Source organism: Delftia sp. WSY_16 (assembly GCF_043104415.1).
GTDB classification, from domain to species: Bacteria; Pseudomonadota; Gammaproteobacteria; order Burkholderiales; family Burkholderiaceae_C; genus Comamonas; species Comamonas tsuruhatensis.
In genome coordinates this window covers 111,343-164,879 of the sequence record NZ_JBICKS010000005.1, presented here as the reverse complement: position 1 = coordinate 164,879, position 53,537 = coordinate 111,343, and the positions used below count along the sequence as shown (strand labels likewise).

The following is a 53,537-nucleotide window of genomic DNA, read 5'->3' as shown; positions in this document are numbered from 1 at the left end:
GGCCCACGGGGCCAAGCTTTTCGGCCGTCTTGGCCTTGACGTTGACCTGGTCCAGCGCCAGCCCCAGCGCCGTGGCGATGCGCTCGCGCATGGCAGGAATGTGCGGCGCCAGCTTGGGGGCCTGGGCAATGATGGTGCTGTCGATGTTGCCGATCTCCAGCCCCGTGGCGCGCACGCGGCGCGCCGCTTCCACCAGCAGCACCAGCGAATCGGCGCCACGGAATTCGGGGTCGGTGTCGGGGAAATGCCGGCCGATGTCGCCCAGCGCCGCGCCGCCCAGCAGCGCGTCGGTGATGGCGTGCAGCAGCACGTCGGCATCGGAATGGCCCAGCAGCCCCAGTTCGTGCGGCACCTCGATGCCGCCCAGGATCAGCTTGCGCCCGGGCACCAGGGCATGTACGTCCCAGCCCTCGCCAATACGAAAATTCATGTGAAACATTCCAGGTTCAGAAAAATGGATTGCCCGACGCCTGCGGATGGTCGCGCTGGCCCCGGTATCGCTCCAGCGTGGTGCTGCGCTCGCGCTGCGACAGCACGGCGGCGGCCAGCGCGAAATCGTCCGGATAGGTGACCTTGAAATTCTGCGCGCCGCCGGGCACCAGGCGCGGGCGCTGGCCCACGGCCTCCATGGCACTGGCCTCGTCGGTCACGGCCGAGCCGGCGTGCTGCAGCGCATCGAGCAGCGGCGCGATGCGGAACATCTGCGGCGTCTGCGCCAGCCATTTGTCGCTGCGGTCCACCGTGCCCGCCACGCGCACCCCGCTGGGCCCGGCCACGGCCGTCTTGAGCGTGTCGGGCAGCTTGTGCGCCAGCAGGCCGCCCACGGCATCGTGCTCGCAGGCGTCGATCAGGGCATCGATGAGCGCGGGCGTCACCAGGCAGCGTGCGGCATCGTGCACCAGCACCCAGTCGTGCGCGCCCGCACCGCGCGCCAGCAGCTCCTTCAGGCCGTTGGTCACGGATTCGGCCCGCGTGGCGCCTCCGCATGCCGCCGTGGAGTAGCGCGTGGGCGAGGGGCCCGGCAGGCCCTGGCGCCAGAAATCATCGCCAGGCGCGATCACCACCAGCGTGTGGTGCACGCGCGCTGCACCCGCAAAGGCGGCCAGCGTGTGCGCCACCATGGGCGCACCGGCCACCAGGTGGTATTGCTTGGGCAGTTCAGGCGCAGGCGCATCGGGCGCGATGGCGCGCGAGCCCGTGCCCGCGCAGGGGATCAAGGCCCACAGGCGGGCCGGCTCCAGGGATGCGGGCGCAGCCGCCGCAAGCAGATCTGTCATGGTGGCGCATTGTAGTGACGGCCATGTGCCGCCATGGCCATGCGGGCATGCCTGCATGGCCGCCATGCGTGCTGGCTAAAATGCTTCGATACCCCTCTGCGCGTGCCGAGGGGTTTTGTCGTTACTTCGCCCAGGCGCTGCGGCGCCCACGTCCAAGCACCATGGAACTGCCCAAGCTCACTCCCGGAAAACGCTTCACCCTGCCCCGCCCCGTGGGCAGCGCCGACGCCCTGCTGCTGGCCCGCCTGGGCGAGCGCGAGAAGGCGGCAGGCCGGGTGATAGCCATCGTCACGGCCGACGCCTCGGATGCCCAGCGGCTGATCGACGAGATGGCCTTCTTCGCCCCGGGCCTGCGCTGCGCGCTGTTCCCCGACTGGGAGACCCTGCCCTACGACAGCTTCTCTCCCCACCAGGACCTGATCAGCGAGCGCCTGGCCACGCTGTGGCGCATCAACCAGCGCGACAAGGAGCATGGCGCCGACGTGGTGCTGGTGCCCGCCACCACCGCGCTGTACCGACTGGCGCCGCCCTCCTTCCTGGCCGGCTACACCTTCGAGTTCAAGAGCGGCCAGAAGCTGGACGAGGCCAAACTCAAGGCCCAGCTGACGCTGGCCGGCTACCAGCATGTCTCCCAGGTGGTCAGCCACGGCGAGTACGCGGTGCGCGGCGGCCTGATCGACCTGTTCCCGATGGGCTCGCTGCAGCCCTACCGCGTGGATCTGTTCGACGACGAGATCGACTCCATCCGCACCTTCGATCCCGACACCCAGCGCAGCCTCTACCCCGTGCCCGAGGTGCGCCTGCTGCCCGGCCGCGAGTTCCCCATGGACGAGGACGCGCGCGCCAAGTTCCGCCAGCGCTGGCGCGAGCTGCTGGAGGGCGATCCCACGCGCAGCCGCATCTACAAGGACATGGGTCAGGGCATTGCCACGGCCGGCATCGAGTACTACCTGCCGCTGTTCTTCGACGAAACGGCCACCGTGTTCGACTACCTGGGCGCCGATGCCACCGTGGTGATGCATGGCGACCTGGAGCCGGCCTTCCAGCGCTTTTGGCAGGACACCAAGGAGCGCTTCCGACTGGTGCAGGGCGACCCCGAGCGCCCGGCCCTGCCGCCCGAGGTGCTGTTCCTGTCCGCCGACCAGTTCTACACGCGCGCCAAGGAGCACGCCCAGCTCGCGCTGCGCCCAGGCACCGAGGACGTGGCAGACAGCGCCATCTTCCAGAAGCTGGAGGACCTGTCCGTGGTGCGCGGCGCGGAAGACCCGCTGGCGCGCCTGCAAAAGCACATTGCCGCCAGCGCCCACCGCATTCTGCTGCTGGCCGAGTCCGATGGCCGGCGCGAAAGCCTGCTGGACTTCTTCCGCGCCTCGGGCGTGAACCCGCCGGTCTTCGACTCGCTGGCCGAGTTCCAGGGCGATGCGGGTGAGAAGGTGGGCATTGCCACGGCCGGGCTGATGAACGGCTTTGCCTGGGTGGAGGAAGGCCTGGACTTCGTCACCGAGACGGAGCTGTTCGCCACCAGCCCCACGGGCCGCAGGCGCCGCCGGCAGGAGCAGGTCAGCGATGTGGAGGCGCTGATCAAGGACCTGTCCGAACTCAAGGTGGGCGACCCCGTGGTGCACTCGGACCACGGCATCGGCCGCTACCAGGGCCTGGTCCACATGGACATGGGCCAGAAGAACCCCGACGGCACGCCGGCCGTGCAGGAATTCCTGCACCTGGAGTACGCTGGCAACGTCGTGCTCTACGTGCCCGTCAGCCAGTTGCAGCTGATCAGCCGCTACACGGGCGTCTCACCCGAGGACGCGCCGCTGCACAAGCTCGGCGGCACGCAGTGGGAAAAGGCCAAGCGCAAGGCGGCCGAGCAGGTGCGCGACTCCGCGGCCGAGCTGCTGAACATCTACGCACGCCGCGCCGCACGCCAGGGCCATGCCTTCCGCTACTCGCCCCAGGACTACGAGCAATTCGCCAACGACTTCGGCTTCGAGGAAACAGCGGACCAGCGCGCCGCCATCCACGCCGTGATCCAGGACATGATCAGCCCCCAGCCCATGGACCGCCTGGTCTGCGGCGACGTGGGCTTCGGCAAGACCGAGGTGGCGCTGCGCGCGGCCTTCGTGGCCATCACGGGCGGCAAGCAGGTGGCCTTTCTCGCGCCCACCACGCTGCTGGCCGAGCAGCATTACCAGACCCTGGTGGACCGCTTCTCCAAGTGGCCGATCAAGGTGGCCGAAGTCTCGCGCTTTCGCTCGGGCAAGGAGATCACGGCGGCCGTCAAGGGCATTGCCGACGGCTCGGTGGACATCGTCGTGGGCACGCACAAGCTGCTGTCCGAGTCCACGCAGTTCAAGAACCTGGGCCTGCTGATCATCGACGAGGAGCACCGCTTCGGCGTGCGCCACAAGGAAGCCATGAAGGCCATGCGCGCCGAGGTGGACGTGCTCACGCTGACGGCCACGCCCATCCCGCGCACCATGGGCATGGCGCTGGAAGGCCTGCGCGACCTGTCCGTCATCGCCACCGCGCCCCAGCGGCGCCTGGCCATCAAGACCTTTGTGCGCAACGAGGGCACGGGCGTGATCCGCGAGGCCGTGCTGCGCGAGCTCAAGCGCGGCGGCCAGTGCTACTTCCTGCACAACGAGGTCGAGACCATCGAGAACCGCAAGCAAAAGCTCGAGGAAATCCTGCCCGAGGCCCGCATCGCCGTGGCCCATGGCCAGATGCCCGAGCGCGAGCTCGAACGCGTGATGCGCGACTTCGTGGCCCAGCGCTACAACATATTGCTGTGCTCGACCATCATCGAGACCGGCATCGACGTGCCCAGCGCCAACACCATCCTCATCAGCCGCGCCGACAAGTTCGGCCTGGCCCAGCTGCACCAGCTGCGCGGCCGCGTGGGCCGCAGCCACCACCAAGCCTATGCCTACCTGATGGTGCCCGACCTGGACAGCCTGACCAAGCAGGCCCAGCAGCGGCTGGAGGCCATCCAGCAGATGGAGGAACTGGGCTCGGGCTTCTACCTGGCCATGCACGACCTGGAGATCCGCGGCGCCGGCGAGGTGCTGGGCGAGAACCAGAGCGGCAACATGATGGAGGTGGGCTTCCAGCTCTACAACGAGATGCTGTCCGAGGCCGTGCGCAGCCTCAAGGCCGGCAAGGAGCCCGATCTGCTCAGCCCGCTGTCGGCCTCCACCGACATCAACCTGCACGCGCCGGCCTTGCTGCCGGGCGACTACTGCGGCGACGTGCACCTGCGCCTGTCCTTCTACAAGAAACTGGCCACGGCCCGCACCAGCGACCAGATCGACACCCTGCTCGAAGAAATCGTGGACCGCTTCGGCAAGCTGCCGCCCCAGGCGCAGACGCTGATCGACGTGCACCGCCTGCGCGTGCTGTCCCAGCCCTACGGCGTGGTCAAGGTCGATGCGGCGCCCGGCGTGATCAACATCACCTTCAAGCCCCAGCCGCCGGTGGACCCGATGGCCATCATCCACCTCATCCAGAAGAACAAGCACATCAAGCTGGCCGGCAACGAGAAGCTGCGCATAGAGCGCGCCCTGGACAACCCCAAGGACCGCGCCCAGATGGTGCGCGACGTGCTGCGCAGCCTGGGCCAGCCGCTGGTGGAGGCAAAGGCGGCCCAGCCCGCATAGAAGGGGTTGTCCTAGCCATGTTCCTCGAAGCGAGCATCGCCCTGCTGGCCCTGGCCGCCGCGCTGTGGCTGCGCCCCTGGCGCATGCTGGCCGGCCGCCCGGGCCCGGGCGGGCCGCTGGACCGCATGGCCTCGCCCCTGGTCACGCCGCTGCTGGGCGTGCTCGTGCTGCTGCCCTGGATCTGGGCCCTGCCCACGCTGCACCGCATGCCGCTGCAACTGCAGTGGTCCTCGGCGCCGCTGGTGGTGCTCATGCTGGGCTGGCCGCTGTCCGTGCCGCTGCTGCTCGTCGTGGGCGGGCTGGCGGCCCTGCTGTCGCCGGCCCTGGGCTGGGGAGATGCGCTGGGCATCTCGGTCTGGCAGGGCATCGTGCCCGCCACGCTGGCCATGCTCTGGGGTGCGGCGCTGCGGCGCTGGCTGCCGCACCAGATCTTTGTCTACATCCTCGCGCGCGGCTTTGCGGGCACGGTGCTGTGCGTCTTCATCTCGGCCCTGCTGGCGCAGGCCGCAGGCCACTCGCTTCCCGGTGTCAACGAGGACCTGTCGCGCATTGCGCGCTGGCTCATGGCCTGGGGCGATGCCGTGGTCACCGGCATGGTGACGGCCATCTTCGTGGTGTTCCGTCCCCAATGGCTGGCCACCTGGTCGGACGCCATCTACCTGCGCCGCCCGCCCGCGCCCTGAGGGCGCATCCAGGCACAAGCCGTGGCGCGCCGCAGTGCCAAGGCCAGTGACTGCGCCGCGCGGCCCTGGCTCTGGATATGATTCGCGCCTGATACCCGCCAGCCCGGCGGCCCGTCCCTTTTTGCTGCCCCACCCATGACCGATGTCACCGAATTCGCGCCCGGACTGCTGATCCGCGGCATCCAGCCGCCACTGAAGCTGGCCGACTACAAGCTCATCGCGTTCGACATGGACTCGACGCTGATCACCATCGAATGCATCGACGAGATCGCCGACGCCACCGGCAAGAAGGCCGAGGTCGCGGCCATCACCGAAGCCACCATGCGCGGCGAGATCACCGACTTCAAGGACAGCCTGCGCCAGCGCGTGGGCAAGCTCGTCGGCGTGACCGAGGCCGACATGGCCCGCGTGCTGGCCGAGCGCCTGAAGCTCTCCCCGGGCGCCGAAACCCTGGTGCGCGCAGCGCAGGCTGCCGGCCTGAAGGTGCTGCTGGTCTCGGGCGGCTTCACCTACTTTGCCGAGCACGTGCGCGGCATGCTGGGCATCGACTTCGTGCGTGCCAACGTGCTGGAGATGCGCGATGGCGCGCTGACCGGCGGCCTGATCGAGCAGCCTTGGGGCGACATCTGCGATGGCGCCGAAAAGCGCCGCACGCTGCTGGAAGTCGCCTCGCTGCTGGGCATTCGCCCCGACCAGTGCATCGCCGTGGGCGACGGCAGCAACGACATTCCCATGATGCAGGTCGCAGGCCTGTCCGTGGCCTACCACGCCAAGCCGCGCGTGCGCAACGAGGCCAAGGTCTCCATCACCGAAGGCGGCCTGGACCGCCTGCTGGAAGTGCTGCGCTGAAAACCGGCGGCGGGGGCTGGCGCAGGCCGCTGCACTGCTCCGCAATCAATAGCTGAGAATGTTTTGTGGGCTTGCTTTTCCGGCAGGCCCCGGTCTTTTCTACAATGCTTGACGCAGCCCCATAGGCCACCGCCTCAGCGCCGGTGGCTCTCCTACAACAGCAGGCTGCACACCGGCGTATCCGCATGCCGGTGCTTGGAATCTCCTGCCCCATCCCCATGTGACACCCAAGGCCGCAGGCCTGCCCGCAGACGGGCGGCCTGTGGCGCTCCGACCGGCGCAGGCCCGCCTGCGCCGACCGTGCACATGACCACCATGATTGGAAAAACCTTCGTGAAGACTTCGTTCCGCACCACTGCCTCCGTGATCGCCCTGGCCATTGCATCGCTGACCGTGCCCACGCTGGCCCAGGCCAAGCGCATGGGCAGCGGCGGCAAGTCCGTGCGCCCGGCGTCGATCGGCAAGGCCCCTGCCCAGCCCGCAGCGCCTGCGGCGCCCACCGCCAGCAAGGCGGCAACGCCTGCCAGCCCGGCAGCTCCTGCCACGCCAGCAACGCCGGCCGCGCCCGCCGCAGCCGCCGCTCCGGCAGCGGCACCTGCCACTGCAGGTGCAGGTGCTGCAGGCCCGGGCATGATGGGCACGCTGGGCGCCGCCGCCGTGGGCGCCGTTGCCGGCTCCATGGCCGGCAATGCGCTGGCCGGCGCCATGACCCCTGAAAAGGACGCTGCCGCCAAGGAGGCCGAAGCCAAGGCCAAGGCCGCCGAAACCGAGGCAGCCGAGCTGCAGCGCAAGGCCGATGAAGCCAAGGCCAAGGCAGAAGCCGCCCGCGCCGCCGCCAAGTAAACCGCCTGCTCCTTGCAAAAGGCCGCGCCTGTCGCGGCCTTTCTGTTTTGTCCAGCGGCTGCTTCAACGGCCTTGCGCATGCTCTCCACGCAGCGTCATCACGGCGCTGGCGATGCTCGCAACGGTCTTGCCATCATCACGCTCGATTTCACAGCGGTAGTGGCTGATCGTGCGTCCACGGTGCTCGGCCCACGCCCGCGCGCACAGCCTGGAGCGCCAGACCGGGCGCAGGAAGGCCGCCTTCAGGTCGATGCTGGTGAAACTCTGGCCTGGCTCCATCAAAGTGGAATGCGCCGTGCCTATGGCAGCATCGGCCAGTTCGCACAGCATCCCGCCATGGACCGTGCCCTGCTGGTTGCCATGGCGCTGCGCATCGGCGTCGAACTCCACGACGGCCATGGCTTCGCCGACGGCCACTATGCGAAACCCCAGCATCTGCGAGATCGCGGTCGGATAGCGCATGTGCGTGGCCTCGTCTGCGGCAAGCCGCCCTTCGATCTGCCGCTGCAGATAGTCGAGCACGGGGAGATAAGTGCTGGGAAGATGCATGGATTTCCTGTCTGGAGCGGGAGGGCAAGGCCCGGGAATGCCCGTCTCGCCAGTGTGATGACCTAGACTGGAACAATCAAAAAATTGTCCTAACTACACTCCATGGCTGCCTCTCGCGTTGCTCTGCTGACTGAACGGCTGGCCGAAGACATCCGCGCCGGCCGGCTCGCCCCCGGCACGCTGATGCCCACGCACCGCGACCTCGCGGCCCGCCATGGCATGGCCGTGGCGTCCGCCAGCAAGGTGTATGCGCGGCTGGCCTCCCTCGGCCTGGTCATCGGCGAAACCGGGCGCGGCACCTTTGTGCGGGATCGGCCGCAGCAGCGCGAATGGGATGGCAGCGACGAATCCCGCCTGAGTTCGGACACGGCCGACCTGTCCTTCAACCATCCCACCTGGCCGGGGCAGGCCGGGCTGTTGCGCTCCATGCTGCGCGAGCTGGCTGCTTCGGGCGACCTGGCTGCGCTCATGCACCAGCAGCCGCCCGGCGGCCGGCTGCACGAGCGGCGCATCGTGGCCGACTTCCTTGCCCGCGAACGCGGCCTGGCTGCCGAGCCGGAACGCATCTTCCTGGTCAACGGCGCGCAGCAAGGACTGGACATTGCCGTGCGTGCGCTGCTGCGGCCCGGCGATGCGGTGGCCGTGGACGCGCTGACCTACCCGGGCTTCAGGATGCTGGCCGAGCTCCAGGACCTGGACCTACAGCCGGTCCCTGCCCTTGACGAGGGTCCCGACCTCGATGCATTGGAGCGGCTGTGCGCACGCCGGCGCATACGCGCCATCCATGCCATGCCCACGCTGCACAACCCCCTGGGATGGGTGATGCCGCTGGCGCAGCGCCAGCGCCTGGTGGAGATCGCAAGGCGCCACGATTGCCTGCTGATCGAGGATGCTGCCTATGCCTTTCTGGCAGGCAAGGCGCCCGCAGCCCTCGCAACGCTGGCGCCAGAGCGCTGCATTCACGTCTCCAGCCTCTCGAAAAGCGTGGCCAGCGGGTTGCGCTTCGGCTTCATGGTGGTGCCCCAGGCATGGGCAGGCCGCGTCAAGGCCGTGGTGCGCGCCAGCCACTGGAGCATGCCGGGCCTGGTCACGGCCATGGCCACGCGCTGGATGGCCAGCGGCTCCGTGCGGCAGCAGGAACAACGCATGCGGCAGGAGGCACGGCGCCGGCAGGCGATTGCGCGCAAGGCGCTGGCAGGAATGCAGATGCTGGCCCACCCCTGCTCGCTCTTCCTCTGGCTGCGCCTGCCCGGGGAGCTGCGGATGGACCGGGTGGCCACGGCGCTGGCCCAGTGCGGCATCGCCGTATCGCAGGCCCACGCCTACGCAACGACACCCCATGCCCCGCATGCGCTGCGCCTGGGACTGGGTTCAGTGCCTCTGCCGCAACTGGAGGCCGTGCTCGTTCAGTTGCGGGATACCGTGGAAGGCTTTCCGCCCTGAGCCTGTGCCGGGCCAGGGCCCGGTTCAGGGGCCTTGCGCTTCAGCGCCGCCCGTCGCGCAGCGGCTGCAGCAGGTGCGACAGGCCGTTGTGGTCCAGCTCCTGCATCAGCGCCAGCAGTTGGCCCAGCTCTCCCTTGGGAAAGCCCTCGCGTGCGAACCAGTTCAGATAGTTGCCGGGAAGATCGGCGATCAGCCGGCCCTTGTACTTGCCATAGGGCATTTGCACCTGCACCAGCTTTTGCAGCATTTCGGAGTCCATGGCGGCGATGGTACGCGCTGCGCCATCGCAAGAATCCGCATAAAAAACCACAGCCTTATAACCAAATATCAAAAATGTTCAACGCGGCCCCTGGCGCAGCACTAGACTATGCGCCTGCCTGCCGCCAAGCCCGACGCGGAGCCGTTCTCCCGGGCCGGCGGCGTTTTATCGCAACCCGTTGAAGAAAGTCCTCCGGTCATGTTGAAGAAAGCCCTCTCCGCAATCGCGATTGCCACGCTGGCACTGACAGCCCAGGCCGCCGACGTGCTCAAGGTCGGTGCCACGGCCGTGCCGCATGCAGAAATCCTCAATCACATCAAGCCCGCGCTGAAGGCCCAGGGCATCGATCTGCAGATCAAGGAATTCAGCGACTACGTGCAGCCCAATGCGGCCGTCGAGGACAAGCAGCTGGACGTGAACTTCTTCCAGCACCAGCCCTACCTGGACAGCTACAACAAGGACCGCAAGACCTCGCTGGTGGCCGTGCCCAATGGCAAGGTCCATGTGGAGCCCTTCGGCGGCTACTCGCAGAAGATCAAGAACGTCAAGGACCTGAAGGACGGCGCCACCATTGCCATCCCCAACGACCCCTCCAACGGCGGCCGCGCCCTGATCCTGCTGGCCAAGCAGGGCCTGATCGAGCTCAAGGACCCCAAGAGCCTGACGCCCACGCCGCTGGATGTGGCCAAGAACCCCAAGAAGCTCAAGTTCAAGGAACTCGAAGCCCCGCTGCTGCCGCGCGCACTGGGCGATGTGGACCTGGCGCTGATCAACACCAACTACGCCATCGAGGCCAAGCTCAATCCCACCAAGGATGCGCTGTTCATCGAAGGTGCCGACTCGCCCTACACCAACATCGTGGTGTCGCGCCAGGACCGCGCCAACGATCCCAACATCGCCAAGCTGATGAACGCACTGCACACGCCTGATGTGAAGAAGTTCATCGTCGAGAAGTACAAGGGCGCCGTCGTTCCCGCGTTCTGAATGCGAGGTGGCCGCAGCCTTGCCGGCTGCGACCGCTGCGAAAAAAAAGCGCTGCCCCGGCAGCGCTTTTTTTGTGGCTGGCATTCCTTGCCTCAGCCTGCGGAGGCCACCTCCGCCGGCGCCTTGGCCGCAGCAGCCGGCCGCGTGATGGCGCTGCCCATGGCCGCGCCCATGATGCAGGCAATGGCCAGCCACTGCGTTCCCACCAGTTGCTCATGCAGCAGCAGCATGCCCATGAGGGCGGCTATCGCGGGCTCCGTTGCCAGCGCGATGCCGAAGGTGGCGGGCGGCAGGCGGCGCAGCGCCATCATCTCCAGCGTGTAGGGCAAGGCGCTGGAGATGGCCGCAACCATCAACCCGAAAAGAAGTATGGATGGCTGCAGCAGCTTGGCCCCCGCCTCGGCCACGCCGAAGGGCACCACCACCATGGCGGCGAACACCAGGCCCAGCGACACGGCCTGGCCGCTGGGAATGCTGCCCAGCCGCTGGCCCAGCAGGATGTACAGCGCCCAGCAGATGGCCGCGCCCACGGCGCAGGCAATGCCCACGGGCTCCAGCACCAGGGCGCCGGCGCTGGCACCGCCTATGGGCAGGATCAGGGCCAGCCCCGCCACCGCCAGCGCAAGCCAGACAAAATCCACGGGCCGGCGCGAGTGGTAGATGGCCACGGCCAGCGGCCCCGAGAACTCGATGGCCACGGCCAGGCCGAAGGGAATGGTGCGCAGCGCCATGTAGAACAGCAGGTTCATGGCGCCCAGCGCCACGCCGAAACGCAGCAGCGCCCAGGCCTGAGGCCGCGCCAGCGTCCAGCGCCAGGGCCGCCAGATGGCCACCAGGATCAGCGCGGCAAAGCCCACGCGCAATGCCGAGGTGCCCTGGGCGCCCAGCACCGGAAAAAGCTGCTTGGCCAGTGACGTTCCCACGCCCAGCGCCGTCACCGAGCCCAGCACGGCCAGCAGCGGCCAGGCGCGGTTCCATGTGATGTTTGTTGTCATGGCGCGTACGATATTGCAAGCGCACCGCGCAAACAGCTCGTTTTTGAGCCGCTTCACGCAATATTCGCTCTTTTCCTCTTCTCGCCGCCAGCCGCCCATGCCCGCCATCGCCCTGGACTCCTTCGACCGCGCCATTCTCGACGTGATGCAGCGCGACAACCTCACGCCACAGCGCCTCATCGCCGAGCGCGTGCACCTTTCCGCGCCGGCCGTGCAGCGGCGCATCAAGCGGCTGCAGGAGCTGGGCGTGATCGCGGCCAACGTGGCCGTGGTCGATCCGGCGCGCATAGGCCGGCCGCTGACCGTGCTCATCAACGTGCAGCTGGTCAACGAGCGCCCCGATCTGTCGCAGGCCTTTCGCGCACGCGTGGATCGGGAGGACGCGGTACAGCAGTGTTATTACGTGACCGGTGAAGCCGACTATTCATTGATCGTCACGGCTGCCGATATGGAGGAGTACCAGGCGCTGGCGGCTCGGCTGTTTGCGGGGGACGACAACATCCGGCGCTACACCACCTCGATAGCGCTGGAACGCGTCAAGACCGGGCTGCAGCTACCGCTGCAGCCGCAAGCCACGGATGCCTGACCACCGTCATCAGATCGTTTTGAACATAGAACGCCATCACAGGCAGGGAGACTTCAATGAGCGCACCGCATCCGGACAGCATGGCCAATCTGGTGGCCATCCGCACCCTCGACAAGTACGAGAACGACTATTTCCCCAAGCGCGACCGCATCACCATCGCCTTTCGCGGCGATCTGGCAGAGCAGTTCAAGTACGACAAGATCCGTCCGCTGTCGCCGGCCCAGCGCCATGGTCACCGCGTGGTGATCGAGGCCGAGAGCCAGAAGACCGGCACCACCGGCCACTACTGCATCGAGTGCAACAGCTGGAACCTCATCGAGGCCGTGGGCACCTGGGCACCGGAGCCGGAGCAGGCGGCGGGCTGAGCCTGCCGCTTCTGGCCGGCCCAGGCCGGCCCAGGCCGGCTCAGGCCCCGGCCGGCGCCCAGACGCTGCCGGCCACCCACCAGGCCAGCGCCAGCATCATCACCCCCGTCAGGCCATCGAGAATCCGCCAGGCACGCGGCTTCTCGAACAGGCGCCTGAGGCGGCGGCCTGCAAAGGCCAGCAGCACGAACCATGACAGGCTGGCCGAAGCGGCGCCAATCACATACACCCATTTGAGCGCGCCTTCCTGGCGCGCGCCGATGGAGCCCATCAGCAACACCGTGTCCAGATAGACATGGGGGTTGAACAAGGTGATCACGGCCAGCGTGGAGACCACGCCCAGCAGGCCGCGCGGCGCCAGCTGCCCGCCCGAGGCGGCCAGTTGCGCATCGGGCGCCATGGCCATGCGCCACAGCGCCATCAGGCCGTAGGCCAGCAGGAACAGGGCGCCGCCCAGGGTCAGGTAGCGGGCCAGATCGGGGTTGTCGCCCAGCAGCCGGGCCATGCCCGCCACGCCCAGGCCGATGAGCACCACGTCGCTGACCACGCACCATGCCACGCAGGCGCGTACATGCTGGCCGTGCACGGCCTGGCGCAGCACATACAGGTTCTGGGCTCCGATGGAGACGATGAGCGACAGGCAGACCGTGAAGCCCGCCAGCCAGGAAGAAGAAACATTTGCAGTCCACATGGGCAGGGATTGTCTGGCTCGCAAAAGGTTAAGTAAAATTACATTTACTCAATCAAATGAAGAATATCTAAATGCTCGACTACGCCGGACTCGAAGCCCTGGCAGCCGTGGTGCGCGAAGGCAGCTTCGAACGCGCGGCGCGCAAGCTGCACGTCACGCCCTCGGCCGTCTCGCAGCGCATCAAGCTGCTGGAAGAGCGCGTGGGCCAGGTGCTGGTGCTGCGCGGCCAGCCCTGTTCAGGCACGGAGGCAGGCCGCCGCCTGTGCCTGCATGTGGAGCAGGTCGCCCTGCTGGAAAACGACCTGCGCCGCAAGAACCCCGAACTGGTGCCCGAGGGCCAGACGGCCCTGCCCACGCTCAAGCTGGCCGTCAATGCCGACTCGCTGTCCACCTGGTTCATGGACGCCATGTCCGCCTTCACGCGCGACGGCAACGAGCTGCTGGACATCAGCATCGACGACCAGGACCACACGGCCAAGCGCATCCGCGAGGGCGAGGTGCTGGCCGCCGTCACGGCCACGTCCTCGGCCATTCCGGGCTGCAACACCTGGCCGCTGGGACGCATGCGCTACGTGGCGGCCGCCAGTCCCGATTTCATCCGCCGCTACCTCAAGGACGGCATCACGCCCGAGGCCATGGCGCGCACGCCCATGATGAGCTACGGCCGCAAGGACAGCCTGCAGGACCAGTGGCTGCAGCGCCTGGGCGCGGAAGGCCGGCGCAGCACGCCGCGCCACTTTCTGCCGTCCAACCAGGGCTATACGCGGGCCTGCGAGCTGGGCATGGGCTGGGGCATGCACCCGCCGCTGATGATCGGCGCGCAACTGGCCGAAGGCAGCCTGGTGGAGCTGCTGCCCGGCAACGATCTGGACATTCCCATGTACTGGGCCCATGCGCGCAATGCGCAGGCCAGCCTGCAGCGGCTGACGGACTGCGTGATCCAGGCGGCAGCCGCCTGTCTTGACCCGATGGAGTGAGGGGGCGGCGGCGCCGTCCGCGCCCGGCTCAGGGCTGGCGGCCGGTGTCGTCTGCCGGGGTGGACGGCTCAGCCTGGGCCTGGTCGTTGCGTTCCGGCCGCTGTATGGTGCGCACGGCCGCGCGCACGCGGGTCAGGGTGTGGAAGTCCAGCAGGCTGGTGGCCATGATGGTTTCCCAGAGAAAGCAGGCCAGGGCCGAGAGAAACATCAGCACGCCGAACAGAAAGCCCAGCACCGCATAGCCATGGCCGTTGATGCCGTAGGCCTCGCCCAGGAACAGCAGGGCAATGGTCAGGCCGATGCAAAAGCCGCAGACGGTCAGCAGCCCTATGCAGACATTGGCCAGCCGGCCGCGCTTGCGCAGAAAGTGCAGCTCGGTCAGGCTGCGCGCGATGAATTCCTCCTCCTGCGGCGTGCGCAGCAGTTCCTCCAGCTTGCGCGCGCGGTCGATGATGCGGGCCAGCCGCCCGGCCACGGCGCCTATCATGCCGGCCACGGCCGTCAGGAAGAACACCGGCGCCAGCGCCAGCTGGATGCTGTGGGTGACGGTATCGGCGTCTAGCGACCAATTGATCATGCGGTCCTCTGCGTGCTTTCTGTTGTCTGGTCCGGCCGTGCTGCCGTGTTTTCGCGCGGACAGTATTGTGGCCGCAACCGGGGGCCGCAAGAAGCCATGCCGCCCGCTTTCAGCGCGCCGGGGGTGCCGGCAGAACCTGCGCGCACAGCGAAAGCATCTGGTCCAGCAGGGCGGGCGCCCGGTCGCGGCGGCGGACCACGCCCAGCGGCGCCAGCCGGCCCGTCAGTTGCACGTCGAGCCGGCACACGCGCGCATGGGTCTGCAGGCCCGGCGCGATGCTCAACGGCACCAGGGCCACGGCGCCGGGCTGGCTCAACAGGCCTTCCAGTATCGGCAGGGAAACGGTGGAGACGGGAAACCAGGGCGCATCGGGCAGCGCCTGGAGCACCTCGGCCTCGAAAATCCCGCGCACGGCGATGTTGGCCGTGGGCAGTACCCAGCGCGCGCCGGTCAAGGCCTGCAGCGGCACGCCACGGCGCCCGGCCAGTGCATGCGAGCGTGCGGCCACCACCACGGCCGTGTCGGCCAGCAGCGGCTCGAAGACGAAGGGGCCGGGCAGCAGCGCCGGCTCGCGGCAGAACACCGCGTCCAGCCCGCCGCCCAGCAGCTGGGACAGCAGCCGGGTGCTGGCGTCTTCGTGCACATCGACATGCACCTCGGGGTGTTCGGCATAGAACCGCGCCAGCAGGGGCGAAAGAATGGCCAGGGCCGCCGCCGGAATGGCGCCCAGGCGCAGCGCGGCCGCGGCGCCCCGGCGAATGGCGGCCAGCGATTCCGCCACCTCCTCCAGCGCGGCCAGCACGCCGCGCACCGTGTCCACCAGGGTCTGGCCGGCCAGCGTGGGGCGTATGCCGCGCGCATGGCGCTCGAACAGGCGGATGTCGAGCACGCGCTCCATCTCGGCCAGCGCCTGGGTGGCTGCCGACTGGCTCATGTGCAGCGTGGCGGCGGCCTGCACCACCGAGCCGCATTGCTGCAGCGCCACCAGCAGCTGCAGCTGGCGCAGGCGCACATGCTTGGTCAGGCGCGAGAACAGCAGCCGGCCCTGGGGCGTGGCCGCGTCGTCCAGGCCTTCGCGGTCGTCAAAATCGTGGCTCATGGGAATCTCGGTGTTTTCCCCAGGCAGGCCCTGGCGCGCCACAGGCGGCGAAGGGCAAGCTATCGGAACGGCTTATAGCTTGGCACAAATACCGTGGCCCACGCGGGCGGCAGGATTTCTATAGTCGCCTGCATCGGGAGCCGGCACGGCCCAGGCTGCGGCTCCCTCCCCGTCGATGGAGTCCATGCCATGCAAGCCAAGCCCCTCTTACAGCCTCTCTCTCACCTGCCGCGCCGCACCCTGCTTTCCCTGGGCGCGGGCCTTTGCGCCGCGCTGTGCGGCCTCACCCTGGCCCGCACTGCCCATGCGGCCGACGCCTATCCGAGCAAGCCCGTCAAGCTCATCGTGCCCTTTGCGGCCGGCGGCTCCACCGACATCGTCGCGCGCGTGATCGCCGAAGGCCTGCGCAGCACGCTGGGCCAGCCCGTGGTGGTGGACAACAAGGCCGGCGCGGGCGGCCTGATCGGTACCGAAAGCATTGCCCAGGCGGCGCCAGACGGATACACCATCGGCATGGCCACGGTGAGCACGGCCACCATCAATCCCTCGCTGTACACGCGCGCCGCCAAGCTGGAGGGCAGGCTTTTGCCCGTGGCCAATCTGGTGACCATGCCGTCGGTCTACATGGTCCATCCCAAGATGGGCGTCAAGGATTTCCCGGGCTTTCTGGCCAGGCTGCGCGCCCAGCCCGGCGCCTACAGCGCGGGCGTGCCGGGCCTGGGCACGCTGGGCCATCTGATGGTGGCGTCCTTCAACGAGACCATGAAGACCCAGATCCAGATCGTGCCCTATCGCGGCAACGGCCCGGCGCTCAACGACGCCCTGGCGGGCATGGTGCAGGTGATGACCGATCAGCTGCCTTCGGCCATGCCCCAGATCAAGGGTGGCAAGCTCATCCCCGTGGCACTGTCGGGCGACAGCCGCTCGCCCGATCTGCCCGATGTACCCACCTTCAAGGAGCTGGGCTATGCGCAGCTCAACGAGCTGGGCATCAGCTGGTTCGGCCTGGTCGTGCCGGCCGGCACGCCGCCCGCCATCGTCCGGCAGTTGCAGGAAGCGTCCACGAAGGCCGTGCGCCTGCCCGAGGTGCAAAAGCACCTGAAGCTGCTGGGCGCATCGGTCACCGAGATGGACCAGAGCCGCTTCCCTGCCCAGATCGCCAGCGAACTGCAGCGCAACAAGGCGCTGCTGGACAAGGCAGGAGTGAAGCCGGAATGAGCGCGGTCGATCATCTCCAGGATTTCTTCCAGCAGCAGTCCGCGCGCATGGCGGCCCTGGCCGACAGCATCTGGTCGCTGGCCGAGCTGCGCTATGCCGAGACGGCTTCGGCCCAGCTGCACATCGATGCGCTGGAGCAGGCCGGGTTTCGCATCACACGCGCCCTGGCCGGCATTCCCACCGCCTTTCTGGCCGAATGGGGCGACGAGGGCCCGGTGCTGGCGTTCCTGGGCGAGTACGACGCACTGTCGGGCCTGAACCAGCAAAGCGGCGCCCTGGTCTGCACGCCGTCCACCGACAGCCCGGGCCTGGCCGGCCACGGCTGCGGCCACCACCTGCTGGGCACCTCGGCGCATTTCGCGGCCATCGCGCTGCAGGAGCACCTGCGCCGCAGCGGCGCCAAGGCGCGCGTGCGCTACTACGGCTGCCCGGCCGAAGAAGGCGGATCGGGCAAGACCTTCATGGCGCGCGCCGGGGTCTTCGACGATGTGGACACGGCGCTGACCTGGCACCCGGCCAGCTTCTCCGGCGTGTTCAGCCAGAGCACGCTGGCCAATATCCAGGCGAAGTTCGTCTTCCACGGCAAGGCCTCGCATGCCGCGCACTCCCCCCACCTGGGCCGCAGCGCGCTCGACGCCGTGGAGCTGATGAACGTGGGCGTGAACTACCTGCGCGAGCACATGCCCACCGATGCGCGCGTGCACTACGCCATCACCGACTCGGGCGGCCTGTCGCCCAACGTGGTGCAGGCGCGCGCCGAGGTGCTGTACCTGGTGCGGGCCGCACGCAACCACGAGGCGGCCGCACTCTACGAGCGCGTGCAGAACGTGGCGCGCGGCGCCGCGCTGATGACGGATTGCCGGCTGGAGATCGTCTTCGACAAGGCCTGCTCCAACCTGCTGCAGAACCGCACGCTGAACCAGGTCATGTACGAACAGATGCAGGCCCTGGGCCCGCTGCGCGTGGACCCCGGCCTGCACAGCCTGGCCGGAGACTTCCAGGCCACGCTGGACAGCAATGACGTAGACCAGGTCAGCCGCCCGCTGGCCAGCGTGCTGCGCGGCAAGGTGCCGGCCGTGTTCGAGGGCCTGGCGCCCTACGACCCCGCTGTGGAGGGCACCCTGTTCGGCTCCACCGACGTGGCCGATGTGAGCTGGATCACGCCCACCGTCCAGGCCTGGGTGGCCTGCTACGCCTTCGGCACGCCGCTGCATTCCTGGCAGATGGTCTCGCAAGGCCAGTCCGGCCTGGCCCACGCAGGCATGGTGCGCGCCGCCCAGGTGCTGGCCGCCACCGCCATCGCCCTGCTGCAGCGGCCCGAGCGCATGGCCGAGGCCAAGGCGGAGCTGCTCGAGCGCCGCGGCGGCAGGCCCTATGCCTGCCCGATTCCTGCGGAGGTGCCCCTGCCGTTCATGCGGGGGTGATGGGCTTGGCTCGCCCTGGATGATCGACTCCTACCCCATGCCCAGTTCCCGGGCTTGCCCGGGCTTGCAGGGGCTTGCAGGGGCTTGCCCCTTTGCGCTGCCGCAAACCCGCCCCGCCGCCGCGTTGACCCATCACAAGCCCTCCACGCCATGCCACGGCGATAGTCGGATCGGGACCCCACCGATACCTACAAACCACAGGAGGACTTGTGAAGCTGATGATCGATCTCTTTTCCACCGACTACGGGCTGATGAGCCTGGGCGTCATCGTCTTCATCCTGATCATGGCGGGCTTTTTCCTGCGCCTGTTCCTGGGCAAGATGAAGCACGTGGCCAACAAGCCGCTTGAATGAAAAGATGCCCAGGCAGGGCCTGGCCTGGGCATTCGCATGCAGCCCTGCGCACTCAATAGTGCGGGGGCAGCTCGTCGCGCAGATGGGTCGCACCGCCGGCGGGCCCGCCCTCCGGCACCCGTCGGCGCAGGTCGCGCAGCTCGTCCAGGAGCCGGTCGATCTGCTGCTGCTGGCGGTAGATGGTCAGGTTCAGTTGCTCCAGCAGGTCGTCGGTGTAGCTGGCCTTGATCTCCAGCTCCATCACGCGCGCCTGCAGGGCCTGGGCCTCGTCGCGTTCGCCGCTGCGCTCGTTGTCCCCAGCCACGCTCACGCCTTGAGCGCCTGGGCCAGGCGGGCGATGCCTTCGCGGATCTTGTCCTCGTCGGCCGTGGCGAACGAGAGGCGGAAGCTGGTGGCATCGGGGTTTTGCGCGAAGAACGGCGCGCCCGGCACAAAGGCCACGCCCTGGGCAATGGCCCGCTTGGCCAGCTCGCCGGCATCGGCCAGCGCGCCGCCCTTGCCGGTCAGGCGCACCCACAGGAACAGGCCGCCCTGGGGCTGCAGGAATTCCACGGCATCGCCGAGGTGCTCGCGCAGCGCATCGCCCATGGCCTTGGCGCGGCGCGCATAGACCTCGCGCACATGGGCCAGCGTGGCGGGCATGGCGCCGGACTTCAGGTACTGCGCGGCCGTGGCCTGGGCAAAGGTGCTGGTGTGGGCGTCGCTGAACTGCTTGCACATCACGGCGCGGGCCAGCAGCTCGGGCGGGGCCACCAGCCAGCCGATGCGCAGGCCGGGGCTGAGCACCTTGCTCAGCGAGCCGCAGTGCGCCAGCCAGTCGCGGCTGCCGGGCACCTGGCTGGACAGGGCCAGCAGGCTGGGAGGTGGCGCCTCGCCAAAATACAGGTCGCCGTAGGGATCGTCTTCCACCACCAGGGTCTGGTACTTGACGGCCAGCTCCAGCACCTTCTTGCGGCGCTCCAGGCTCAGCATGGCGCCGCTGGGATTGCCGAAGGTGGGAATCAGGTAGACCAGCTTGGGGCGGTGCTCGGCAATGAGCTTTTCCAGCGCATCGACCTGGGCGCCTTCGGCATCGATGGGCGCGCTGATGACTTGCGCGCCGTACAGGCGAAAGCACTGGATGGTGGCCAGGAAGGTCGGGCCTTCCACGATGACCTTGTCGCCGGGGTTGATCATGGTCTTGCCCAGCAGGTCCAGCGCCTGCTGGCTGCCCGTGGTGACCACCAGTTGCTCGGGGGCCAGCTCACGCACGCCCTTGCCCGCCATGAAGGCGGCGATCTGCTCGCGCAGCGGCTGGTAGCCCTCGGTGGCTCCGTACTGCAGCGCGGCGCCCGGCTCCTGCTGCAGCGCTGCCTGGGAGGCGGCGCTGATGCCGGCCACGTCGAACATGGCGCTGTCCGGGAAACCACCCGCGAAGCTGATGATGCCGGGCTTGCCCAGCAGCTTGAACAGCTCGCGGATGGCGGAGGTTTCTACGTTGTTCAGACGGTCAGCGAATTGCATGGGCAGGATTCTCGTTGTCGATGCGATGGAAAAGGCGAAGCCTGCATTGTCGCCAATCCTGCCGCAGCTTTCCTGCACGATTAGAAGTCCCCTGAGTCGCTTCGCGCCTTCCCGTTGCACGGCGCCCCCCAAGGGGGACGACGCCATCTCTGCCCCCTCTCTCCCGGAAGGCAGCTGCGTTCAATCCACCTTGATGTCGGCCCTGGCGGCCACGGCGCGCATCTGCGGCAGTTCGCGCTCGATGCGCTCCTGCAGCGCGCTGCCCGGACCCCATGCGGGCGACAGGCCGATGTCCACCAGCTTCTTCTTCATGGCCGGCTCGGCCATGGTGTCAGCCAGCGCCTTTTCCAGCTTCTTCTGGATGGGAGCGGGCAGGCCGGCCGGTGCGAGGAAGGCAAACCAGGTGTCCATGGCAAAGCCGGGGTAGCCGCTTTCGGCCACGGTGGGCACCTGGGGCAGCAGGGGCAGGCGCTGCGGGCCCAGCGCTGCGATGGGACGGATCTTGCCGGCCTTGATCAGCGGCGTGGTGGCCACCACCGTGTCCACGGCCACCTGCACCTGGCCGCCCATCAGCGCGGTGAGGCTGGGCGAGCTGCCATTGAAGGGCACATGCACCATGCGCATGCCCGTGGCGGTCTTGAGCATTTCGCCGCCGAAGTGCACCGAGGATCCCGTGCCGAAGGAGCCGTAGGACAGCTTGTCCGGATCGGCCTTGGCCAGGGCCACGAGTTCAGGCAGGGTGCGTGCAGGCGTTTCGTTGTGCGCCACCAGCACCAGCCCCATGTCGGCCACCAGGCCCAGCGGCGTGAAGCTGCGCAGCGGATCGTAGGGCAGCGGGTTGCGGATCACGGGGTTCAGCGTCAGCGTGGTGCTGGCGCCCAGCAGCAGCGTGTAGCCATCGGGCGGCGCCTTGGCCACCAGCGCGCCCGCCACCACGGTGCCCGCGCCGGGACGGTTTTCCACCACCACGGGCTGGCCCAGACGCTCTCCCAGCGATGTGGCCAGCAGGCGGCCCAGGATGTCGGTGGCGCCGCCGGGCGCAAAGGGCACGACCAGCTTGATCGGGCGATCCGGGTAGGACTGGGCCTGGGCATGCGCCAAGGGCAAGGCAAGCACAGCGGCGCCGGCCATCAGGCACGACAGAAAACGGGAACGGGACAAGGCCATGGCACGGATCTCCTGGGGAACGAGGGAACGGGAACCTGGGAACAGCTCAATGCGGCAATTCAGTCGTCAGTCGTCAGTCTTCAGTCGAGCAGCGGGCTGCGCACGCGCGACAAGCCGCTGGCCTGGTCATAGGCATGGCCGATCTGCAGCACGGCCAGGTCGGCCTGCGCCGGGCCGATGATCTGCAGCCCGGCAGGCAAGCCCTGCGGCCCGAAGCCCGCAGGCGCGGCCAGGGCCGGAAGGCCGGCCATGGTGGCAGGCACCACGGTCTGCATCCAGCGGTGGTAGGTGTCCATCTCGCGGCCGTCCACGGCGTGAGGCCAGTCCAGCGCTGCGTCGAAGGGAAAGACCTGGGCGGAGGGCAGCACCAGAAAGTCGTAGCTGTCGAACAGGCGGCGCAATGTTTCATACCAGGCCGAGCGCACGCGCGCCGCGTCATAGACGGCCATGGCCGGCAGCGTCAGACCGCGCTCGATTTCCCAGACGGCCTCGGGCTTGAGCAGGGCGCGTTTGGCCGGATCGTTGTACAAGGCGGCGTTGGCGCCGGCCACGCTGAAGCTGCGCAGGTCGATCCAGGCGCGCCACAGGCGCTCGAAATCGAACTGCGGCACGGCCTCCTCCACCGTGCAGCCTGCGGCCGTGAAATGCTGCAGCGCCGCCCGGCAGGTCTGCAGCAGGCCAGGCTCGGTGGGCAGGTGCCCGCCCAGGTCCCCCAGCCAGCCGATGCGCAGGCCCTTGCAGTCGCGCTGCAGCTGCGCGGTCCAGTCCTGGGGCGGCTCGCTGCGGCGGGTCAGCGGCAGGCGCGCATCAAAGCCTGCCTGCACGGACAGCAGCAGGGCCAGGTCGGGGATGTCGCGCGCCATGGGGCCGGCGACGCTGAACTGCTGGAAGAACACCTCTTCCGAGGGGCCATGCGGCACGCAGCCCACCGAGGTGCGCAGTCCGTAGACATGGTTGAAGGCGGCCGGCGTGCGCAGCGAGCCCATCATGTCCGAGCCATCGGCCACGGGCAGCATGCGCAGCGCCACGGCCACGCCGGCTCCGCCGCTGCTGCCGCCTGCCGATCGCGAAGGATCGAAGGCATTGCGCGTGGTCCCGTAGACCGGGTTGTAGGTATGCCCGCCCAGGCCGAACTCGGGCGAATTGCTGCGTGCCACGAAGAGCGCACCGCCTGCGCGCATGCGCTCGAACACCACGCAATCGGCCTGCGACAGCTGGTTCGCGAAGATCGGCGATCCCTTGGTCGTGACCATGCCTGCGGCCGGCATGATGTCCTTGGGCGCCTGCGGAAAGCCGTGCAGCGGCCCCAGGCTCTGGCCGCGCGCCAGCAGCGTATCCAGCTCGCGGGAGCGGCCGCGCAGCCAGTCCCGGTCCAGCGGAGCCACCAGCGCATTGACCACGGGGTTGAGCCGGTCGATCTGCGCGCAGTAGGCATCCAGCACTTCCAGGCAGGACAGCTCGCGGCCGTGGATGGCCTTGGACAGCGCGACGGCCGACATCTCCACCACGGCACCGCCCCCGGTGGCCAGACCCGGCTGCAGCGCAGCGGCGCTTGTGCTTGACTCCATGGATTTCCTCGTTTTTGTGACAGAACGAAGTCAGCATAAGCAGGCGAAAATATTTCGACAATCGCCATTTTCTCGGCTTATCGTTGCGTTTTCCGCAAACCATAAATGGGAGCCACATGCTTTCCAACCGCCTTCAGGACACGGCCCTGCGCTACTTTCTCGAAGTGGTGCGCAGCGGCTCGGTCAGCGATGCCGCCGCGCGGCTCAACGTCTCGCCCTCGGCCGTGAGCCGCCAGGTCGCCGGTCTGGAAGAGATGCTGGGCGTGCCGCTGTTCGAGCGCCGCCCGCGCGGCATGGCGCCCAGCCCGGCAGGCGAGCTGCTGGCCGCCCACGCGCGCCGCGGTGCGCTGGAGGCCGACCGCGTGGTCTCGGACATCGAGGCCCTGCAGGGCCTGCGCCGGGGCGTGGTGCGCGTGTGCAGCTCGGGCGGCTTTGCCATCGAATTCCTGCCGCGCGCCATGGCGCTGTTTCGTGAACAGTACCCGGGCATGCAGTTCCACCTGCGCGTGGAAGCGCCTGCCGCCGTGACCCAGGCCGTGCTGGGCGGCGAGGCCGATGTCGGCCTGACCTACAGCCGTGCGGCGGCACGCGATATCGAGGTCTGGCACCGCCAGGTCTCGCCCGTGGTCGCCATCATGCGGCCCGACCACGCACTGGCCCGGCATGCCAGCATCACCCTGGCCCAGATGCATCCCCATGCCATTGCCCTGCCCGAGGACGCCAACACCGCGCGCCAGCTGTTCGACATTGCCTGCAGCCACCGGCGCCTGGTGTTCGAGCCTGCCCTGGTCAGCGGCCAGTTCGAGACCCTGGTGCACTTCGTGCTGCATGGCGGCGGCCTGTCATTGGGTGGTGAGGTCACCATGCGCGAGCGTGTGCGCCGTGGCGAACTGCATGCGGTGCCCATACGCGAACGCGGCATGAATGCACGCGCCATCGAGCTGCAGACGCTGGCAGGCCGCACGCTGTCCAAGGGAGTGCGGGCCTTCGTGGAGCATCTGCGGGAGCTGCTGCCTCCCGGGTAAGAAGACGAAGTAGAAGAAGCAGAGAAAGACGGAAGGGATGGACTGCAGGCCGGCGCCCGTGCTCAGCCCTGCCCGACTTCCAGGTGGCACTGTGCCCAGTGCCACTGCGCCCGGCGCGTGGCCTCCCGCAGCCGCTGGGCCAGCACATGGCGAGCAGGCAGGCCGGGCAGATACTCGGCCATCTGGACGCCGCCGCGGCCCAGCTCCAGCAGTTCGATCTGCTCCGAGCTGTTGCCCGAGCACAGCATGATGCCCAGCGGCGCATCCTCGCCCGGCTCATGCTCATGCCGATCCAGCCAGCGCAGGTAGTGCTCCATCCGATCCTTGTCCTCGGCCGCGAATTCGCCCACCTTCAGCTCCACCGCCACCAGCCGCCGCAGCCTGCGGTGGTAGAACAGCAGGTCAAGCTGGAAATCCTGGTCATCCATCTGCATGTGCCTTTGCCGCGCCACCAGGCTGAAGCCCATGCCCGACTTCAGGAAAAAGGCTTCCATCTCGCGGATGACGGCCGCCTGCAGGTCGCCCTCCTGCCAGGCATCGTGCAGCCCCAGGAAGTCGAGGATGTAGGGATCTCGCATGAACAGCGCTGGCGACATGCGCTCGGTGGCTCGCTGCGTGGGCTCCTGCGCGACCAGCGTGTCCGTATCGAAGGACAGCACGGTGCGCTCGTACAGCCGGGAATCGATGCGGCTGCGCAGCGTGCGGGCGCTCCAGCGCTCAATGCTCGCCATGCTGGCGTAGTACTCGCGCTGCAGGGCGTCCTTGAGCGGAATCAGCGCGATGAAATGCGCCCAGCTCAACTGCCGCGTGGGCGAGATGACCAGGGGCTCATCAGGAAAGGTGGTGGAGAACTGCACCATGCGCCACAGGTTCTTTTCCGAGAAACTGCCGCCATAGCCCTGGACCAGATGCCCGGCCAGGGAGGGCAGGACCTTGTCGCTGCAGCCGGCCTGCCGCACCTCGGATTCGCAGTCATGGATGTGCTGGCCGATATGCCAGTACAGCAGGGTCATTTCGCTGTTGATGGTGGAAGCCACCCGAAGCCGCGCGGCCTCGATCAGGTCGCGGACATCACCCAGCAGGGTCTGCGCCGCCGCGATCGCGGGAGAAACGGATATCTTGCGAGTGGCCATGCGGTCGCCCCCTCCTGGTGGCGTGTTGTCTGTATGTGTGGTGTCGGCGGAATCGATCCGGCCCACTATTGCCATGCGGCCCCAGCACGTCAACGCCGCAACGGCATAACCAGACTATCTGGCCCTCGCAGACATCAAAAACCAGAACAGTCCTAGAAATCACACTTGCACGACAATGCTCGCCACATCGATGGACACGCGCTTCCCACAATGAAAACCACCAGCATCGAACCCTTCTTCGCCACACTCAAGGCCGCCAACCCCTCGCCCCAGACCGAGCTGGAATACACCAACGTGTTCGAGCTGCTGTCTGCCGTGCTGCTCTCGGCCCAGGCCACGGACGTGGGCGTGAACAAGGCCACGCGCAAGCTGTTTCCCGTGGCCAATACGCCCCAGGCCATCCTGGACCTGGGACTTGAAGGGCTGGAGGGCTACATCAAGACCATCGGCCTGTACCGCAGCAAGGCCAAACACCTGATGCAGACCTGCCAGATCCTGGTCGAGCGCCACGGCGGCCAGGTGCCGCGCACGCGCGAGGAGCTGGAAGCCCTGCCCGGGGTGGGCCGCAAGACGGCCAACGTGGTGCTGAACGTCGCCTTTGGCCAGCCCACCATGGCCGTGGACACGCACATCTTCCGCGTGGGCAACCGCACGGGCCTGGCGCCAGGCAAGACGCCGCTGGCCGTGGAAATGCAGCTCATGAAGCGCGTGCCGGCGGCCTATGCCGTGGACTCGCACCATTGGCTCATCCTGCTGGGCCGCTACGTCTGCCAGGCCCGCAAGCCACGCTGCTGGGAGTGCGTGGTGGCGCCGTACTGCGACTACTCGCCCAAGACGCCTGCCCCGGCTGCGGGCAAGCGCTGAGCCTCAATCGGCCTTGAAGCCCGTGGCCGCCACGGCCTTGCCCCAGGTGGCCGTGTCGGCGCGCATGATGCGGGCGAGTTCGTCGCCCGTGGTGCCCGTCACGCGGAAACCGGCTTCTTCCAGCCGGCTGCGGCTGTCGGGCTGCTGCAGGGCGCGCACGATGTCGGCCTGCAGCCTGGCCACGATCTCGGGCGGTGTCTTGGCGGGCGCGACCACGCCGAACCAGGAATTGAACTCCAGCGACGGATAGCCCTGCTCCCGGATGGTGGGCAGCTCGGGCATGGACTGGGTGCGCGTGGCGCCCGTGCTGCCCAGGGCCGTGAGCTTGCCGGCCTTGACCTGGGGCGCGGCCAGGGCCGCCGTGGCGAAGACGGCCTGCACGTCGCCGCTGAACAGGCCGCCCAGGGCATCGTTGGTGTTCTTGTAGTGCACCGGCTCGGGCTTGAGCTGCACGGCATTGCCGAACATGAAGGCGCCGAAGTGGCCGGGCGTGCCGGCGCCGAAGGTGGCGATGAACAGCTCCTTGCGCTGGCGCGCCCAGGCCACGAAATCGGGCACATTGAGGGCCGGCACTTTCTGCGGATTGACCAGCAGCACGAAGTCGGAGGTGACGACCTGGCTGACGGGCACAAAGTCCTTTTGCGGGTCGTAGGGCAGGCGCTGGTAGGTGTTGGGCGCAATGCTGAGCTGGCCGGTCTCGCCCAGCATCAGCGTGTAGCCGTCAGGCACGGCGCGTGCCGCCTCGCTGGCGGCGATGAGGCCGCCAGCGCCCGGCTTGTTGTCCACGACCACGCCCAGGTTGCCCCATTGCTCGGAGAGTTTCTGCGCGAGCAGGCGCGCCACGATGTCCGGCCCCGTTCCCGCAGGAAAGCCGACGAGCAGGCGCACAGGCTTGCTCGGAAAGGCCGGCTGGGCGCCGGCCACGGTCCAGGGCGCCAGCCCGGTGGCCAGCACGGCGGCAAGTGCGCAGGCCACGGCGGTGCGGCGCGACTTCGATGCCTGGTTTTTCATGTGTCTTGTCTCCTGCATTGTGGGTATCGAGAGGGGAAAGGCGCGGCTCAGAGCAGTTCGTGAAAGCGCATCTGCACGCGGTCGGGATGGCGCGCGCCGGTGCCGAAGAACAGGCGTTCGTTGATCCAGGCCAGCGCACGGCTGGCCGTCTCCATGCGGGGCGCGCAGCGGAAATAGATGTGCACGGGGTCCACGGGCTCGCCGCGTGCCAGCTTTGCCATATGGGCCGGGTCGCCGCTGCGCAAGGCCTGGTTGCAGACATAGATCAGGTCGCCGGCATCGGTCTCCAGCACATAGCGCGCATCGAGCTCGGCCAGCCCGCCGTGCACGATGCGCTGGAAGTCCGCGCCTCCGGGCAGCACGCGCGCGCTCCAGCCGTCGCCTCGGGCCGTGCCGCCCAGGATGGGGATCAGCCGGCGTCCCCCGTGGACGGTGGCACCGACCTCCTGCGGCGGGCCCACCTGCACGCTCAGGTCGGCGAAGAAGCGAAAGCGCGGATCGGGCAGGGCCGCAGGGTGCGGCACGTTGTCTGGCATGGTTCTAGGGCTCCGGTGAATGGGATCGGGACCTAGCATAAGCACCATTGCCCGGGCAGGCCGTCATCCCGGAAGATGACAGCGCCCTGCCCGCCCCTGCCTTCCCCCTTGAGACACTGGACCTGCCCCTCCCCCGCCCTTGACGCCAGCGCCTTGCCCGGCCAGGCGTCCAGCCATGCGCTGGGCCAGATGGTGTGCAGCCTGGGTGGGCCGGGCTTCGCCCTGCAGGTGCTGCAGGCCATGAACGCGCTGCTGCCTGTCGCCTCCTGGTCGGTCTACCGCACGGGGCAGCGCAGCCGGCCGCAGCTGTTCCTGTCGGCCAGCAGCGAGGCGCGCGACACCACGCGCGAGTGCTGGCGCGCCTATCTCTCAGGCCCCCATCTGCGCGACAGCACGTGGAAGCACGGCGGCACAGCGCCGGCACGCAGCACGGCGCTGTGCCACATCACGGCCCAGGAGGTGGAAGGCGAGCACCGCGCCCTGGTCTACGACGCGCACGGCATGGCCGAGCGGGTGTCCATCGTCGAGCATCAGGACGACGGCGGTGTGTTTGCCGTCAATTTCTATCGCCACCAGCACCAGAGGGCACTGGGCGATGCGCAGATCGGCTGCTTCGAGAGCATGGCGCCCGTGCTGCTGGCCCTGGCGCACAAGCACATTGCGCTGACACAGGCGCAGCCTGCCGTGGCTGCGGCATCGGCGTCCCCAGCCCCCCAGCCCAGACAGCGCCAGACATTGCCCGCCCTGCGCATGCGCCTGCTGCAGGCACAGCCCGGCCTCACGCCGCGCGAACTCGATGTGTGCGCCCGTTTGCTGCAGGGCATGACGCACGAGGGCATTGCCTGCGACCTGTGCCTGAGCCTGCCCACCGTCAAGACCTACCGCAACCGCGCCTTTGCACGGCTGGGCATCCACTTTCGCAGCGAGCTGTTCGCGCTGGCCATGGAGCCGCAGGGCTGAAGGGGCCGGGGCTCAGTCCAGCGAGGCGCCGGAGTCCTTCACAATGCGCGCCCACTTGGCGATGTCCTCGCGCAGCAGGGCCGCCATCCGGTCCGGTGACACGGGCTTGTCGGCCGGGCCGGCCAGCTCCACGCCGGAGGCTTCGAGCTTGCCGCGCAGATCGCCGGCCGCCAGCGCGCGGGCCATGCCGTCCTGCAACTGCGCCAGCACCGGCGCGGGCACGCCTTCAGGAGCAAACAGCCCCACCCACAGCGTGCCGTTGTAGCCGGGCACGGTCTCGCCAATGGTGGGCACATCGGGCAGCAGCGGCGATCGCGCCGCGCCGCTCACGGCCAGCGCACGCAGCCGGCCGGCCTGGATATGGGGCAGCGTTGATGGCAGGCTGCCGAACAGCAGCGGCACCTGCCCGCCCAGCACATCGTTGAGCGCGGGCGCCACGCCCTTGTAGGGCACGTGCTGCAGCTGGATGCCCGCCATGCTGTTGAGCATCTCGCCCAGCAGATGGTTGAGCGTGCCGTTGCCGGCCGAGGCATAGCGGAACTCGTCGGGCCGGCCCCGGGCCATGGCGATCAGCTCGGGCACGGATTTGGCCGCAAAGCCGGGATGGGCCAGCAGCACATTGGGCACGGAGCCGATCAGGCCGATGGGCCGGAAGTCCTTCACCGGATCAAAGCCCGGCTTGCGGTACAGCGCGGGGTTGATGGTCTGGCTGCTGCTGATGGTCATCAGCAGCGTATGGCCGTCGCGCGGCGCCTTGGCCACGGCCTGGGTGCCGATGTTGCCGCCCGCGCCGGGCCGGTTCTCGACCACCACGCTGGCGCCCAGCACCTCGGCCAGCTTCTGGCTGACCAGCCGGCCCACGATGTCGTTGGTGCCGCCCGGCGCCTGCGGGACGATCATCACGATGGGCCGCGCGGGCCAGGCCTGGGCATGGCCCAGCAGGGGCAAGGCGAGTGCGGCGGCCACCAGGCTTCGGCGGCGCAAAAGGCTCGACGGCAGGGGAAAGGAAGAATCCGGCATGGTCATGTCTCCATTCGTTCTTGTCGCAAGCCCGCATGGTTGCCCGTGCCGAGCCGGCGCACAATCGCGCATTTCCTGACCCGGCCTTCGGAATTGACAAAGCCTTGACCCCGCCCATGCCCTCTTCGCCCTTCATGCCCCTCATGCACTTCGACCTGACGGACCTGCGCCTGTTCGTGCATGCCGCCGAACTGGGCAGCCTCACGCGCGCCTCGCAAAGGCAGCACCTGTCCCTGGCCGCAGCCAGCCTGCGCATCAAGGCGCTGGAGGAGCAGGCGGGCATGCCCCTGCTGTACCGCGAGGCGCGAGGCGTGCGGCCCACGCCGGCCGGCGAAGCCTTCCTGCACCATGCGCGCGGCATGCTGCTGCAGTCAGAGCAGCTGCGCCACGACCTGCAGGAGTACGGCGCCGGCCTGCGCGGCCATGTGCGGGTGTTTGCCAACACCACGGCTGTCACCGATTTCCTGCCCGAGATCCTGCCCGCCTTTCTTGCCGACCACCCGCGCGTGAACGTGGACCTGCAGGAGCGGCCCAACGCCGAGATCGCGCGCGGCGTGCTCGACGGCCGGGCCGACCTGGGCATCGTGGCCGGCCAGGTGGACACGCTGGGCCTGCAGACCATCCACTTCAGCACCGACCGGCTGGTGCTGGCCACGCCGCGCGGCCACCGCTTTGCGCGGCGCAAGCGCATTGCGTTTGCCGAGACGCTGGACGAGGACGCCATCGGCATGCAGCAGGGCAGCACGCTGCAGACATTTCTGGCAGGTGTGACCGAGCGCCTGGGCAAGCCCATGAAGCTGCGCATACAGCTGTCCAGCTTCGACGCCATGTGCCGCATGATCGGCGCCGGCGTGGGCATAGGCATCGTTCCCGATAGCGCTGCGCGGCGCAACCGCGAAAGCATGGGGCTGGCGCTCATCGATCTGACCGACGCCTGGAGCGTGCGCGAGCGCCGCATCCTCGTGCGCGACCAGGGCCGGCTGCCGCGCCATGCGCAGGCCCTGATCGAGGTGCTGCAGGCCTACTACGCCGCGCCTGCCGTCTCCTGAGCCTGCGACGCACCCTGCTCCATCAGGCTGGACAGCGAAAGAACCTGCCCGCCGCCCGCATCGAAGTTGCCCGGCTCCAGCCAGCGCTGGTAGGCCGCGCGCAGCGCCGGCCATTCGCTGTCGATGATGGAGAACCAGGCCGTGTCGCGGCTGCGGCCCTTGTAGACCACGGCCTGGCGGAACACCCCCTCGAACCGGAAGCCCAGGCGCGCCGCTGCGGCACGCGACGGCGCGTTCAGGCTGTCGCACTTCCACTCGTAGCGGCGGTAGCCCAGCTCGTCGAAGGCGCGCTGCATCAGCAGGAACTGCGCCTCGGTGGCCGCACGCGTGCGCTTGAGCTGGCGCGAGTAGCAGACAAAGCCCACTTCCACCACTCCGCTGGCCGTGTCCACGCGCATCAGCGCCAGCGAGCCGATGGCACGGCCCGTGGCCAGGTCGATGACGGCGTGGTGCAGCGGGTCATCGCTGGCCTGGGCGGCCTCGGCAAAGCGCAGATAGGCCTGGGCATCCGCGAAGGGGCCCACCGACATGTAGGTCCAGTCGCTGGCGTCCGGCGCCTGGCTGAAGGCATCGAACAGATCGGCTGCATGGCGCGCGGCGGACAGCGGCTCCAGCCGGCAGTAGCGGCCTTGCATGGGCGTGCGCGGCGGGCGCTGGCGTGGGGTCCAGTTGGGAAGGTCGTGGCCTACGGGTTGGGAGTGGGCATTGAGTGCGGGGGGCATGGGAGATTCCTGGTCAGGTCATTTGGCAGGGCCACGATAGCGCTGGCGTGGCATCATTGAAAGCGCCATATCCCCCTTATTTCATGGTGCCACGCCATCCATTGCATGCACGCCTCCGACCTGCTGACCAGTCCCTTGCAATCCGGCCCTGGAGCGGCTCCCCGCCAGCGCCAACTGATCCAGCGCCTGAAGCAGGCCATCCTGGCGGGCCGCCTGCCGGCCGGCGACCGCCTGCCGGCCTCGCGCGCCCTGTCGGAGGATCTGGGAGTCTCGCGCAACACCGTGCTCATCGCCTACGAGCAACTGGCGGCCGAAGGCTATGTGGTCGCCGACCGGCAGGGCACGCGCGTGGCGGCTGTATCCACCCATTCCACGGCAGCCGCCGAGGCGGCAGCCGCGCCCCCCTGCGCACCCCGCACGGCCCGGCGCCTGGACCGCATCGCGCCCACGCGCCATGCCATCGACCGCAGCCTGCCCCTGACGCCGGGCACGCCCGCGCTGGACAGGTTTCCCCTGCCCGCCTGGCGCCGTTCGCAGGACCGCGCATTGCGCCTTCCCGCCAGCGCCACGCTGGACTATGGCGATCCTGCGGGCGAGCCCGCACTGCGCCAGGCCATTGCGCAGCACCTGCGCATCTCGCGCGGCGTGCGCTGTGATGCCTCGCGCATCATCGTCACCGAAGGCGCCCAGGGTGCGCTGGACCTGTGCGTGCAACTGCTCACCAACCCGGGCGACCATGCCTGGCTGGAGGAGCCCGGCTACCGGGGCGCCAAGTCGGCCTTTGCGGGGGGAGACCTGTGCGTCAGCACACTGCGCGTGGATGCGGATGGCGCAGCCATCGCGCCCGGCCTGTGGGACAGCCATCCTCCACGGCTGATCCAGATCACGCCGTCGCACCAATATCCCACGGGCGCCGTGCTGTCGGTGGCGCGCCGGCTGGACCTGCTGGAGCGCGCGCGCCGCGCGGGGGCCTGGATCATCGAGGACGACTACGACAGCGAATTCCGCCACCAGGGCACGCCCATCGCCGCCATGCAGGGCCAGGTGCCGGACGCGCCCGTGCTCTATGTGGGCACCTTCAGCAAGACCATGTTCCCGGCACTGCGCCTCGGCTTTGTGGTGCTGCCGCAGGCCCTGGCCACCAGCGCGGCATCCGCCGTGCAGGAGATGCTGCGCGGCGGCCATCGACTGGAGCAGCTGGCCATGGCGGACTTCATGGACAGCGGTCAGTTCTCGCGCCACCTGGGCCGCATGCGGCGCCTGTACCGCGAGCGCCAGGCGGCCCTGCGCGAGGCGCTTGCCACGCAACTGGGCGTGGAGCATGAGGTGCTGGGCGGCCACGGCGGCCTGCATTTGACCGTGCGGCTGCCGCCGGACCTGTCCGACAGTGCCATCGTGGAGCAGGCGCGGCGCGCCGGCATGAACCCGGGCGCCCTCTCGTCCTTCGCCCTGGCACCGCTGCCCCAGGACAACGGCCTGGTGATCGGCTATGGCAACACCGATGCCGCGCGCTTTGGCGCGCTGGTCAGGCGGCTGGGCAAGCTGGCAGCGGCTGCATTGCAGCGCTAGCCGCAGCACAGCCCCGGCGGCTATGCCTGTTCCGAGCGCGTGCTCACCCCGGCCTGCGCAAAGCTGGCCATCTCGCCCAGCATGGCGCAGGCCGACACCAGCAGCGGCCAGGCCAGGGCCGCGCCCGAGCCTTCGCCCAGGCGCAGTTGCCAGTCCAGCAGCGGCTCGGCACCCAGGTGGGCCAGCATGCGCACATGGCCGGGCTCGCCCGAGCGGTGCGAGAAAACGCAGCGCTCCAGCACGGCCGGCTGCAGGCGGCTGGCCACCAGCACGGCGGCCGTGGTGATGAAGCCATCGACCACGATGACGCGCCGCTCGGCGGCGGCCTGCAGCACGGCGCCCACCATGGTGGCAACCTCGAAGCCGCCCATGGCCGCCAGCGCGTCCAGCGGTTCCGTGGCCTGGGCGTGCAGCTGTAGCACCTCCTGCAGCACACCGATCTTGCGCGCCAGCCCGGCCGCATCCAGGCCTGTGCCCGCACCCGTGACCTCGGCCAGCGGTTCGCCGCACAGCCGCGCCAGCAGCAAGGATGCGCTGGAGGTATTGCCGATGCCCATCTCGCCCAGCAGCAGCGCATTGCCCGGCAACTGGCGCACCAGGGCCGCGCCGTTGCGCAGGGCCATGGCGCATTCGGTGGCCGTCATGGCCGGGCCCTGGCTGCAGTCGCGCGTGCCGTAGCCCAGCTTGCGGCGCCACAGGCGCGGCTGGCCGGGCTGGGGAAGCTTGTCGTCAGGGTCCTGCTCGCGCGCGGGAAAGTCGCGTGCCACGCCGCAGTCCACCACGTTCAGCGCCAGCCCATGCTGGCGCGCCAGCACGCTGACGGCGGCGCCGCCGGCCATGAAGTTCTCGACCATCTGCCAGGTCACATCCACCGGATAGGCCGACACGCCGCGCGCCGCCAGCCCATGGTCGGCCGCAAACACCAGCATCTGCGGCTGCTGCAGCACCGGCCTGTCCTGACCCAGGATGCAGGCAATGCGCAGCGCCAGCTGCTCCAGCCGCCCCAGTGCGCCCAGCGGCTTGGTCTTGTGGTCTATGGCGTGCTGCACGCGCTGGGTGAAGGCGGCATCGGCCAGGGAGGCGATGGCGGGAATAGCGGCTATAGCGGTAGTGGCGGCAATAGCGGAAATGGCGCCATCGTGCGAGTGTTCTGTGGGTGCAGCGGAATGCGGGGTGGGCGTTGACATGGCGAAGCGGCCTTGGCCCGGGGCGGGCGTGGCGGGCGGATTGCAAAGGCGCAAGTATGGCGCGCCGCGCAACTCCGGCAGAACCATCGGTCTCTTTCCTGCCGCCATGGACGGTCTGGGCGTCGATTGCCGCAGCAGGCCGTACAGGCCGCACCGTTCTGAGACAATCGCTGCCACACGTGTCTCCCCAGCCCCCCACTCCCTCCATGACGGTTTCCTTCTCGGCCATTCAGCCCGGTCTCAAGCTTGCGGACCAGGTTGCCCGGCAGCTTGAGGCGCGCATCCGCGCCGGCAACCTGCAGCCGGGGCAGAAGCTGCCGACCGAGGCCGAGCTCGTGCAGCAGCTCGAGGTCAGCCGCACCGTCGTGCGCGAGGCGGTGTCCCAGCTCAAGTCGCGCAATCTGGTGGAATCGCGCCAGGGCAGCGGCGTGTTCGTGAAGGCGGCAGGCATAGAGCCACTGGACTTCGAAGGCCTGCCGGCGGCTGGCAGGAATGCGCTGATCCAGATCACCGAGGTGCGCCGCGCACTGGAGACCGAGGTGGCCGAACTCGCGGCGCGGCGGCGCAGCGAAGAGGATATGCAGCGCATCCACGATGCGGAGAGCGCCCTGGCCGAGGCCGTGCGGCTGGGCCGTGATGGCGTGGAGGAAGACATGGCGTTTCACCGCGCCATTGCCCAGGCCTCGGGCAACCCGTTCCTCATCAGCACGCTGGACTACCTGTCGCAGTTCCTGCGCGGTGCCATGCGCATCACGCGCGCCAACGAGGCGCGGCGCGAGGACTTCGGCAAGGCCGTGGAACGCGAGCACCACAGCATCGTGCTGGCCATCGAGGCCGGCGACCCCAAGGCCGCGCGCAAGGCCGCCGCCACGCACATGGGCAACGCCATAGACCGCATCCACCGCGCCGACGCCAGCTTCTGGGAGCAGGACGGCGAACGCCTGGCCCGCGACATCCTGGCCGCCAAGCCCTGAACCTCCGAAACCACCCCTTGGCGCATGGCCAAGGGTTTTCACCTTGTTTGGGTTTTTGCGCAAAATTTGTATGATGACCTGATGACAATATCAGTCACATCTCTTTTTGCAGCAGGCACACCCGGCCTTTGCCTGGGCGTTCACCCATGAGCGACGAATCCCGCATCCGCGAGCAGATCTGCGCCACCGGCGCCAGCCTCTACCAGCGCGGCTACACCGTTGGCGCTGCCGGCAACATCAGCGCCCGCCTGCATGACGGCTGGCTGATCACCCCCACCGACGCCTGCCTGGGCCGGCTCGACCCGGCCGAGCTGTCCAAGGTCGATGCCGGCGGGCAGTGGGTCAGCGGCGCCAAGCCCTCCAAGACCCTGGTCCTGCATCGGGGCATCTACGGCAATGACGGCGAGGCGCGCGCCGTCATCCACACGCATTCCACCCATCTCGTGGCGCTGACGCTGTCCGGCGTCTGGCGCGAGGACGAGGTGCTGCCGCCCATCACCCCCTACCAGGTCATGAAGGTGGGCCGCATCCCGCTGATCCGCTACCGCCGGCCCGGCGATCCGCAGGCCGCCGCCGAGGTGGCCGCGCTGGCCGGCCAGGTGCGCGGCGCCCTGTTCGAGCGCCTGGGCCCCGTGGTCTGGGAACGCTCGGTGGAGCAGGCCAGCCATGTGCTGGAAGAGCTGGAGGAAACCGCAAGGCTCTGGCTCATGACCCATCCCCGGCCGCAGCCCCTGGACGCGGCCGCCATCGACGAGCTGCGCACCACCTTCGGGGCGCGCTACTGATTTGCACAGCGGCGCCCACGGCCGCATTCCACCACCCAGCCCATCCACAGCCGCGCAGCCGCCAGGCGGCGCACCAAGCGGCGAATCAAGCGGCGAACCCAAGGGAGACTTGAAATGACGACAACGGATATCGCATCCGGCCAGGCCGGGGCCCACCCTGCCCAGGCCGACTCTCCGGAGACGGCACGCGCCTACGCCAAGGTGTTCTGGCGCCTCGTGCCGTTCCTGATGCTGTGCTATGTGATCGCCTACCTCGATCGCGTGAACGTGGGCTTTGCCAAGCTGCAGATGTCCCAGGATCTGGGCTTCAGCGAGACCGTGTTCGGCCTGGGCGCAGGCGTGTTCTTCATCGGCTACTTCCTCTTCGAGGTGCCCAGCAACCTGCTCATGCACCGCCTGGGCGCGCGCGTCTGGATCGCCCGCATCATGATCACCTGGGGCATTCTGTCGGCCATGTTCATGTATGTGGAAACGCCCACGGGCTTCTACATCCTGCGCTTTCTGCTGGGCCTGGCCGAGGCGGGCTTCTACCCCGGCGTGATCCTGTACCTGACCTACTGGTACCCGGCCCACCGGCGCGCCAAGATCGTGGCGCTGTTCATGTCGGCCATCCCCGTGGCCGGCATCTTCGGCAACCCGCTGTCGGGCTGGATCATGCAGGCCTTCCACGGCGACCATGGCCTGCACGGCTGGCAGTGGATGTTCCTGATCGAGGCCATCCCCGCCCTGGTGATCGGCGTGGTGACCATCTTCTATCTGGACAACGGCATCTCCAGCGCCAAGTGGCTGACGGCCTCCGAAAAGCAGCTGCTGGCGCGCGAGATCGAGCTGGACCAGCAGCACTCAGGTGCCCAGAAGCATTCGCTCAAGGCCGTTTTCGCCGACCGCCGCGTCTGGTGGATGTGCCTGATCTACTTCGCCTTCGTCGCCGGCCAGTACGGGCTGACCTTCTGGATGCCCACGCTGATCAAGTCCACGGGCGTCACGGGCGCGCTGAACATCGGCCTGCTCAGTGCCATCCCCTTCCTGTGCGCCATCGTCGTCATGAACCTCATGGGCCACAGCGCCGACAAGCGCCGCGAGCGCCGCTGGCACCTGATCGTGCCCGCGCTGATGGGCGCCGTGGGCTTTGCGATGACGGCCTTCTTCGCCGACAACACCGTTCTTTCCCTGATCTTCCTGTCGCTGGCCGCAGCCGGCGTGCTGACCTGCGCGCCGCTGTTCTGGTCGCTGCCCACGGCCTTCCTGTCGGGTACGGCGGCGGCGGCGGGCATTGCCATCGTCAACTCGGTCGGCAACCTCGCGGGCTTCGCCAGCCCTTACATGATCGGCTACCTCAAGGACCTGACCCAGTCCACGCAGGCCGGCATGTTCGTGCTGGCGGGGGTGCTCGTGGTGGGCGCCATCGCGGTCTGGCTCACCCCCGCAAAGATGGTCAACCGCTGACCGGCCCTTCTTCCCATCCTTCAAGCTCCAAGCCCCAAGACACATGAAAGTACTGATCACCGGCGGCGCCGGATTCCTGGGCCAGCGCCTGGCCCGCAAGCTGCTCGAACAGGGTGCGCTGACGCTGGCCGGCATTCGCTGGCCCATCCACCAGATCGACCTGCTCGACGTGGTGGCCACCCAGGCCATTGACGACACGCGCGTGCGCTCCCTGGTGGGCGATATCGCCGACCCGCAGATGCTGCGCGGCGCCATAGACCAGGACACGGCCGTGATCTTCCATCTGGCCGCCGTGGTCAGCGGCCAGGCCGAGGCCGACTTCGACCTGGGCATGCGCATCAACCTCGATGCCTCGCGCGCCCTGCTGGAGACCTGCCGCGCCGTGGGCCACATGCCGCGCGTGGTCTTCACCAGCTCGGTGGCCGTCTACGGGGGCGACCTGCCCGACACCGTGCTGGACGGCACGGCCCTGAACCCGCAGTCCTCCTACGGCACGCAAAAAGCCATTGCCGAGCTGCTGCTGGCCGACTACACGCGGCGCGGCTTTGTCGACGGCCGCGTGCTGCGCCTGCCCACGATCAGCGTGCGCCCGGGCCGGCCCAATGCGGCCGCCTCGTCGTTTGCCAGCGGCATCATCCGCGAGCCCCTCAACGGCGAAGCGGCCAACTGCCCCGTGGGTGCCACCACGCGCCTGTGGCTGCTGTCGCCGCGCCGCGCCGTCGAGGCCCTGGTCGCAGGCTGCGAACTCGATGCCAGCGCCGTCGCCGACCGCCGCCCCATCAACCTGCCCGGCGTGTCCGTCAGCGCAGGCGACATGGTGCGCGCGCTGCGCGAAGTGGCGGGCGACGAAGTGGCCAACCGCGTGAGCTGGCAGCCCGACGACAAGGTCGAGCGCATCGTCGGCAGCTGGCCCGGCCGCTGGGATACCGCGCGCGCCAACCAGCTGGGCCTGCGCGGCGACGAGGACTTTGCGGCCATCGTGCGCGCCTACATCGCCGATGACCTGACACCGGCCAAGCCATGAGCAACGACACCTCCACACCACAGCCCGCAGCACGCGCCGTCGGCGTGATCGGCCTGGGCGCCATGGGCGCCGGCATGGCGCAAAGCCTGCGCCGCGCCGGCCACCACGTTCACGTCCACGACATCCGCCCCGAGGCCGCAGCCGCCTTCGCCGCCGAAGGTGGCACGGCCTGCGCCACGCTGGCCGACATGGCCGCCGCCTGCCGCATCGTCGTCAGCGTGGTGGTCAACGCCCAGCAGACCGAGGCCGTGCTGTTCGGCGAAGGCGGCATCGCCCCTGCGCTGCAGCCCGGCTCCGTCTTCGTCATGTGCTCCACCGTGGACCCCAACTGGTCCGTGGCGCTGGAGGCCAGGCTGCAGGCACAGGGCGTGCACTACATCGACGCGCCCATCTCCGGCGGCGCGGCCAAGGCTGCGTCGGGCCAGATGACCATGATGACGGCAGGCCGCCCCGAGGCCTATGCCGCCTGCGAAAACGTGCTCGACGCCATGGCCGCCAAGGTCTACCGCCTGGGCCACAGCGCGGGCGCGGGCAGCAAGGTCAAGATCATCAACCAGCTGCTGGCCGGCGTGCACATTGCCGCAGCGGCCGAGGCCATGGCCCTGGGCCTGCGCGAAGGCGTCGATGCCGCCGCGCTCTACGAGGTCATCACCCACAGCGCCGGCAACAGCTGGATGTTCGAGAACCGCATGGCCCACGTGCTGGACGGCGACTACACCCCGCTGTCGGCCGTGGACATCTTCGTCAAGGACCTGGGCCTGGTGCTGGACACCGCGCGCCACAGCAAATTCCCGCTGCCCCTGGCCTCCACGGCCCACCAGATGTTCATGCAGGCATCCACCGCCGGCCATGGCCGCGAGGACGACAGCGCCGTCATCAAGATATTCCCGGGCATCACCCTGCCCCAGGCTCCATCGGAATCCCCATGACCCTTCTTCTGGGCTGCATAGCCGACGACTTCACGGGCGCCACCGATCTGGCGAACAACCTGGTGCGCGCAGGCATGCGCGTGGTGCAAAGCATTGGCGTACCCGCCGGCCCGGTGGACGAGGGCGTGGACGCCGTCGTGGTCGCGCTCAAGTCGCGCACCATCGCGCCGGCCGACGCCGTCGCCCAGTCGCTGCAGGCACTGCAGTGGCTGCGAGGCCAGGGCCCCGATGGCCGGGCTCCGCAGATCTACTTCAAATACTGCTCCACCTTCGACAGCACGCCGCAGGGCAATATCGGCCCCGTGGCCGATGCGCTGATGGACGCGCTGGGTTGCGAATTCACCATTGCCACGCCGGCCTTCCCCGACAACCAGCGCACCGTCTTCAAGGGCCACCTGTTCGTGGGCGATGTGCTGCTCAGCGACAGCGGCATGCGCAACCATCCTCTCACGCCCATGACCGATGCCAACCTGGTGCGCGTGCTGCAGGCGCAGACGCGGCGCAAGGTGGGCCTGATCGACCATGTGGCCGTCGCGCAGGGCGAGGCCGCCATCCGCGCGCGCATCGCCGCACTCCAGGCCGAGGGCGTGGGCATGGCCGTGGTCGATGCCGTCTCCAACGACGACCTGCTGCGCCTGGGCCCGGCGCTGGCCGGCATGCCGCTTGTCACGGCCGGCTCGGGCGTGGCCATCGGCCTGCCCGCGAACTTCGGCATACAGCCCTCGGCCCAGGCCGCTGCCCTGCCCACCGCCACCGGCCTGCAGGCGGTCGTCTCGGGCAGTTGCTCGGTGGCCACCAATGCGCAGGTGGCGCACTTCATCGCCTCGGGGCGCCCTGCCCTGGCGCTGGAGCCGCTGCGCATCGCCGCCGGTGAGGACGAAGCCGGCAAGGCCCTGGCCTGGGCCCGCCAGCACATCGCCAGCGGCCCGGTGCTGATCTACTCCACGGCCGAATCCGCGGCCGTCAAGGCCGTGCAGGGCCGCCTGGGCGTGGAGCAGGCCGGCACACTGGTCGAACAGACCATCGCCGCCATCGCCCGGGGACTGGTCGAAATGGGCGTGCGCCAGCTCGTCGTGGCCGGTGGCGAAACCTCGGGCGCCTGCGTGCAGGCGCTGGGCATCGAGCAAATGCGCATAGGGCCGCAGATCGACCCTGGCGTGCCCTGGTGCCATGCCGCCTCGCCCCTGGCGCCGCAGGGGCTGCACCTCACGCTCAAGTCCGGCAACTTCGGCACCACGGACTTCTTCACCAAGGCCTTCGGCGCGTTGCAGCGCGCCTGATGCCACACTCAGCATCCGTTTTCAGGAAAGCCTTCATGCCCCGTTTCGCCGCCAACCTGTCCATGCTCTACAACGACCTGGACTTTCTTGACCGCTTCGAGGCCGCCGCGCGCGACGGCTTCCAGGCCGTCGAATACCTGTTTCCCTACGACTTCGCCCCCGAGCAACTGGCCCGGCGACTGCAGGACCACGGCCTGCGGCAGGTACTGTTCAACGCCCCGCCCGGCGACTGGAACGCGGGCGAGCGCGGCCTGGCCTGCATCCCCGGGCGCGAGGCGGAATTCGCCCAGGGCATGGAACGCGCCATTGCCTATGCCCGCGCGCTGGGCTGCCCGCGCATCCACGTCATGGCCGGCCTCAAGCCGGAAGGCGCCAGCGACGATGCCCTGCGCGCCACCTACATCGCCAACGTGCGCCACGCCGCACGGCTGACCGCGCCCCACGGCATCGCCATCCTGCTGGAGCCCATCAATGGCCGGGACATGCCCGGCTTCTTCCTGAGCCGCCAGGACCAGGCCCATGCGCTGCTGGCCGACATTGCCGAGCCCAATGTCCAGGTCCAGATGGACCTCTACCACTGCCAGATCGTCGAGGGAGACCTCGCCATGAAGATCCGCCAGTACCTGCCCACGGGCCGCGTGGGCCACCTGCAGATCGCAGGCGTGCCCGAACGCCACGAACCCGACGTGGGAGAGGTCAACTACCCCTACCTGTTCCGCCTGCTGGACCAGCTGGGCTACGACGGCTGGATAGGCTGCGAATACCGCCCCGCGCGCGGCGCGGCCGCGCACGCTACCAGCGAGGGGCTGGGGTGGATGAAGGAGTGGCTGTAGCTGTAGCGCCTGCTGCGGCAGCCCGTCATCCGCCAGGCACGGGAGGACGGGGCGGATAGCTGTCCTGCCTATCCGCCGCCTGCATTCAGGAATACTCCAGATCGCTGTGCTTGCTGGTCACCAGCCGGCCGGCCGACAGCGACATCATCAGCAGCGCAATCGCCTCATGCATGATCAGCGTGTGCGTGTTGCCGGTCTCCACCATCTTGCTGCGCAACGACTCGCGCACCTGGGGGGAGCCGGTCACGTCGATGATGATGTCGACCGCTGCATCCACCAGATCCATGAACCGTGTGGTGACCGGCACGCCACGCGCGCGCGCCAGTGCGATGCCGGGCTGGTCCAGGTCCAGGTCGGCCACCCCGAGCAACTGCACGAAGGGCGCGTCCAGCAATTGCTGCAGCAAGGGAGTGCCGGTCTGCCCCGCACCAATGACCACGATCCGGAAGGCTTGCATGGGTTGAATCCTTTTCCATATGGGAAGTACGGCGCCATCATAGAAATGCCTTGCCGGTGCGCGCCGGTCCGGGGCGGGTGGAATGGGTTTGTATGACCCAGGTCAAATCCGGTGGACAGGGGCGTGGTGGCGGGCCAGGTCTCTGCGGTCGAGGTTCGATACCGGCTGCCTGCAGCACGGACCACACCACCGGCTGCTGACGCGGGAGCCTGCATTCGCCCACAAAAAAACCCGCCGGCTTCGTGGCCCGGCGGGTTTTCTCAGGTGAATAACAGCAGACGCTGTTATTGCCTTACAGGAACCTGTTCCGTGTACTCGCGCAGCACGCCGCCGCCTTCGACGGAGCCGCTGACTTGGCCGTCCTTGACGCGCTCCACGCAGGAGCGGCGGTCGCCTTCGTTCTTGAAGACATCGCAGCGGGCCACGGCATTGCGCTGGAAGTTGTCGCCCGACTGGACGCCGCCTCGGCGCGATTGCTCCTGGACGGCGGCGGCCTCGTGCTGGGCAGGGTCGCGGCGGTCATAGCCGCGCTTGGCGGGCCCCTTGTGCTCGGCGTGCTTCTTGTGGTGGTGATGGGGCTTGGCCTTTTCCGCGGCGGGGGGCGGAGGCGGCGTGCCATCAGGCCCGGGGCCGGGCTGGGCGGTGGCCAGGCCGGCCATGCCCAGGACGGCAGCGCCAATACACAGCTGCAGGGGACGGATCCATGGATTCTTCATAGCTTCACTCCATTCCTCGTGAAAAAGTCAAGGCCCAAGCATGCGTGTTTTCCAGCTCCCCATTTATCGGTACAGCACGGCTGCGCATGCAGTCCATGGCCTACATGTTGCCGCGCAACGCGCAAGCGGTGGCCGACCTGGGTCAAGCCTGGGTGGCAAACCAGCGCTGAACACCGTCGGCCATGCGCGCGAAGACACTGTCCAGCGTGGGAACCTCGGCACCCCACAGGGCGCGCAGCACGTCCGCGTTCTCGAACAGGCCGTGCCAATAGCAGCCGGCGATGCGGCCGTCAGGGCTGTGCCACAGCAGGCCCGGCACAGGCTCGGCCACGGCGCTGCCGGCAGCCACCATGTCGGGGCGCACGCTGGTCTGGCCATGGTGGATTTCATAGACCCGGGCCTGCACGCCGGACAGCGCCGCCAAAGCCCCTGGCAGCGGCGGCAGCTGCACGCTGGCGGGCAGCACGGTCTTGTCGGGCGCGAACAGGGTCGTCAGCGGCAGCAGGCCCAGGCCGGCTGCGTTGCCGTCCACGCCGTACAGGTCGATCAGCGCCTCGCCCAGCATTTGCAGGCCGCCGCAGATGCCCAGCACCTGCCGGCCTGCCGCCGCATGGGCGGCGACGGCAGCATCCAGGCCCTGGGTTCTCATCCAGGCCAGATCGGCAGCCGTGGCCTTGGAGCCCGGCAGGATGATCCAGTCCGCGCCGGCCAGCTGGGCCGGCGTGCGCGCCCAGACCACGCGCAGGCCCGGCACCTGCAGCAGGGGCTGGAATTCGTCGAGGTTGCTGATGCGCGGGTAGGCAATGATGGCGATGGTGGTGTGCACGGCGCGCCCCACGCCGCCTCCAGAGCCACGGTCGTCAAAGACGCCATCCTCCTCCGGCAGGCCATGCTGGAACTGCATGGGGATGGTGGCCACGGTGGGCACGCCGGTGCGCTCCTGCAGCATCTGCGGGGCGGGCGCCAGCAGGCTGGCGTCGCCCCGGAACTTGTTGAGCACGAAGCCGCGGATCAGCGCCTGTTCGTCAGGCGGCAGCAGCGCCCAGGTGCCGTAGAGGTGGGCGAAGGCGCCGCCGCGGTCGATGTCGGATACCAGCAGGCAATGCGCGCCGCAGTGGCGCGCCACGCGCATGTTGACGACGTCGCTGGCATGCAGGTTGATCTCGGCCGGCGAGCCTGCGCCCTCGATGACGACCACGTCGTTGTCGGCACGCAGGCTGTCCAGCGCCTCGGCGATCTGCGGCCACACGCGGGCGCTGCGGCCGCGCCAGGGCAAGGCCGAGAGTTCCTCGCTGACCCGGCCCAGCAGCACGACCTGGCTGCGCATGTCGGCCTCGGGCTTGAGCAGCAGCGGGTTCATGCGCACATCGGGCGCGCAGCCTGCGGCCAGGGCCTGCAGGTACTGGGCCGTGCCGATCTCGCCCCAGGCACCGCCCGGCGCGCAGACCACGCGCGCGTTGTTGCTCATGTTCTGCGCCTTGAAGGGCGCCACCTCGTAGCCCTGGGCGCGGTACCAGGCGCACAGCGCGGTGGCCACCCAGCTCTTGCCGGCACCGCTGCTGGTGCCCAGCACCATCACGCACAGCGCGGGGCGCTGGCCGGGCTCGGGCAAGGGCAGGTTCACGGCGGCGGGTTTACTCGATTGCATGGTGTTTCTCCATTGGCTGCCAGGCAGCCAGCAAGGCGTTCTGGGATGCAGGCGCCAGCACGCCCATGCGCACGCAGCCGGGCAAGCCAAAGCTGTCGCAGTCGCGCAGCTTGATGCCCTGCGCGCGCAGTTGGGTCAGACGCGTCTGCATGGCGTCGCCCTGCCGTGCCTGCGGCCAGCGCGCCACAAAGTAATTGGCCTGCGAGCCGGGCAGCACCTGCCAGCCCAGGCGCTGCACCAGATCGATCTGTTGCGCCTTCCAATCGCGCAGCCGTTGCAGGCTTTGCGCCAGCCATTGCCGGGTGGCCGGTACGGTCCAGGCCGTGAGCATGGCCTCGCCATGGGCGCCGACGGGCCAGGAGGGTGACAGGGCACGCAAGGCATCGATCTCGTCGTGCGGCACGGCTTCGGGCGCAATGGCGTAGGCCGCGCGCACGCCGGTCATGCCAAGGGCCTTGTTGGGAGTCCACATCTGCCAGGCATCGCGCACCGGGGAGGGCACGGCGGGTTCCATGCCCGGCTCCAGTCTGAGGGGCGCATAGGCGCAGTCGATCACGCGCCAGGTGCCGGGCGGTGCGGGCTCGGTCCACAGGGGCCAGACATCCTCGGGCCGGCCCAGCGGGCTCGATGGTGCGCAGGCCCAGTGCAGGCCGGGGCCGGCCTCGGTGATACCGTCGCGCGCGGCTTGGCGCAGGCGCCAGACCTGGGCCGCGTGGGCGTAGTCGCCGTAATGGTGTGCCGGCAGGCTGGCGACGGCCGCGCCTTCGCGCGCTGCATGCATGGTGATGCGGTGGATGAAGTCGCTGGCGCTGGCCGCGATGACGATGCGCCCGGCCTGCACGCCATGAAGGTCCGCCAGCCGTGCGCGCAACGCAGTGTAATGCGGGTCCGGGTATTGGGCCGCGTGGGCCTGGGACAGCGCATCCAGCGCCTGCGGGCAAGGTCCGCAGGCATTGCGGTTGGTGGAGAAATCGTGCGCGGGCACGCCCAGCGCATCCGTGCCGCCGTGGGTGACTGGGATCGGTTTCATGGTGTCTTTCCTGCCATCGCCCATGCAATGACCAGGGCGGCGGCCAGCCCTGCAGCCACCAGCATGGCGACCACGCGGCCCGCATGCGCCACGGCCTGCTGCAGCTCGGCCGCCTGCGGCACGCAGCCTGCGGGGTTGAGCACGTAGACGCCGGGCTTGCCCAGGCGCACACCCAGCAGCCTTGCCATGGCGCCCATGGGCCAGCCGCCGTTGGGCGACGGGGTGATGCGCGCGTCCTGGCGCAGCGCACCCCAGCCCGGACGTCGGCCAGCGGCCAGGCCGGACAAGGCCAGCAGCAAGGCGGTCAGGCGCGCCGGTATCCAGTTGAGCAGGTCATCGGCACGCGCCGTCCATTTGCCGGCCCATTGCCAGTGGCGCCGGTCATCGCCCTGCCCGCGCCAGCCCGGATAGCCCCACATGGCATCGGCCGTGTTGGCAAAACGGTAGAGGGCCGCGCCCGGCAGGCCGGCCACGGCAAACCAGAACAGCGGCGCCAGCACGGAGTCGCTGAGGTTCTCGGCCAGGGTTTCGATGGCGCTTTCGCGCACCTGGCCTGCGTCGAGCTGCGCCGTGTCCCGGCTGACCAGCCAGGTCAGGCGCTCGCGGCCTGCAGGCAGGGATTGCTGCAGTGCGGCTTCCACGGCAAGCACCTCGTCGCGCAGCATGCGCCAGGACAGCAAGGGCTTGAGCAGCACCCCCAGCACCAGCGCCCCCAGCCACCAGGGCATGGGCGGCAGCAGCCACTGGATGAACGCGTAGATGGCGAAGAACAGCAGCGCCAGCAGGCACCAGGCGACTGCGCCCAGCGCAAAGCGTGGCCAGTCGCGCACATGTTCTTCGCGTGGGGCAATTCTTCGCCCAACCGCAGCCAGCAGCCGGCCCATGGCGACCACGGGGTGCATCCACACGGGCGGCTCGCCCCAGAGCCGGTCGATCAGCAGGGCCACGGGAACGGCCAGCGCGGCGGCCAGGGCGTGGCGGGCCCAGGGGTCGGGCACAGGCTGCGACAGCGCCTGCCAGCTCCACCACAGCGGACTGAACGCGGCGCCCGACAGTTGCCAGAAATGGCTGTCGCTCATGCCTGCGGCGGCGCCCCGGCGGCGCGCTGGCCCCACAGGTCGTCGTAGAGCATGTCCTGCAGCGGCGCACGGCTGGCCCATTTCTGCTGCTGCAGCATGGGCTCTGCGTAATAGGCGGACACGGGGCCCAGGCACAGCACGGCCAGCGGCCGGCTGCCCACGGGCATTTGCAGCAGCGCGGCCAGCACCTCGGGATCGAACAGCGAGACCCAGCCCAGCCCCAGCCCCTCGGCACGCGCGGCCAGCCACAGGTTCTGGATGGCGCAGGCGGCCGAGGCCACATCCATCTCGGGCAGGGTGCGGCGGCCGAAGACATGGGCATCGCGCCCGGGCGGCATGGCCACGACCAGCACCTCGGCCGCATCCAGCACACCCTGGACCTTGAGCTGCATGAAGTCTTCCTCGCGCTCGCCCAGGGCGCGGGCGGTCTGCAGGCGCTCCTGCTCGACCACGGCGTGTATGCCCTGGCGCAACTGCGCATCGCGCACGCGGATGAAGCGCCAGGGCTGCATGAAGCCGACGCTGGGCGCATGGTGGGCCGCGCGCAGCAGGCGCAGCAGAACATCGGGCGCGACCTCGCCTCCGCAGAAATGGCGCATGTCGCGCCGCTCATGGATCGCGCGGTAGACGGCTGCCCGCTCAGCCTCGGCAAAGGGTTGGGCGGGAATGGTCTCTGGCGCCCGGGAATGCGTTTCGCTGCTCATGCCGCCATTGTCCGCCGCAGGCCGGGCCTGCGGGCGGCATCAGTCCTCAATACCACGCTGGGCGGGAATGCCGGCCTGGAAGGCGTGCTTGACCAGTTCCATGCGCGTGACGGTATCGGCCACGGCGATGATTTCCTCGGGGCAGCGGCGGCCCGTGAGCATGACGTGCACATGGCGCGGGCGGTCGGCCAGGGCCTGCAGCACAGGCTCCAGCGGCAGCCAGCCATAGATCAGCGGATAGGTGATTTCGTCGAGCACGACCAGGAAGTGATCACCCGAGAGGATGGCGGTGCGCGCACGCTCCCAGCCCTCGCGCGCGATCTGGGCCGACCGCTCATGGTCCTGGCTCTTCCAGCTGAAGCCGTCGCCCAGTCCCTCGATGGGCATGCCCAGCTGCTCGAACATGCGGTGCTCGCCAAAGCGCGCCGTGGGCACCTTCATGAACTGGAAGATCTTGACGGACTTGCCCCGGCCATGCGCGCGCAGGGCCAGGCCGAAGGCCGCCGTGCTCTTGCCCTTGCCGTCGCCGGTGTTCACCAGCACCAGGCCACGGCGTTCGCCTTCGGGCTTTTCATAGGGCTTTTCCGTCGGGGCCTGTTCGATCTGCATGGGTCTGTCGTCCTCAAAAGTTGCACACGCTGCGGCGGGCATGCGCCGCAGCGGAGCGCCACTTTAACCGAGGCGCACGCCCAGCCGGCGCTGCAGGGCACGCACGGCGCTGTCCACCGTGGTGAGCACGGGCAGGCCCGTGGCGGCCTCGCAGGCCGCGCGGGCACGCGCCATGCTGAACTGGGCCAGCGCAATGCGCGTGCAGCCGCGTGCGGCCAGGGCCCTGGCCTGCTCGACCACCAGGCGGTCATGCGTGGCGGTGTCGCCGCGGTTGAGCGCGTCCATGGCGCCGTCGGCCAGGGCAGGCACCAATTCGATGCTGGCCGGGAACTCCGGCGGCATGGACTGCAGCGTGGGCGCGAAGCTGGAGATCAAACCCAAGGCCCCCTGCTGGCCCTGCACGGCCGCCTCGATCATGGCCTCGTTGGGCTTGAGCACGGGCAGCGGCGCGTGGCGCGCGGCCACGGCCTCGATGCAGGGGCCAAAGGCCGAGCAGGTGAACAAGATCCCCTGCGCGCCCGTGTCCACGGCGTACTGCGCCAGGCGCTGGAAACGCTCGTGCATGGCGGCGTCCAGCCCGCGCCCGTTGCGCGCCAGGTCGGCCGAGAGGCTGTCGTCCAGCAGGTTCATGCGTACCGCCTCGGGCCAGTCGCGCGCAAAGGCTTCGTTGATGGGAGCGACGGAATGGCTGAGGGCGTGGATGAGGGCGATGCGGGTCATGGATTGGGGGAATCTGAAAAGGAAAGGAATTATTGGGGCGCCAGCCGGGTGAACTGGGAGCGCGGCAGCAGGCGCTTGAAATCGGCATCGAAGCTGACCACATGCTCGCCCTGGTGGATGGCGGCAGCGGCCAGCCAAGCGTCCGGTACGTCATTGGCGGAAAGCGCCTTGTCGGCGCACAGTTGCCTTAACGCCGGCCATTCGGCACCCAGCACGGCCTGCTCAACGCCGGGCGATGCCAGCAATGCGTCAACGAAGCGCAAAGCCTCGACCATAGGAGTCGGGTTGACGAAGATCTTCGGATGCGTGACCAGGCGCAGAAAGTTCGCCACCACCATGGGCTGCAATTTCAGCAGCACGCCCTGGCTGGCATCGGCCATGGCCTGCTCCAGCCAGTCGCGGGCCACCGAATGATGGGGGTGGTCGCTGCGCGATGCCGCAACCAGCAGGTTGACATCGGGCGTCATGGTTGATCCTGCTGACCGGCGGCATCCAGCAGCGCGCGGTTGCTCAGTGCGTCCAGCCCCGGTGCCAGCCCGTCCTTGCCGTGGTAGACGGGAAGGCGCACGCGCCGGGCAGGCGCCTGGGCCTTGCGCAAGCGCAATTGCAGGCCCTCCTCGATCAGGCGCGTCAGGCTGGTGTGCTGCTGTGCCGCATAGGTCTTTGCTTCGGTCAGCAATGCATCGTTGAGGTCAAGCGTGGTCTTCATGACGGCCCCCAGAGCAGGAATTTCGTACAGATTTCTCGCACAGATCCTTTGCAAAGATCTTTCGTACAGATTTCTGTATGTTAGAAAAATTCCGCTGGCAGGACAACCAGGCCGGCCTGCGCCCTTCAGATGCCCTTGGACGAGGGATGAGCGAAGGATGGGCGAAGGCATCATGCCCCTCACCACGCGGTCCACGATGGCCTTGGCCTCGTCCCCGATACGCCTTCAGCGATTCAGGTGTTCCCTGCAGCTTTTCGCGCCGATGACGATGCCGGTCAGAGATTCTTCGGCGTGTGTCATGGGCTCTGCACCCAGAGTGCCAATCTGCAGGATGACGTTGCGCCGCATTCCAGAGCCGGTATTCATGCCTCCGCCATGAAGCACCTTCGGGTGGATCGCCACGATCTGGCCTGGGTCACACTGCACGGTGACGGTGTCGGCCGGATCGGGAGTGGGCCAGGTGCCACTCACCTTCTGCTGCTGCGCCTCCTGGTCGGAGATGCGATGAGTGCCCGCATCGAAGCAGGTGGCACCGCTCTCCACCGACATGCCATCCAGGCAGATCATCAGACGGACAAAGCTGGAATCCCTGGTGCAGAAATACCCATTGGGATAATCGCGGTGCCAGGAGATCGACCGTCCGAATCCGGGATTCTTGATGGTCACGTTCATGAAATGGACCACTGCCTCGTCCACGCCAAGAAGCGTCGTTGCCGCCGAGACAAGCGCGGCATCGTGAAGTGTCTCTGCAAAGACTTCATCAAAGCGGGCGGGATCTCCAACAATGAAGATCGAGTTTCCGGTAAGGGCACCATCCAAGCCGGCGCGCTTGCTGGCCGACAGATCTTTCTCGTATACCAACAGCTCGTCCAACGCCGGATCCAGTGTTCTGGCCTGCGCATTGCGCTGGATGGCTTCAACAGATGCCACCAAGCTGTCGAGAAGGCCCTTCTCCATGGGTCTTGGCCAGATGACAAATCCCTGCTGCTCAAACATCTCCAGTGCATCGGCAAGCATCGAAAAATTCCTCCACCCTTTTTTTGTGAAGCGCTATTTCACCCTGTTGCGACAGAAAAAGAGATGTATCGCAGTCTGAAAATCAGCATGCCAAGGCCGAAGCCGCCATTTGCGCCACAGCCATTGCAGCGCCAGGATCATCACCGTCTTCCATGCTCCAGACGGCAGACAGCCCCGACCAGGCCAGCACCCATTGCAACAGGCGCCTTTGCTCTATGCCCGAGACTTCGGCAATGGTGGCCATGCGGCGCGCAAACCGCCCCGGCGCCAGCGCGCTGGCGCGGTCGGGATTGCTCAGGATGTTGGCGTAGTCAAAGCCGCGCTCGCCGTGCAGGCCCTTGGGGTCGATGGCCAGCCAGCCCAGGGGGCCGAAGTCCAGCACATTGCCGTGGTGAAGGTCACCATGCAGCACGGTCACGTCGCGCGGTGCGGCCAGCAGCTCGCGTGCCGTGGTGGCGCACAGGCCGAGCAGGCTGGCGGTTCCATGGCCTTGTGCAAGCAATGCATGGAACCACTGCGTCAGCGGCACCAGGGGTGGCAACGCCTTGGCGCGCGGCAGGTGCAGGCGCTTGGCAGCGGTGCACAGGATGCGCGTGGCCTCCTCATCGCGCCCGCCACGGGCCATCTCCACCAGCGATTCGGGTCCTGTGGCGCGCAGCATCAGCAAGGCCGGCCCTTCCTGGGCCAGCACAGGCGCGGCGCCGTCGCCATTCCACCAGGCCATCAGGCGGGCACCGGCCACTTCTTCGGGCTCCAGCGCAATCTTGAGCATGGCGGGCGTGCCGCCCTGGCGCACGGGCAGCAACACGCCGCGCGGCGTGGACAGGGGCTGGCCATCGATGGTCAGAGCCCAGCGGCTCAGATACGGCGCATGGAGAGACATTTTTTCCGACAGGCAATCAGGGAGCTGCGGCTTGCCCCCGCAGCCGTGGCAGGGCCAGCCACTGCCCGTCGATGGCGCGGATGCGCAGCCGGTGCTCGAACACGGCCTCCAGCGCCGCATGCGTGGCCGCGTCGGCGCAGGCCCCCTGGTGCACCACTTGCCCCTTGTCGAGAATGACCAGGTCCTGGGCCTGCAAGGCCATCGATATCTCATGCAGCACGCTGACCACGGTGCAGCCCTGGGCGACCAGGGCCTGCACGCATTCCAGCCAGTCGGCCTGGTGCGGCGGGTCGAGGTTGGCCAGGGGTTCGTCCATCAGCAGCACGCGGGCCTGCACGGCCAGGGCGCGCGCCAGCAGCACGCGCTGGCGCTCGCCGCCAGAGAGACTGCCCACGCTGCGCATGCGCCAGTCCCAGCCCTGGGTCTGGCGCAGCGCCTGCTCCACGGCGGCATGGTCTGCCTGGCTGGGCGCCGCCAGCCAGCCCTGGTGCGGCAGGCGGCCCAGCATGACCACGTCCTGGACCCGCATGTCGCCGGCCACGGGCTGGTTCTGCCCCAGCCAGGCCAGCGAGCAGGCCCGTTCGCGCGCACTCCATTGCCGCAGCGGGCGACCCAGGAGCTCCACCTCGCCTTGCACGCCAGCGCCGGATTCCATGCCTGCCAGGGCGCGCAGCAGCGTGGATTTGCCTGCGCCATTGGGGCCGACGATGGCGCTCCAGCGGCCGGCAGGCAGGGCCAGGCTCAGGCCGCCCAGGACCTGTCGATCGCCCAGGCGAACCTTCAGGGCGCGCGCTTGCAGGGCGGGGGCCGTCATGCGCCCTCCCCGCCGCGCAGGGCGTGGCGGCGGTGCATGAGCCACAGCAGGTAGCTGCCGCCCAGCAAGGCCGTGAGCGCGCCCACGGGCAGCTCCTGCGGGGCGATGAGCCAGCGCGCCAGCAGGTCGGCGGCCAGCAGCAGCACGGCGCCCATGCCGGCGCTGAGCACCAGCAGCCAGCGGTGCATGGACCGCACCATGGAGCGCACCAGATGCGGCGCGGCCAGGCCGACGAAGGCGATGAGCCCGGTCTGCGCCACGGCCGTACCCGTGGCCAGCGCCAGCAGCAAGATGAGCACCATGCGCAGCGGCGCCAGCGGCAGGCCCAGGCTGTGGGCCGTGGCCTCGCCCAGGGACAGGCCGTCGAGCACGCGGCCCAGGCACCAGGCGCCCAGGGCGGTGGCCAGCAGCACGGCCAGCATCAGCGTGCAGGCGCCCCAGCCGATGAAGGAGGTGCTGCCCAGCATGAAGGCCTGCATGGCCTGCATGATGTCCGGGTTCATCAGCAGCACCAGCGATGCGGCCGCGCCCAGCACCACCCCCACCACCACACCGGCCAGCAGCAGGCGCATGGTGTTGTGCACGCCCTGGGCCAGCACCAGGGTCAGCAGCACGGCCAGGGCCGCGCCCGCAAAGGCCGCGCCCGTGACGCCCAGGCGCGCCAGGCCCGCGAGTGCAAAGGGCGAGGCGCCCAGCGCCGCCATGCTCAATGCAACGCCCAGCGAGGCGCCCGAGGCGCTGCCCAGCAGATAGGGATCGGCCAGCGGGTTGCGGAACACGCCCTGGGCAATGGCCCCGGCCAGCCCCAGCAGGCCGCCGGCCAGCCAGGCGCCCGCCGTGCGCGGCAGCCGGATCTCGGTGACGATCTGCCAGGACAGCGGATCGCTGCGCGCCGCCCACACGCTTTCCCAGCCCGTGCTGCCCACGCCCGCACCCAGCAGCATGAGCAGGGCACTCACGGCCAGCAGGGCCAGCGCCATCCAAGGCGCCGCCAGGCCGCTGTGGTGCCTGCGGGCCTGCCTCACCGTGCGGCCCCGTTCAGGCAGCGCGCCATCAGCGCGGCGCCCTCGGCCATGCGCGGGCCGGCGCGCACCAGCACGTCCAGCTCGGCCGGCGCAAAGCGGCAGACGCGCCCGGCCTGCATGGCGCGCATGCGGCCCCAGCCCGGATAGGGCTCGCCCGATGTGCCCAGGCTGCGGTCGCCGCCCAGGATGAAGTCCGGGTCGGCGCGCACCACGAATTCAGGGTTGATGCGCGGGAACGGCCCCAGCTGCGCACCCACGATGTTGCGCATGCCCAGGCGTGCCAGGGTCTCGCCGATGAACGAGGACTCGCCTGCGGCAAAGGGGCCACGGTTGACCTCGAAATACATGGTCTGCCCGCGCAGCGCGGGGGCCATGCTGCGCTCCACCTCCTGCATGCGCGCCTCGATGGCGGCCCAGACCCGGTCGGCACCCTGCTCGGGCGGCAGGTCCAGCAACTGGCCCACGGTGCGCAGCACGGCCTGCGCATCGGCATGGGTGCGCGGCTCCAGCGCCACGACCTTGAGGCCCAATGCCTGCAGCCGCGCCACCGAGCGCGAGGCCATGGACACCAGCACCAGATCGGGCTTGAGCGCGACGATGGCCTCGATGTTGGGATCGATTCCGCCGCCCATCACGGGCAGGGTCTTCACATGGGCCGGCCAGTTCGAATAGCGGTCCACGCCGACCAGGCGCTGGCAGCCGCCCAGTTCGCA

The 53,537-nt window shown here is 68.8% G+C and carries 57 protein-coding genes (2 of these 57 only partly in view); 24 read left to right on the top strand and 33 right to left on the bottom strand.

Features of this window, described 5'->3' with window-relative positions:
• Together ispF and ispD are read right to left on the bottom strand one after the other, a co-directional pair.
• Nucleotides 1–430 carry the 5' portion of a 2-C-methyl-D-erythritol 2,4-cyclodiphosphate synthase gene (ispF, locus tag ACF8O7_RS03895; protein ID WP_013803157.1) on the bottom strand. Its footprint begins 50 nt before the window's first position, so only the first 430 of its 480 coding nucleotides appear in the window; its start codon is at nt 428–430; the stop codon falls past the left edge of the window.
• A 16-nt stretch (nt 431–446) separates the two neighbouring features.
• The gene (gene ispD, locus ACF8O7_RS03890; protein ID WP_267178681.1) at nt 447–1,277 is read right to left on the bottom strand and encodes a 2-C-methyl-D-erythritol 4-phosphate cytidylyltransferase; all 831 of its coding nucleotides are present in this window, start codon (nt 1,275–1,277) and stop codon (nt 447–449) included.
• Between the two features lie 161 nt (nt 1,278–1,438).
• Here ispD and mfd point away from each other — a divergent pair, with 161 nt between their 5' ends.
• From mfd to ACF8O7_RS03870, 4 genes are all read left to right on the top strand, one after another.
• The gene (gene mfd, locus ACF8O7_RS03885) at nt 1,439–4,933 is read left to right on the top strand and encodes a transcription-repair coupling factor (protein ID WP_280047841.1); all 3,495 of its coding nucleotides are present in this window, start codon (nt 1,439–1,441) and stop codon (nt 4,931–4,933) included.
• A gap of 17 nt (nt 4,934–4,950) precedes the next feature.
• Nucleotides 4,951–5,616 (top strand): hypothetical protein, encoded by a 666-nt coding sequence (locus ACF8O7_RS03880; RefSeq protein ID WP_034363124.1) that lies wholly within the window; start codon nt 4,951–4,953, stop codon nt 5,614–5,616.
• A gap of 135 nt (nt 5,617–5,751) precedes the next feature.
• Nucleotides 5,752–6,465, top strand: a complete 714-nt coding sequence (serB, locus tag ACF8O7_RS03875; RefSeq protein ID WP_016445267.1) for a phosphoserine phosphatase SerB — start codon at nt 5,752–5,754, stop codon at nt 6,463–6,465.
• A 306-nt stretch (nt 6,466–6,771) separates the two neighbouring features.
• Nucleotides 6,772–7,308: a hypothetical protein gene (locus tag ACF8O7_RS03870; protein ID WP_017404426.1), complete on the top strand. Its 537-nt coding sequence runs from the start codon at nt 6,772–6,774 to the stop codon at nt 7,306–7,308.
• A 63-nt stretch (nt 7,309–7,371) separates the two neighbouring features.
• Here ACF8O7_RS03870 and ACF8O7_RS03865 read toward each other — a convergent pair whose 3' ends face one another.
• Nucleotides 7,372–7,857, bottom strand: a complete 486-nt coding sequence (locus ACF8O7_RS03865) for a PaaI family thioesterase (RefSeq protein WP_012204692.1) — start codon at nt 7,855–7,857, stop codon at nt 7,372–7,374.
• A gap of 102 nt (nt 7,858–7,959) precedes the next feature.
• Here ACF8O7_RS03865 and ACF8O7_RS03860 point away from each other — a divergent pair, with 102 nt between their 5' ends.
• Nucleotides 7,960–9,300: a PLP-dependent aminotransferase family protein gene (locus ACF8O7_RS03860; RefSeq protein ID WP_016453031.1), complete on the top strand. Its 1,341-nt coding sequence runs from the start codon at nt 7,960–7,962 to the stop codon at nt 9,298–9,300.
• Between the two features lie 40 nt (nt 9,301–9,340).
• Here the strand turns inward: ACF8O7_RS03860 and ACF8O7_RS03855 are convergent, their stop codons facing one another.
• Nucleotides 9,341–9,559 (bottom strand): DUF3820 family protein, encoded by a 219-nt coding sequence (locus tag ACF8O7_RS03855; RefSeq protein WP_017404429.1) that lies wholly within the window; start codon nt 9,557–9,559, stop codon nt 9,341–9,343.
• A 198-nt stretch (nt 9,560–9,757) separates the two neighbouring features.
• On the opposite strand from ACF8O7_RS03855, the gene ACF8O7_RS03850 reads away from it, so the two are divergent.
• On the top strand, nt 9,758–10,543 hold the full coding sequence (locus tag ACF8O7_RS03850; protein ID WP_017404430.1) for a MetQ/NlpA family ABC transporter substrate-binding protein: 786 nt from the start codon (nt 9,758–9,760) through the stop codon (nt 10,541–10,543).
• Nucleotides 10,544–10,635: 92 nt separating this feature from the next.
• Here the strand turns inward: ACF8O7_RS03850 and ACF8O7_RS03845 are convergent, their stop codons facing one another.
• The gene (locus ACF8O7_RS03845) at nt 10,636–11,538 is read right to left on the bottom strand and encodes an EamA family transporter (protein ID WP_016445261.1); all 903 of its coding nucleotides are present in this window, start codon (nt 11,536–11,538) and stop codon (nt 10,636–10,638) included.
• Nucleotides 11,539–11,635: 97 nt separating this feature from the next.
• Here ACF8O7_RS03845 and ACF8O7_RS03840 point away from each other — a divergent pair, with 97 nt between their 5' ends.
• Both ACF8O7_RS03840 and ACF8O7_RS03835 read left to right on the top strand, forming a co-directional pair.
• A complete protein-coding gene (locus tag ACF8O7_RS03840) occupies nt 11,636–12,124 on the top strand; it encodes an Lrp/AsnC family transcriptional regulator (protein ID WP_016445260.1) in 489 nt (162 codons plus the stop codon).
• Nucleotides 12,125–12,180: 56 nt separating this feature from the next.
• Complete coding sequence (locus ACF8O7_RS03835; RefSeq protein ID WP_016445259.1) at nt 12,181–12,489, top strand: hypothetical protein; 309 nt, start codon at nt 12,181–12,183, stop codon at nt 12,487–12,489.
• 40 nt (nt 12,490–12,529) lie between these two features.
• Here ACF8O7_RS03835 and ACF8O7_RS03830 read toward each other — a convergent pair whose 3' ends face one another.
• Nucleotides 12,530–13,180 (bottom strand): LysE/ArgO family amino acid transporter, encoded by a 651-nt coding sequence (locus ACF8O7_RS03830; protein ID WP_016445258.1) that lies wholly within the window; start codon nt 13,178–13,180, stop codon nt 12,530–12,532.
• Nucleotides 13,181–13,251: 71 nt separating this feature from the next.
• Here ACF8O7_RS03830 and ACF8O7_RS03825 point away from each other — a divergent pair, with 71 nt between their 5' ends.
• A complete protein-coding gene (locus ACF8O7_RS03825) occupies nt 13,252–14,157 on the top strand; it encodes an HTH-type transcriptional regulator ArgP (protein WP_017404434.1) in 906 nt (301 codons plus the stop codon).
• A 28-nt stretch (nt 14,158–14,185) separates the two neighbouring features.
• Here the strand turns inward: ACF8O7_RS03825 and ACF8O7_RS03820 are convergent, their stop codons facing one another.
• Together ACF8O7_RS03820 and ACF8O7_RS03815 are read right to left on the bottom strand one after the other, a co-directional pair.
• Nucleotides 14,186–14,734: a DUF2721 domain-containing protein gene (locus ACF8O7_RS03820; RefSeq protein ID WP_016445256.1), complete on the bottom strand. Its 549-nt coding sequence runs from the start codon at nt 14,732–14,734 to the stop codon at nt 14,186–14,188.
• Between the two features lie 109 nt (nt 14,735–14,843).
• Nucleotides 14,844–15,833 carry a LysR family transcriptional regulator gene (locus ACF8O7_RS03815; protein ID WP_016453034.1) on the bottom strand — a complete coding sequence of 330 codons (990 nt, stop codon included), beginning with the start codon at nt 15,831–15,833 and terminating at the stop codon, nt 14,844–14,846.
• Nucleotides 15,834–16,022: 189 nt separating this feature from the next.
• Here ACF8O7_RS03815 and ACF8O7_RS03810 point away from each other — a divergent pair, with 189 nt between their 5' ends.
• The 3 genes from ACF8O7_RS03810 (at nt 16,023) to ACF8O7_RS03800 (ending at nt 18,828) form a co-directional block, all read left to right on the top strand.
• Nucleotides 16,023–17,051 carry a tripartite tricarboxylate transporter substrate binding protein BugE gene (locus ACF8O7_RS03810; protein ID WP_392442404.1) on the top strand — a complete coding sequence of 343 codons (1,029 nt, stop codon included), beginning with the start codon at nt 16,023–16,025 and terminating at the stop codon, nt 17,049–17,051.
• Nucleotides 17,048–18,475 (top strand): M20 family metallopeptidase, encoded by a 1,428-nt coding sequence (locus ACF8O7_RS03805; RefSeq protein ID WP_392442401.1) that lies wholly within the window; start codon nt 17,048–17,050, stop codon nt 18,473–18,475. Before ACF8O7_RS03810 ends, ACF8O7_RS03805 begins: the two co-directional genes overlap by 4 nt.
• Before the next feature lie 218 nt (nt 18,476–18,693).
• Nucleotides 18,694–18,828 carry a DUF3149 domain-containing protein gene (locus ACF8O7_RS03800; RefSeq protein ID WP_016445252.1) on the top strand — a complete coding sequence of 45 codons (135 nt, stop codon included), beginning with the start codon at nt 18,694–18,696 and terminating at the stop codon, nt 18,826–18,828.
• Nucleotides 18,829–18,880: 52 nt separating this feature from the next.
• Here ACF8O7_RS03800 and ACF8O7_RS03795 read toward each other — a convergent pair whose 3' ends face one another.
• From ACF8O7_RS03795 to ACF8O7_RS03780, 4 genes are all read right to left on the bottom strand, one after another.
• Nucleotides 18,881–19,138: a SlyX family protein gene (locus tag ACF8O7_RS03795; protein WP_016445251.1), complete on the bottom strand. Its 258-nt coding sequence runs from the start codon at nt 19,136–19,138 to the stop codon at nt 18,881–18,883.
• Nucleotides 19,135–20,331 carry a PLP-dependent aminotransferase family protein gene (locus ACF8O7_RS03790; protein ID WP_016445250.1) on the bottom strand — a complete coding sequence of 399 codons (1,197 nt, stop codon included), beginning with the start codon at nt 20,329–20,331 and terminating at the stop codon, nt 19,135–19,137. The genes ACF8O7_RS03795 and ACF8O7_RS03790 overlap by 4 nt, the downstream gene beginning before the upstream one ends.
• A 180-nt stretch (nt 20,332–20,511) precedes the next feature.
• A complete protein-coding gene (locus ACF8O7_RS03785) occupies nt 20,512–21,498 on the bottom strand; it encodes a tripartite tricarboxylate transporter substrate binding protein (protein WP_047472522.1) in 987 nt (328 codons plus the stop codon).
• 80 nt (nt 21,499–21,578) lie between these two features.
• The gene (locus ACF8O7_RS03780; protein ID WP_126312390.1) at nt 21,579–23,066 is read right to left on the bottom strand and encodes an amidase; all 1,488 of its coding nucleotides are present in this window, start codon (nt 23,064–23,066) and stop codon (nt 21,579–21,581) included.
• 116 nt (nt 23,067–23,182) lie between these two features.
• Between ACF8O7_RS03780 and ACF8O7_RS03775 the strand changes: the two genes are divergently transcribed.
• The gene (locus ACF8O7_RS03775; RefSeq protein ID WP_016445247.1) at nt 23,183–24,091 is read left to right on the top strand and encodes a LysR family transcriptional regulator; all 909 of its coding nucleotides are present in this window, start codon (nt 23,183–23,185) and stop codon (nt 24,089–24,091) included.
• Between the two features lie 62 nt (nt 24,092–24,153).
• On the opposite strand, the gene ACF8O7_RS03770 is transcribed toward ACF8O7_RS03775, so the two are convergent.
• Nucleotides 24,154–25,224 carry a YhcG family protein gene (locus ACF8O7_RS03770; protein WP_074922995.1) on the bottom strand — a complete coding sequence of 357 codons (1,071 nt, stop codon included), beginning with the start codon at nt 25,222–25,224 and terminating at the stop codon, nt 24,154–24,156.
• 210 nt (nt 25,225–25,434) lie between these two features.
• On the opposite strand from ACF8O7_RS03770, the gene nth reads away from it, so the two are divergent.
• Complete coding sequence (gene nth / locus ACF8O7_RS03765; RefSeq protein ID WP_017406542.1) at nt 25,435–26,088, top strand: endonuclease III; 654 nt, start codon at nt 25,435–25,437, stop codon at nt 26,086–26,088.
• Nucleotides 26,089–26,091: 3 nt separating this feature from the next.
• On the opposite strand, the gene ACF8O7_RS03760 is transcribed toward nth, so the two are convergent.
• On the bottom strand, nt 26,092–27,099 hold the full coding sequence (locus tag ACF8O7_RS03760) for a tripartite tricarboxylate transporter substrate binding protein (protein WP_126311804.1): 1,008 nt from the start codon (nt 27,097–27,099) through the stop codon (nt 26,092–26,094).
• A 47-nt stretch (nt 27,100–27,146) separates the two neighbouring features.
• A complete protein-coding gene (locus ACF8O7_RS03755; protein ID WP_392442397.1) occupies nt 27,147–27,635 on the bottom strand; it encodes a DUF3237 domain-containing protein in 489 nt (162 codons plus the stop codon).
• 189 nt (nt 27,636–27,824) lie between these two features.
• Between ACF8O7_RS03755 and ACF8O7_RS03750 the strand changes: the two genes are divergently transcribed.
• Nucleotides 27,825–28,595: a LuxR C-terminal-related transcriptional regulator gene (locus ACF8O7_RS03750; RefSeq protein ID WP_126311896.1), complete on the top strand. Its 771-nt coding sequence runs from the start codon at nt 27,825–27,827 to the stop codon at nt 28,593–28,595.
• Nucleotides 28,596–28,607: 12 nt separating this feature from the next.
• Here the strand turns inward: ACF8O7_RS03750 and ACF8O7_RS03745 are convergent, their stop codons facing one another.
• Nucleotides 28,608–29,615, bottom strand: coding sequence for a tripartite tricarboxylate transporter substrate binding protein (locus ACF8O7_RS03745; protein ID WP_392442395.1), 1,008 nt, complete (start codon nt 29,613–29,615; stop codon nt 28,608–28,610).
• Nucleotides 29,616–29,758: 143 nt separating this feature from the next.
• Here ACF8O7_RS03745 and ACF8O7_RS03740 point away from each other — a divergent pair, with 143 nt between their 5' ends.
• The gene (locus tag ACF8O7_RS03740; RefSeq protein ID WP_392442594.1) at nt 29,759–30,664 is read left to right on the top strand and encodes a LysR family transcriptional regulator; all 906 of its coding nucleotides are present in this window, start codon (nt 29,759–29,761) and stop codon (nt 30,662–30,664) included.
• On the opposite strand, the gene ACF8O7_RS03735 is transcribed toward ACF8O7_RS03740, so the two are convergent.
• Nucleotides 30,640–31,386 (bottom strand): GNAT family N-acetyltransferase, encoded by a 747-nt coding sequence (locus ACF8O7_RS03735; RefSeq protein WP_392442392.1) that lies wholly within the window; start codon nt 31,384–31,386, stop codon nt 30,640–30,642. The two genes, ACF8O7_RS03740 and ACF8O7_RS03735, sit on opposite strands and share 25 nt — an antisense overlap.
• Nucleotides 31,387–31,491: 105 nt before the next feature.
• Between ACF8O7_RS03735 and ACF8O7_RS03730 the strand changes: the two genes are divergently transcribed.
• Nucleotides 31,492–32,955, top strand: coding sequence for a PLP-dependent aminotransferase family protein (locus ACF8O7_RS03730; RefSeq protein WP_392442389.1), 1,464 nt, complete (start codon nt 31,492–31,494; stop codon nt 32,953–32,955).
• 20 nt (nt 32,956–32,975) lie between these two features.
• Here ACF8O7_RS03730 and cobT read toward each other — a convergent pair whose 3' ends face one another.
• Nucleotides 32,976–34,229 carry a nicotinate-nucleotide--dimethylbenzimidazole phosphoribosyltransferase gene (gene cobT / locus ACF8O7_RS03725; RefSeq protein WP_082001626.1) on the bottom strand — a complete coding sequence of 418 codons (1,254 nt, stop codon included), beginning with the start codon at nt 34,227–34,229 and terminating at the stop codon, nt 32,976–32,978.
• A gap of 119 nt (nt 34,230–34,348) precedes the next feature.
• Between cobT and ACF8O7_RS03720 the strand changes: the two genes are divergently transcribed.
• The 7 genes from ACF8O7_RS03720 (at nt 34,349) to otnI (ending at nt 41,413) form a co-directional block, all read left to right on the top strand.
• Entirely contained in the window at nt 34,349–35,116 is a 768-nt protein-coding gene (locus ACF8O7_RS03720; protein ID WP_016445234.1) for a FadR/GntR family transcriptional regulator, read from the top strand.
• Nucleotides 35,117–35,262: 146 nt separating this feature from the next.
• Nucleotides 35,263–35,901 carry an aldolase gene (locus ACF8O7_RS03715; protein ID WP_046988822.1) on the top strand — a complete coding sequence of 213 codons (639 nt, stop codon included), beginning with the start codon at nt 35,263–35,265 and terminating at the stop codon, nt 35,899–35,901.
• 114 nt (nt 35,902–36,015) lie between these two features.
• Nucleotides 36,016–37,347 carry an MFS transporter gene (locus tag ACF8O7_RS03710; RefSeq protein ID WP_043819407.1) on the top strand — a complete coding sequence of 444 codons (1,332 nt, stop codon included), beginning with the start codon at nt 36,016–36,018 and terminating at the stop codon, nt 37,345–37,347.
• Between the two features lie 43 nt (nt 37,348–37,390).
• The gene (gene denD / locus ACF8O7_RS03705; protein ID WP_203399670.1) at nt 37,391–38,371 is read left to right on the top strand and encodes a D-erythronate dehydrogenase; all 981 of its coding nucleotides are present in this window, start codon (nt 37,391–37,393) and stop codon (nt 38,369–38,371) included.
• Complete coding sequence (gene ltnD, locus ACF8O7_RS03700; protein WP_126311817.1) at nt 38,368–39,300, top strand: L-threonate dehydrogenase; 933 nt, start codon at nt 38,368–38,370, stop codon at nt 39,298–39,300. Before denD ends, ltnD begins: the two co-directional genes overlap by 4 nt.
• A complete protein-coding gene (otnK, locus tag ACF8O7_RS03695) occupies nt 39,297–40,580 on the top strand; it encodes a 3-oxo-tetronate kinase (RefSeq protein ID WP_126311818.1) in 1,284 nt (427 codons plus the stop codon). Before ltnD ends, otnK begins: the two co-directional genes overlap by 4 nt.
• A gap of 35 nt (nt 40,581–40,615) precedes the next feature.
• On the top strand, nt 40,616–41,413 hold the full coding sequence (gene otnI / locus ACF8O7_RS03690) for a 2-oxo-tetronate isomerase (RefSeq protein ID WP_126311819.1): 798 nt from the start codon (nt 40,616–40,618) through the stop codon (nt 41,411–41,413).
• 85 nt (nt 41,414–41,498) lie between these two features.
• Here otnI and ACF8O7_RS03685 read toward each other — a convergent pair whose 3' ends face one another.
• The 15 genes from ACF8O7_RS03685 to ACF8O7_RS03615 all read right to left on the bottom strand — a co-directional run.
• Nucleotides 41,499–41,870 carry a hypothetical protein gene (locus ACF8O7_RS03685; protein ID WP_016445227.1) on the bottom strand — a complete coding sequence of 124 codons (372 nt, stop codon included), beginning with the start codon at nt 41,868–41,870 and terminating at the stop codon, nt 41,499–41,501.
• Between the two features lie 284 nt (nt 41,871–42,154).
• Nucleotides 42,155–42,586, bottom strand: coding sequence for a hypothetical protein (locus ACF8O7_RS03680; RefSeq protein ID WP_016445226.1), 432 nt, complete (start codon nt 42,584–42,586; stop codon nt 42,155–42,157).
• Nucleotides 42,587–42,728: 142 nt separating this feature from the next.
• The gene (locus ACF8O7_RS03675; RefSeq protein ID WP_126311820.1) at nt 42,729–44,234 is read right to left on the bottom strand and encodes a cobyric acid synthase; all 1,506 of its coding nucleotides are present in this window, start codon (nt 44,232–44,234) and stop codon (nt 42,729–42,731) included.
• Nucleotides 44,221–45,264 (bottom strand): aminotransferase class I/II-fold pyridoxal phosphate-dependent enzyme, encoded by a 1,044-nt coding sequence (locus ACF8O7_RS03670; RefSeq protein WP_126311821.1) that lies wholly within the window; start codon nt 45,262–45,264, stop codon nt 44,221–44,223. The genes ACF8O7_RS03675 and ACF8O7_RS03670 overlap by 14 nt, the downstream gene beginning before the upstream one ends.
• Nucleotides 45,261–46,343: an adenosylcobinamide-phosphate synthase CbiB gene (cbiB, locus tag ACF8O7_RS03665; protein ID WP_126311822.1), complete on the bottom strand. Its 1,083-nt coding sequence runs from the start codon at nt 46,341–46,343 to the stop codon at nt 45,261–45,263. The genes ACF8O7_RS03670 and cbiB overlap by 4 nt, the downstream gene beginning before the upstream one ends.
• Nucleotides 46,340–47,047, bottom strand: a complete 708-nt coding sequence (gene bluB, locus ACF8O7_RS03660) for a 5,6-dimethylbenzimidazole synthase (RefSeq protein ID WP_074922981.1) — start codon at nt 47,045–47,047, stop codon at nt 46,340–46,342. Before bluB ends, cbiB begins: the two co-directional genes overlap by 4 nt.
• Before the next feature lie 39 nt (nt 47,048–47,086).
• Nucleotides 47,087–47,656: a cob(I)yrinic acid a,c-diamide adenosyltransferase gene (cobO, locus tag ACF8O7_RS03655; RefSeq protein ID WP_013803210.1), complete on the bottom strand. Its 570-nt coding sequence runs from the start codon at nt 47,654–47,656 to the stop codon at nt 47,087–47,089.
• Nucleotides 47,657–47,719: 63 nt separating this feature from the next.
• A complete protein-coding gene (locus tag ACF8O7_RS03650) occupies nt 47,720–48,376 on the bottom strand; it encodes an aspartate/glutamate racemase family protein (protein ID WP_017406302.1) in 657 nt (218 codons plus the stop codon).
• 29 nt (nt 48,377–48,405) lie between these two features.
• Nucleotides 48,406–48,843 (bottom strand): TA system VapC family ribonuclease toxin, encoded by a 438-nt coding sequence (locus ACF8O7_RS03645; RefSeq protein ID WP_016453067.1) that lies wholly within the window; start codon nt 48,841–48,843, stop codon nt 48,406–48,408.
• Nucleotides 48,840–49,085 (bottom strand): DUF6364 family protein, encoded by a 246-nt coding sequence (locus ACF8O7_RS03640; protein WP_126311823.1) that lies wholly within the window; start codon nt 49,083–49,085, stop codon nt 48,840–48,842. The genes ACF8O7_RS03645 and ACF8O7_RS03640 overlap by 4 nt, the downstream gene beginning before the upstream one ends.
• A 225-nt stretch (nt 49,086–49,310) precedes the next feature.
• The gene (locus tag ACF8O7_RS03635; protein ID WP_392442380.1) at nt 49,311–50,102 is read right to left on the bottom strand and encodes a phytanoyl-CoA dioxygenase family protein; all 792 of its coding nucleotides are present in this window, start codon (nt 50,100–50,102) and stop codon (nt 49,311–49,313) included.
• 82 nt (nt 50,103–50,184) lie between these two features.
• Nucleotides 50,185–50,985: an aminoglycoside phosphotransferase family protein gene (locus tag ACF8O7_RS03630; protein ID WP_392442378.1), complete on the bottom strand. Its 801-nt coding sequence runs from the start codon at nt 50,983–50,985 to the stop codon at nt 50,185–50,187.
• Nucleotides 50,986–51,001: 16 nt separating this feature from the next.
• The gene (locus ACF8O7_RS03625; protein ID WP_392442375.1) at nt 51,002–51,799 is read right to left on the bottom strand and encodes an ABC transporter ATP-binding protein; all 798 of its coding nucleotides are present in this window, start codon (nt 51,797–51,799) and stop codon (nt 51,002–51,004) included.
• Nucleotides 51,796–52,779, bottom strand: a complete 984-nt coding sequence (locus tag ACF8O7_RS03620) for an iron ABC transporter permease (RefSeq protein ID WP_017407400.1) — start codon at nt 52,777–52,779, stop codon at nt 51,796–51,798. Before ACF8O7_RS03620 ends, ACF8O7_RS03625 begins: the two co-directional genes overlap by 4 nt.
• 41 nt (nt 52,780–52,820) lie before the next feature.
• A protein-coding gene (locus ACF8O7_RS03615; RefSeq protein ID WP_392442372.1) for an ABC transporter substrate-binding protein crosses the window boundary here: on the bottom strand, nt 52,821–53,537 show its 3' portion. 162 nt of this gene lie beyond the right edge of the window; 717 of the gene's 879 nt are visible here — the last part of the coding sequence; its start codon lies off the right edge, out of view; it ends in the stop codon at nt 52,821–52,823.

Bases quoted from the DNA above. Each gene is read 5' to 3' on its own strand.
- ispD (WP_267178681.1), bottom strand. From the start codon at position 1,277: ATGACAGATCTGCTTGCGGCGGCTGCGCCCGCATCCCTGGAGCCGGCC.
- mfd (WP_280047841.1), top strand. From the start codon at position 1,439: ATGGAACTGCCCAAGCTCACTCCCGGAAAACGCTTCACCCTGCCCCGC.
- ACF8O7_RS03880 (WP_034363124.1), top strand. From the start codon at position 4,951: ATGTTCCTCGAAGCGAGCATCGCCCTGCTGGCCCTGGCCGCCGCGCTG.
- serB (WP_016445267.1), top strand. From the start codon at position 5,752: ATGACCGATGTCACCGAATTCGCGCCCGGACTGCTGATCCGCGGCATC.
- ACF8O7_RS03870 (WP_017404426.1), top strand. From the start codon at position 6,772: ATGACCACCATGATTGGAAAAACCTTCGTGAAGACTTCGTTCCGCACC.
- ACF8O7_RS03865 (WP_012204692.1), bottom strand. From the start codon at position 7,857: ATGCATCTTCCCAGCACTTATCTCCCCGTGCTCGACTATCTGCAGCGG.
- ACF8O7_RS03860 (WP_016453031.1), top strand. From the start codon at position 7,960: ATGGCTGCCTCTCGCGTTGCTCTGCTGACTGAACGGCTGGCCGAAGAC.
- ACF8O7_RS03855 (WP_017404429.1), bottom strand. From the start codon at position 9,559: ATGGACTCCGAAATGCTGCAAAAGCTGGTGCAGGTGCAAATGCCCTAT.
- ACF8O7_RS03850 (WP_017404430.1), top strand. From the start codon at position 9,758: ATGTTGAAGAAAGCCCTCTCCGCAATCGCGATTGCCACGCTGGCACTG.
- ACF8O7_RS03845 (WP_016445261.1), bottom strand. From the start codon at position 11,538: ATGACAACAAACATCACATGGAACCGCGCCTGGCCGCTGCTGGCCGTG.
- ACF8O7_RS03840 (WP_016445260.1), top strand. From the start codon at position 11,636: ATGCCCGCCATCGCCCTGGACTCCTTCGACCGCGCCATTCTCGACGTG.
- ACF8O7_RS03835 (WP_016445259.1), top strand. From the start codon at position 12,181: ATGAGCGCACCGCATCCGGACAGCATGGCCAATCTGGTGGCCATCCGC.
- ACF8O7_RS03830 (WP_016445258.1), bottom strand. From the start codon at position 13,180: ATGTGGACTGCAAATGTTTCTTCTTCCTGGCTGGCGGGCTTCACGGTC.
- ACF8O7_RS03825 (WP_017404434.1), top strand. From the start codon at position 13,252: ATGCTCGACTACGCCGGACTCGAAGCCCTGGCAGCCGTGGTGCGCGAA.
- ACF8O7_RS03820 (WP_016445256.1), bottom strand. From the start codon at position 14,734: ATGATCAATTGGTCGCTAGACGCCGATACCGTCACCCACAGCATCCAG.
- ACF8O7_RS03815 (WP_016453034.1), bottom strand. From the start codon at position 15,833: ATGAGCCACGATTTTGACGACCGCGAAGGCCTGGACGACGCGGCCACG.
- ACF8O7_RS03810 (WP_392442404.1), top strand. From the start codon at position 16,023: ATGCAAGCCAAGCCCCTCTTACAGCCTCTCTCTCACCTGCCGCGCCGC.
- ACF8O7_RS03805 (WP_392442401.1), top strand. From the start codon at position 17,048: ATGAGCGCGGTCGATCATCTCCAGGATTTCTTCCAGCAGCAGTCCGCG.
- ACF8O7_RS03800 (WP_016445252.1), top strand. From the start codon at position 18,694: ATGATCGATCTCTTTTCCACCGACTACGGGCTGATGAGCCTGGGCGTC.
- ACF8O7_RS03790 (WP_016445250.1), bottom strand. From the start codon at position 20,331: ATGCAATTCGCTGACCGTCTGAACAACGTAGAAACCTCCGCCATCCGC.
- ACF8O7_RS03785 (WP_047472522.1), bottom strand. From the start codon at position 21,498: ATGGCCTTGTCCCGTTCCCGTTTTCTGTCGTGCCTGATGGCCGGCGCC.
- ACF8O7_RS03780 (WP_126312390.1), bottom strand. From the start codon at position 23,066: ATGGAGTCAAGCACAAGCGCCGCTGCGCTGCAGCCGGGTCTGGCCACC.
- ACF8O7_RS03775 (WP_016445247.1), top strand. From the start codon at position 23,183: ATGCTTTCCAACCGCCTTCAGGACACGGCCCTGCGCTACTTTCTCGAA.
- ACF8O7_RS03770 (WP_074922995.1), bottom strand. From the start codon at position 25,224: ATGGCCACTCGCAAGATATCCGTTTCTCCCGCGATCGCGGCGGCGCAG.
- nth (WP_017406542.1), top strand. From the start codon at position 25,435: ATGAAAACCACCAGCATCGAACCCTTCTTCGCCACACTCAAGGCCGCC.
- ACF8O7_RS03760 (WP_126311804.1), bottom strand. From the start codon at position 27,099: ATGAAAAACCAGGCATCGAAGTCGCGCCGCACCGCCGTGGCCTGCGCA.
- ACF8O7_RS03755 (WP_392442397.1), bottom strand. From the start codon at position 27,635: ATGCCAGACAACGTGCCGCACCCTGCGGCCCTGCCCGATCCGCGCTTT.
- ACF8O7_RS03750 (WP_126311896.1), top strand. From the start codon at position 27,825: ATGGTGTGCAGCCTGGGTGGGCCGGGCTTCGCCCTGCAGGTGCTGCAG.
- ACF8O7_RS03745 (WP_392442395.1), bottom strand. From the start codon at position 29,615: ATGCCGGATTCTTCCTTTCCCCTGCCGTCGAGCCTTTTGCGCCGCCGA.
- ACF8O7_RS03740 (WP_392442594.1), top strand. From the start codon at position 29,759: ATGCACTTCGACCTGACGGACCTGCGCCTGTTCGTGCATGCCGCCGAA.
- ACF8O7_RS03735 (WP_392442392.1), bottom strand. From the start codon at position 31,386: ATGCCCCCCGCACTCAATGCCCACTCCCAACCCGTAGGCCACGACCTT.
- ACF8O7_RS03730 (WP_392442389.1), top strand. From the start codon at position 31,492: ATGCACGCCTCCGACCTGCTGACCAGTCCCTTGCAATCCGGCCCTGGA.
- cobT (WP_082001626.1), bottom strand. From the start codon at position 34,229: ATGGTTCTGCCGGAGTTGCGCGGCGCGCCATACTTGCGCCTTTGCAAT.
- ACF8O7_RS03720 (WP_016445234.1), top strand. From the start codon at position 34,349: ATGACGGTTTCCTTCTCGGCCATTCAGCCCGGTCTCAAGCTTGCGGAC.
- ACF8O7_RS03715 (WP_046988822.1), top strand. From the start codon at position 35,263: ATGAGCGACGAATCCCGCATCCGCGAGCAGATCTGCGCCACCGGCGCC.
- ACF8O7_RS03710 (WP_043819407.1), top strand. From the start codon at position 36,016: ATGACGACAACGGATATCGCATCCGGCCAGGCCGGGGCCCACCCTGCC.
- denD (WP_203399670.1), top strand. From the start codon at position 37,391: ATGAAAGTACTGATCACCGGCGGCGCCGGATTCCTGGGCCAGCGCCTG.
- ltnD (WP_126311817.1), top strand. From the start codon at position 38,368: ATGAGCAACGACACCTCCACACCACAGCCCGCAGCACGCGCCGTCGGC.
- otnK (WP_126311818.1), top strand. From the start codon at position 39,297: ATGACCCTTCTTCTGGGCTGCATAGCCGACGACTTCACGGGCGCCACC.
- otnI (WP_126311819.1), top strand. From the start codon at position 40,616: ATGCCCCGTTTCGCCGCCAACCTGTCCATGCTCTACAACGACCTGGAC.
- ACF8O7_RS03685 (WP_016445227.1), bottom strand. From the start codon at position 41,870: ATGCAAGCCTTCCGGATCGTGGTCATTGGTGCGGGGCAGACCGGCACT.
- ACF8O7_RS03680 (WP_016445226.1), bottom strand. From the start codon at position 42,586: ATGAAGAATCCATGGATCCGTCCCCTGCAGCTGTGTATTGGCGCTGCC.
- ACF8O7_RS03675 (WP_126311820.1), bottom strand. From the start codon at position 44,234: ATGCAATCGAGTAAACCCGCCGCCGTGAACCTGCCCTTGCCCGAGCCC.
- ACF8O7_RS03670 (WP_126311821.1), bottom strand. From the start codon at position 45,264: ATGAAACCGATCCCAGTCACCCACGGCGGCACGGATGCGCTGGGCGTG.
- cbiB (WP_126311822.1), bottom strand. From the start codon at position 46,343: ATGAGCGACAGCCATTTCTGGCAACTGTCGGGCGCCGCGTTCAGTCCG.
- bluB (WP_074922981.1), bottom strand. From the start codon at position 47,047: ATGAGCAGCGAAACGCATTCCCGGGCGCCAGAGACCATTCCCGCCCAA.
- cobO (WP_013803210.1), bottom strand. From the start codon at position 47,656: ATGCAGATCGAACAGGCCCCGACGGAAAAGCCCTATGAAAAGCCCGAA.
- ACF8O7_RS03650 (WP_017406302.1), bottom strand. From the start codon at position 48,376: ATGACCCGCATCGCCCTCATCCACGCCCTCAGCCATTCCGTCGCTCCC.
- ACF8O7_RS03645 (WP_016453067.1), bottom strand. From the start codon at position 48,843: ATGACGCCCGATGTCAACCTGCTGGTTGCGGCATCGCGCAGCGACCAC.
- ACF8O7_RS03640 (WP_126311823.1), bottom strand. From the start codon at position 49,085: ATGAAGACCACGCTTGACCTCAACGATGCATTGCTGACCGAAGCAAAG.
- ACF8O7_RS03635 (WP_392442380.1), bottom strand. From the start codon at position 50,102: ATGCTTGCCGATGCACTGGAGATGTTTGAGCAGCAGGGATTTGTCATC.
- ACF8O7_RS03630 (WP_392442378.1), bottom strand. From the start codon at position 50,985: ATGTCTCTCCATGCGCCGTATCTGAGCCGCTGGGCTCTGACCATCGAT.
- ACF8O7_RS03625 (WP_392442375.1), bottom strand. From the start codon at position 51,799: ATGACGGCCCCCGCCCTGCAAGCGCGCGCCCTGAAGGTTCGCCTGGGC.
- ACF8O7_RS03620 (WP_017407400.1), bottom strand. From the start codon at position 52,779: ATGGCGCTGGCCCTGCTGGCCGTGAGTGCCCTGCTCATGCTGCTGGGT.